This is a genomic window from Aneurinibacillus tyrosinisolvens (assembly GCF_001015055.1).
Classification (GTDB): Bacteria; Bacillota; Bacilli; order Aneurinibacillales; family Aneurinibacillaceae; genus Aneurinibacillus_A; species Aneurinibacillus_A tyrosinisolvens.
Window position 1 is genome coordinate 345,178 of sequence record NZ_BBWZ01000001.1, and the last position, 57,671, is coordinate 402,848.

Below are 57,671 nucleotides of genomic sequence, written 5' to 3' on the forward strand. Positions count from 1 at the left end.
ATTTAGAGAGAAGAGACGATGGATAGGGGGGGCGCACATAGAAGGGCGCCGCAGAGAGAGAACCGCAGGCCAGGAGTGTTTAAAAAAGCAAGTACAAAAGAAAATTATTTCGCAAGAATATTGAAAGGGGGAATTATGCAAATGATAAACCACCGTCATTTTTTTAATCGTAAACTTCATTCCCTGCTAGGGGTCGTTCCAATCGGGGGATTTTTGTTTGTGCATTTGCTAACAAACTATTATGCTACCCGTGGAGAGGCGGCTTTCCAAGAACGCGTAGGGATGATGGAGAACCTTCCGTTTCTTATTATAATTGAAACTCTATTTATTTATTTGCCTATTCTCTATCATGGAATCTATGGTTTATATATTGCATTCCAGGCAAAAAACAATGTAACGAATTATGGATACTTTCGTAATATTATGTTTATGCTACAGCGTGTTACCGGTGTCATTACGCTGATCTTCATCGCGTGGCACGTATGGGAAACAAGAGTTCAGCTTGCCCTTGGTTCTGTTGAAGGTGGAGCAGGCGGTCTATTTAAATTAATGAATGATATTTTAAGTAATCCTGTAATGTTAGCGTTTTATATTATCGGGCTTCTGTCAGCCGTATTCCATTTCGCGAATGGACTGTGGAGCTTTGCTGTTAGCTGGGGAATTACAGTGGGACCGCGTGCGCAGCGCATCTCCACTTATGTAACAATGGTTATTTTTGTACTAATGTCTGCAATGGGATTGATGGCCCTGTTTGCTTTTGCAAACCCGGCTGATGTAGCCCAGGCAATGCAGAAATAGGAGGGGCGAGCATGAGTAAAGGTAAAGTTATCGTAGTCGGAGGCGGTTTGGCAGGCTTGATGGCGACAATTAAAGCCGCTGAAGCTGGCGTTGCCGTTGAATTGTTTTCACTTGTACCTGTAAAACGCTCTCACTCCGTTTGTGCTCAGGGTGGTATTAACGGAGCGGTAAATACGAAGGGTGAAGGGGATTCACCTTGGATTCACTTTGATGATACAGTATACGGCGGGGACTTCCTTGCAAACCAGCCGCCGGTAAAAGCAATGTGTGATGCTGCACCGGGAATTATTTATATGTTTGACCGGATGGGCGTAATGTTTAACCGTACGCCGGAAGGACTAATTGACTTCCGCCGTTTCGGGGGAACACAGCACCACCGTACAGCGTTCTCAGGCGCAACGACCGGCCAGCAGCTGCTATACGCTTTGGACGAGCAGGTTCGCCGCTGGGAAGTAAACGGCCTTGTAACGAAGTACGAGAACTGGGAATTTCTCTCTGTTATCCAGGACGATGAAGGCGTATGCCGCGGTGTTACGGTCCAGAATCTCCGCACAATGGAAATTAAGACGTTTAAAGCGGATGCGGTTATCCTTGCCACAGGCGGACCTGGTATCGTATTCGGTAAGTCGACTAACTCCGTTATTAACACAGGTACAGCTGCTTCTGCTGTATACCAGCAGGGTGCTTACTATGCAAACGGTGAGTTCATCCAGATTCACCCGACTGCCATTCCAGGGGATGACAAGCTTCGTTTGATGTCTGAGTCAGCTCGTGGAGAGGGCGGACGTGTATGGACATATAAAGATGGTAAGCCATGGTACTTCCTTGAGGAGAAATATCCTGCATATGGAAACCTTGTACCTCGTGACATTGCGACCCGTGAAATCTTTGACGTGTGTGTAAACATGAAGCTGGGTATTAACGGCGAAAACATGGTATACTTAGATCTTTCTCATAAAGATCCGCACGAGCTGGATATTAAGCTTGGCGGTATCATTGAAATTTATGAGAAATTCGTTGGTGATGACCCGCGGAAAGTACCAATGAAGATTTTCCCAGCTGTTCACTACTCTATGGGCGGTCTGTGGGTTGACTACAACCAGATGACGAACATCCCTGGCCTGTTTGCAGCCGGTGAATGTGATTATTCACAGCATGGTGCGAACCGTCTTGGTGCGAACTCATTGCTTTCTGCTGTATACGGCGGTATGATTGCCGGACCGAAGGCGATCGAATACGTTAAGGGGCTTAACAAGTCATCTGAAGATATTTCTGATTCTGTATTTGCTGCTCAGCAGAAGAAAGAGCAGGATAAATACGATCGCATTACGAATGCGACAGAAGGAACAGAGAACGCTTATAAGATTCATCGCGAGCTGGGCGAAATGATGACAGACAATGTTACGGTTGTTCGCTATAACAAGCAACTCCAGCAAACGGATGAAAAAATCCAGGAGCTTATGGATCGCTACCAGCGCATTAATATTAACGATACATCCAAATGGAGCAATGCGGGTGCATCATTCACCCGTCAGCTTTGGAATATGCTTCAATTGGCACGCGTCATTACCCTTGGAGCGCTCAACCGGAATGAAAGCCGTGGAGCACACTACAAGCCTGAGTTCCCTGAACGTGATGATGAGAACTTCATGAAGACAACGATAGCTAAGTTTAATGCTGCGAATAATGGCCCTGACATTTCTTATCAAGATATTGACGTTTCTTTGATTAAGCCTCGTAAACGTGATTACTCCTCGAAACATGAGGTTGCTGAGAAGAAAGAGGTGAAATAAAATGGCTGAGAAAACGATCCATTTAATTATTACGCGTCAGGATGGACCTGATGCAACACCATATAAAGAAGAGTTTAAAATTCCGTACCGTGCGAACATGAACGTTATCGGCTGCCTGATGGAAATTCAGCGTAACCCGGTGAACGCGGCAGGAAAGAATGTTGCTCCTATCATTTGGGAAATGAACTGTCTGGAAGAGGTTTGCGGTGCGTGTTCTATGGTTATTAACGGAAAACCCCGCCAATCCTGTACAGCGCTTGTTGACAAATTGGAGCAGCCGATTCGTCTTGAGCCGATGAGCACGTTCCCTGTTATGCGTGACCTTGCGATTGACCGGAGCCGTATGTTCAACGCGTTGAAACGCGTGAAAGCATGGATTCCGATCGATGGAACACATGATCTGGGACCAGGACCACGCATGCCGGAAGTAGACCGCCAGTGGGCTTATGAATTATCCCGCTGCATGACATGTGGCGTTTGCCTGGAAGCATGTCCGAACGTAAATGACAAATCTCCATTCATCGGTGCCTTTGCGATTTCACAGGCCCGCCTATTTAATGAGCATCCAACTGGTACAATGAATAAAGATGAGCGTCTGGAAGGACTTATGGGTGAAGGCGGTATCTCAGACTGTGGTAACTCACAGAACTGTGTACAGTCCTGTCCGAAAGGAATTCCGCTTACAACGTCGATTGCAGCGATGAACCGCGCAACAACGCTTTATTCCATCAAGAATTTCTTCCGCAGCTAACCTGAGCGGTTGTAAGAGCCTGTCCTCCTGTTTTGGAGGATGGGCTCTTTGTTTGTATTGACAGTATAAAATGTTCCTCTATAATTAATGTTAACTAATAATTTTAAATAGTTAACATAACAGGAGGGAAATGATGAACACACCGGTAATCGAAGCGATACCTCAAACAGATTGGATGAAACTTGCTGAAGAAGTACTAGGAGGGAAAACGCTAACAAACGAAGAAGCATTATCGATTCTGCAGGCACCTGATACAGAAATTCTGTCTTTGCTCCAGGGTGCTTATCGCATCCGCAGTCATTATTACGGCAACAAAGTGAAATTAAATATGATTATTAACGCGAAAAGCGGCCTGTGTCCGGAAGATTGCGGATACTGTTCGCAATCCATTGTTTCCAATGCACCGGTTGAAAAATACCCGCAGCTGTCAAAGGATGTGCTCGTTGAAGGAGCGCAAAAGGCCCGGGATGCAAAGGCTGGGACATATTGCATTGTTATGAGCGGCAGACGCCCGACAGATAAAGAAGTAGACAATGTTATCGAGGCAGTACAGGAAATTAAGGAGCAGCACAATATGAAAATATGTGCCTGCCTCGGGCTCATTACGCCCGAACAGGCGAAAAAACTTAAAGGAGTAGGCGTCGATCGCTTCAATCATAATATTAATACATCGGCCAGCCACCACAGCAGCATTACGTCTACCCATACATATGACGACCGGATCGACACGCTGAACGCGGTAAAAGAAGCGGGAATGTCTCCTTGTTCCGGTGTCATTATCGGCATGGGTGAGACAGATGGGGAAACCGTTGAAATGGCAAGAGCGCTTTATGAATTAGACGCTGATTCCATCCCTGTCAATTTCCTCAACGCCATTCCGGGCACACCGCTTGAGAAAATGGAAAAAGTAGGCCCGCTTAAGTGCCTGAAGGTGCTTGCTCTTTTCCGTTATATTAACCCGACAAAGGAAATTCGCATTTCCGGGGGCCGTGAAGTAAATTTGCGCCACCTCCAGCCAATGGGCTTGTATGCGGCTAATTCTATCTTTGTAGGAGACTATTTAACGACAGATGGACAGAAAACCGCACTGGATCATCAAATGATTGAGGACGCTGGGTTTGAGATTGAAGAATGCGCCTACGATAGCCAGCCTCCAGTATTGGCAAACTAATAGGGTTGAGCAAAGCTTTCTCCGTATAACAGGAGAAAGCTTTTTCTATTCCTTCTGTATTTTGTTGCGGGGAAATATTTTGATAAACTAAGGAGTGGGAATACTAATATACAGAGAAACGATAGAAGAATGGAGAGACGAGAATGGCAAAAGCAACGTATATACAACCAAGCCCCAAGGAGTGGGTTGAAAAGTTTACCTTTAAAATTCCGATTAACATTCGATACTCTGAAACGGATATGTCAGGCCACCTGAACAATGTCAGCCACTTGATTTATTTTGAACAGGGGAGAGTGGATTACTTTGATGCCCTGTCGATTGGCGATGAAGTACTGCACGCTGATGCTGAATTGATGATTGTAGCGGCAGATGTCGCCTGTCATTACCTTGAACAGGTATTTTTTCGTGATAAACTGCAGCTCGGTGTGCGTATCGCCCACCTGGGAAATAGCTCGATGGAATTCGAATACTGTCTCTTAAATGAAGATACCGAAAGACTGGTGGCTGCAGGCAGAGGAACCATTGTGCTCGTGGATAAGAGTACAGGACGAAGCGCACCGATTCCCGAGAGCGTGAAAAAAGCGATTATGGCATTTGAAAAAATGGAAGTGGTTAAATAATAAAATGTTCTTTCATGGGATTGATTTGAAATATCTTCGCTTGCAGTATCCGGCGTTGTCGTCAAGGCAGAGTATGGAAGGGAAAAGCGAGGAGCAACGGAAGGACAGGTACCATTTAATTGATAAGTTTGGCCTTGAGCCGGTGCACCTGCTGGAATACTGCCGGGGAGAATATACGCTTAGGGACTGCCTGCGGGCTTGTTTTGAGTTTGGAGATGTTGTGCTGGGCTTTCGGCGGTTATCTCTTCCTTTATGGCAGCTGAGCCGGCATGAGGTAGGGGTGGCTGTGGTTGATGTGCGGGCGGCTCGATGGGTTTTTACGAAGGAGCGGGAATACAGCAATGAGTTAAGGGAGTTATTTCCCTCTACGCCTATTATTGTTCTGAATAGAAAATAGAAGGTAATACAGGAAACAATAAACAGCCCTCTCTATTTAAATCTAACTGGCTTAACATGAGCAATTCCGTTTATACGCTCGTTCTTTGTTGTTTGCTGTAACTTCTGTAAGAGTGAACGAACAGTTTTACGTGTGCCAAGGCGCAGGAACAACTTCTTGCTTTCTTCCTGAAGCAGTCCGATAATCACTTCTTTTTCCTCTGTAGAAAAGACGAATTGTGCATTTACGATGGAGTAAAGCTGCCTTCGCAACGGAATAGGAATTGATAAATCAGTTCGTTTTTTATGTGCCAGTTTAAGAATGAGTCTTTTTTCTTCTGGTATGTACATGCTATCACCCTCAATTAAAAACAAACGACACCCGTGGATAAATATCTATGGTGTCGTTTGCTACGTATAAGCTTCATGAGTATTCCAAATTATATTTCGATAAAAATAATCAGGTAATAATTATTAGTTTGTTATCTTTTCAACATGGGCTCCAACAAATAGCTGTACATTTGTAGTTCCCCCAGATACGTTGGAAAACGCGGAAGGGCCAGCTGGAACACCCCAGAAACGAGCTGTATCATCTTGAAGGAGATCGCCACTGGATTTTAACATAAGGATTTCGTATGACTGCATGTTATCATCAAGAATATGGATAAGTGAAAATGTTTCTCCGTTGTCCATTTTTGATTCTTCTACATTAATCACTTTACCGGCGAAAGTAACCATTTTGTTAAAGTAAGGTGATGCATTTTTATTTAAATGTTTGGGGCTTATAGATTTATCAGCAATGCCCATAATCGCAAAAACAATCATACCTAAAAATCCAATGATCAAAATTGCATTCCACACGGTGAATCTCCCCTTTAAAGTATGTATGTTGAAGTAATTTACTTCCTATACAGGTATAGATTTGAAGTTATTATAAGGACAATTCTACCATATATTAATTAAGTTTGGGTCATTTTAACCAGGAAATAGGTCCTGTCTATTTTGGGTTTCAAGGTTTAATATAATAAAATAAATTAAGGGGGAAATCACAAATTAGTGATAACGAATTCATCGCATTAGACAATCCAACTGTTAATTAGCAACTTTTCGATAAATAACGAAGAAATAAACACACCGGGAAAGGGCTTGCAGAATATACTTTATCGTAAGCCCAAATTTCCCCTGCCAAGACACTATCCTTCTTCCCGGGTCATACTATATGGTGACTGTATCCCTCGCCTTGTACTTGAGAACCCAGGCCAAGGAGGGGTAGCACTTTTGAATAACGAGCAGAAAGCCAAGCCGCTGTTGACCAACCGGGAGAGAGAGGTTTTTGAGTTACTGGTCCTTGACAAGACCACCAGAGAAATCGCCCGGCAATTGTTTATTAGTGAGAAAACGGTCCGTAATCATATTAGCAACGTAATGCAGAAGCTTAGTGTGAAAGGACGCTCACAGGCAGTTGTAGAACTTGTTCGGATGGGAGAGTTGAAAATATAAATCCCACCTGAATTCAATCCCTCCCTACTAAGGAGGGATTTTTTATTTTCTTTACAACCTTTTTCTTTTTAACAATTACTGGTTGTCTTATAATGAAAGAAATATGAATGGGGGAGAGAACATATGATTTATCAGTGGAAAGTTGAAATTGCAGGCATACAACCACTAATTTGGCGAAGATTTCAAACGTTTGGTGACATCACATTCGATCAACTGCACAAAACACTGCAAACGGTCATAGGATGGGAGGATTACCATCTATACCTGTTTGGCTTTCCCGATAAAACGATACATATACCTAATCCTGAGTTCCCACAGGAGGCAGCCAAAGAGTTAGATGCGAGAAAGGAGAAGGTGCGAGATCATATAACGGAGGAAGGGCAGAATCTCGTTTACCTGTACGATTTTGGAGACAACTGGGAGCATAAACTTCTTTTAGAAAAAATAGTGCCGCAGCAAGAAAGGGCGTATCCTGTCTGCCTGGAAGGCGAGCATCATTGCCCGCCAGAAGATGCAGGAGGCATTCATGGATACATCGACATATTGGAGATTTTGCAAAATGAAAACCATCCTGAATACGAAGACACACTACTATGGATCGGGGAACGGTTTAATCCCAAGGCATTCAATAAAGAAATTGTAAATCGCCAGTTGCGGCGGCAGGAAAATAAATTAAATCCGAAGCAGGCAAAGCAGAACGCTAAACGCAAAAAAAGCACAAAGCTTACCGTTCCCTCATTAAGAAAGCAACTGCAAAACCTGCCGCAGGAAGAACTCGTTCGGATGGTCATCGATTGTGTAAAAGCAAGCAAAGAGGCAGAACAATTTTTTACGATTCAGCTGGTAGGAGAAGAAGCATTAGAAGACATCATTGAGGAATACCGCAAAAAGGTAAAAGAAGAGTTCTTTCCGGCACGGGGAGAGCCGAAGCTCAGGTTATCCGAAGCAAGGAAAGCGATTCGTGAATTCGAGAAGCTTGCGCAGGACAAGCGATATATCCTTGATTTACGCCTGTTTTACGTAGAGCTCGGCGTCGAATTTACAAATCTGTACGGCGATATTGACGAAAGATTCTACGATAGCATGCTGTCCATGTATGATTCGGCTGCCCGGATGCTGAGCCTGGAAGATGATGAAGAGCTGATGGAAGAATTTCAGCAAAGGATGCGGGTGGTAGTAGAAGAGACCGCAGGAATGGGCTGGGGATTCCACGATACGTTAAATGAGATCTACGCTGATTTGTTTGCCTCCTAGCAGAAGAAGACAGGATGCTGCGGTGATAAAAGAAGAGCCTGACAGGTGCTTTAAGTGGACAGGCACAGTCAGGCTTTTTCGATTTACTATTGGTGGCCGAGCATGAAAGTAGCGGGAATTTGCCTCATTTGAAGGGCCATATCCTGGTACTCGTTATACTCAATACTATCTGGCTGGTCCGCATACTGATTTTCGCTTGCGGGAAGCATCGCATATACATAGCCGTCTTTTGCCCCGAGCTTTTTATAGAGGCCGGGGTCTTTTCCATACCCTTTCCACACACTCTCCTTGATTTTTTCAATGCTGAAGAGGACGCGTTCAGAAACTTTCGGATTGCTCGGTTTATAATAAAAAATGACATTTCCATCTTTCTCAACTACGTGGTATTTCATATCCCACGTTTGCGGGAAGGAAATTGCAAACTCGGCCGCCCGGTAAGTAAAAGTCGGCGCAGGCCGGGTCGTTGTATACGGCGTGCGCATGCCGATAAGCGAAGAAGGTTCAAGAATGACGGACGCCACATACCAGTTTTCCTGCACCTTCCTAGTCGTAACAACCGCTTCCTTCGGACTGCTTGGAGCCACAGCCTGTTCAAGCTGTGAAACCTGCCATTCGAGTGATTGCACTTCCTTTGACTTTACAATGGGAGAAGCAGAAACCGGGGCAGGCTTTTTCACTGTGGACGTCCGGACATGTCCCGAGCCTTCTGCAAAAATAGGTGTGGATAAGGAAGTTAGCAGCAGAGCAGCACCGGTAAACATCACAAGTTTTTTCTTCATCATTATCTTCCTCTTTTCTGTAAATAATCATCGTTCCACTATAATCCGAATAGAAGAAAAAGGGGTTACAGAACCATTACAAAAAGAGAGAGGGCTCGCCTCTCTCTTCGCGGTTCAAGTATGAATCCATTTTCCGATAATTAAAGTGGCATCATCATTTACATGGATCATTTCATTTACAATTCGCTTCATAATGATATCGGTAGAAAGGGAACCGGCAACGATATATTCCCAGTTGTCAGGCAGCTGGATGCCGTCGGAGAAAAGAATAATCGTGTCACCGCGGGAAAAGGGAAGAGAGCGTTCGACCGCATGAAACTTCCGGCCATTTAAAAACCCGGGGTTCGAAATGAAGTAGTGTTTCTTTTTCTCAGGTGTAATGATAAGGCAGGAGATATTCCCAACACCTGCATAATCAATTTTTCGATGCTTCCAGTCTATAATAGCAATACCCACCACGGATCCGCGGGAACCATGGAGGGTACGGTTGCTTTCTTTGAGCAGTTGTAACGGGTTGTTACAGTGAGCATTTTTTTCGATTTCTTTAACTGCCTTTTCCGCAGCAAAACGGGCTTCCATCCCACTCCCCAGGCCGTCGGCAATACTTAACAGCACATGTTCCTCATACTCCTGAGCGAAGTAACAATCTCCAGATAAAGTGTTAGGCTTCTTAGAAGTATGGTAAACGCTGTATTGAAACGAAAAGGGGACTTCTTCCGGCATCATTTTCACTCCGAGTTTTTGATGTAGGCTTCTCTCATTTGCTGCAGGGTTTTTCTTAGAATTCTGGATACCTGCATCTGAGAAATCCCGAGTTTTTCACCGATTTGTCTTTGTGACCATTCTTCATAATAGACATATTGGATAACCATTTTTTGCTGTTCATCTAACTGCTCTAAAAGAGCGGATAAGTCCATTTTATGATCGACATCGCTAAAGCCAGGGTCTTGGTCAGGAATTACGTCCATCAGTGTGTGGGAATCCTGCTCCTGGTTGTCTGTTTTCATGGGGGTATCAAGAGAAAGGGCATGAATATTTCCCTTGTTTTCCATAATTTCCAGTACTTTTTCCTCGCTTATCTCCATCTTTTGTGCGATTTCATCAATGTGCGGAGAACGCTGGAGTTCAATCATTAATTCATCGATCGTTTTCTGCAGGCGATAGCCCATTTCTTTAATCGTTCTAGGGACACGGATGCTCCATGTCTTATCACGAAGGTAATGCTTCATTTTCCCAACAATGGTGGATACAGCATATGCATCAAAGTTATTGCTGACATTCATGTCAAATTTATCGATGGCACCGAGAAGAGCCATCATGCCGACCTGGTATAAATCGTCCACAAGGTGAAAGTCGCGGGCCATTTTGGAAGCGAGTTTTTTTACAGTATCCTGGTAATTGAGCAAGATTTCATTGAGTACGTCCTCGGCGCCCGTTTCCTGATAAATTCGGATGGACTCTCTAACATCACGGTTGAATGATTTCTTGGTGGACGTCTGGCTCACTTTCGCTCACCTCATCCCTTTTCAAGTATTTGGTCAGTGAAACCTTAACCCCCCCTGAGCGGTATCATATTTAATATCATCCATTAAGGTTTTCATCAAATAAATGCCCAGGCCGCCAACATCGATTTCATCCAGGTTTTTTCCGTGAAGAGAAGTCGCGTTGTTCTTGATTTTGTTTGCGTCGAACGCCGTTCCCTGGTCGCTGACCACAATTTCAAGAAGTTCTTCGCGGATGTGGAAATCAACGGACAGGTTCCCTTCATTGTTTTCATAAGCGTGGCTTACAACGTTGTTACAAGCTTCCGCGATGGCTACTTTAATATCTTCAATGTCGTTGTACGAAAATCCCATCTGGTAAGCGAGACCGGAAACCGTTAATCGAATCACACTTATATAATCGGCGCGAGCCGGAACGTTTATTTTTACATGGTCATTTTTACCGGGCATGGTAATCCCCCCTGTGAAAAAATTATGCAATCGTTAAATACTGAGCGACACCGGAAATCTGGAAAATGCGCTGGATTTTATCCGGCACCTCTTCAATAAAAATCTCTTCATTTATTGCCTTGCGCAGCTTCAGTGCCGCAACAAATACACCAAGCCCTGTACTATCCATGTAATGCAAGTCTTTCAGGTTAACCCGGACCTCTTTTTTCTCTTTCTCTGCAAGCGGAAGCAGTACTTCACGCAATTGAGGTGCTGTCGCAAGGTCAAGGTCACCATGAAGGTATAAGCACACGACCTTATCATTTTCTTCCGTTTCCACTACAAAAGGGAGCTGGTTCATCCTTTTCACCTCTTCATTTAGTCTCGATTATGTATATCATATATTACTTTACCCCGGGCCAAGGAGGGTAAAACAGGAGAGAATGAGGTAAATTCTCCCTCTACTTTTTTCTTAGCATTACAATGGTATGATCGTCATCCAATTGATAGTCTTTTTGATCAATAATATGCTGGTAGGCCTGATGAACAATCTCCTGGGCCGGTAGGGTGAAATCCAGGATTAGAAGCGCCTCGCGGAGAAGAGAATTGTCGTCGGCGGTGTCTGAATCCTTTCGCTCGGTTACGCCATCGGTATAAAGAACAAGAAAATCACCGGATTTAAGCAGCAACGATTTTTGTTCGAAAATAACATGCGGATCAACACCCAGGATGAGCCCTTTTGTATTTAAATCGGAGAATGCCCCGGTTTCAGCATCATAATGAAGGGCCGGTTCATGTCCAGCCGAGGAATACGTAAGGATGGATGAAGATGGGTCGTAAATCGTGTTGAGCATCGTTACAAACAGGCTGGGATCGGCGTTCTTCAGGACGAGACGATTGAGATCGCTTAAAATCATATTCGCTGGTTTTACGTCGTTTTCGAATGTATCCATCGCGTATTTAATCATCGACATACACATGGCGGCGGGGATTCCTTTCCCTACGATATCGGCTACGAGTGTACCGAACCTTCCCTGGCCATAGTGTGTGAAATAGTAAAAATCTCCAGACATATCTCTGGCAGGGGTACTAATATACCCCACATCCAAGTCATGAAATGAGTGGTTAAAATCATGCGGATAAAGATTCTGCTGCATGGAGGTGGCAACCGTGATTTCACTGTCCAGCTGCTTTTTCCGCAGGCGAAGGCTTTGTCTTTCCTGATAGGCCATGCCAAAGGAAACCATAATCTCCATTAAAAATTTAAAGGAAATTTCCCATTCATGCGGAAGCACAAATCCGTTGTTTTTCATTGTGCTCAGGTGGATGGAGAGAATCTCTTCCGGAGAGACATCCTTTTCAATTAATGACTTGCTTAGCTGCTGCCCGGCGTATAATTGGTGTTCACCGGGATTTTGTAAGAAGTGAAGCATGATTTTTTCGTAGTACTCCATCACATGTTTCAAAGAATGTCCTCCTATCTTATAGAAGTTTCCACTTTACGGCGCGGATGACGGTTCCTTTGCCTTCGCTTGATTCGATACTAAACTCATCCATCAGGCGCTTGACACCGGGCAGTCCGGCTCCCAGTCCTCCGGAAGTCGAATATCCATCCTCCAGCGCTTTCATAACATCTCTAATGCCGGGACCATTATCGCGGGAGATAATCTGAATCCCTACCCTGTCTCCTTCGGACAAAGCGGCTAATTCGATTTCTCCTTTCTTTGCATACAGGTAAATATTACGAGCCAGTTCGGATATAGCGGTTGTGATACGGGCTTGATCCACTTCACCGAATCCTAGAGATTTGGCGAGATCTCTCCCACTTTGTCGGGCAACAACGATATCCCACTCGTTATACACGTGAATGTTTGGGTTGTTGTCCACCATTATCCCTCCAGTAACTGCTTCAGTTTTTCCAAGCCTTGTTCTAAATTCATAGCCGTTTTTATATTCCGGAATCCGATGCCAAGATCAATAAGCGTAATGCTAACAGCTGGCTGAATGCCTGTAAAAATCACTTCGCTGCCAAGGAGCTCAGACATTTTTACAACGTCTCCAAGCACACGCGCGATATAGCTGTCGATCATTTGCACGGAAGTTAGATCAATCACAACCCCTGTAGAACCGGTTTTATGAATCATATTTAATAAATCCTGCTGGAATTGTACAGCTGTTTTATCGTCGAGCTCTACTTGAATGGAGACGAGCAGATAGTTGCCAAGTTTTAGGATAGGAATCCTCATTTTTATATACCTCCCTTATGTATGTCTGTAATTTCTTTACCTGTTTTTGATAAAGCGACACGAAGTCCCTGATCCATCGAGCTCAATGTTGTAAGCATGTCCATATCAACTCCCAGGCTTATCATTGTTTGGGCAATCTCGGGGCGGATGCCTACGACGATACATTCGGCACCGATTAAATGAATGGCTTCCGCTGCTTTAATAATATATTGTGCGACCATCGTATTCACTTCTGCCACACCTGTAATGTCAACAAGCACGACTTTGCTTTCATATTTTATAGCGCCGTATAGAAGGTTTTGTGTAATAAGCTCCGCTCTCTCTGTATCAATGGCCCCTATAATGGGCATGACGGCGATATTCTCAAGCACCGGAATCAGGGGTGCTGATAATTCCATAATCGCAGAACGATGAGCTAGAATTTTATTCTTCCAGGAGGACGCATAGATGTCATGTATTACCTTATTAAAATGAAAGAAGAAACCATCTGCTTCTTTCACCAAATCAATAAGACGTGTCGGGTTTTGCTGCGGTTCGTCCATCTCCAGGATAATCTCTCTTATAAAATAAAAGGACTGAATCACGTCCGATACAGGAACGTCCGCCTCTGTACAGATGGGGACATGGACATAAAATGATTTTTCAATTCTATCCATCGCCTGTGTTCTCATTTCTTCGTCCTCGGAGAAGAAATCTGAAAGGTGACGCAGAAAACCGTCCTTAAGGATGTTGTGGAAAAAGGCTTCAATTGGTTGCCTATAGGAAGAAAAATGGCTCAGTCGTTTTTGCTCCCATAATTTGCTTATTGCATCTTGGTTATCATCAATTAATTGTTGAGAAGTCTTCCTGAACATAGTCGCACTCCTATCTTAAACTCTTTCCGATCCTTCTTTTCGATACTAACGCGAATAATTATCATCGGGTAAATTCTCCTCAATTCTATCTTATCATAGTTTATGGTCGAAAAAACACGGGTAATGAACATCATACGACACCAAGGGAGGAGATAATTGTGCAAACGGCAATTATTATAGGTATCATTGTCGTCGCGCTTGCGATTGCGGCGGTCGCTTTCATGCTCGTCCAGTTCTTTCGCAATCTGAGCCAGCTTATTAAGCAAACAGATGAAACGATACAGCACCTTCAGCTGAACGTGGATCAGATTGTTGCCCGTTTGGATGTTTCGCTGGAAGACTTAAATGTCATTTCCAAGGATTTAACAACGAAGATGGATAAGCTGGACAGTACCTTTACAGCAGTTGACTCTATCGGGCAGGGTGTAACAACGCTATCGAACCACGTCCAAGAAAAAGTATCACGCCCGCCTCATTGGGCGGATAAAGTTCTTGAATGGCTGACCGCCGGGTTTACTGTATATAACGGGTTTGAAAAAATGCGCAGCAGCAGTGAAACAAAAGCGATTGAGGTGAGACAGCGTGCCCGGTTCTAATGTAAAAACACGGGGGAGAATCGCTCCCCCATCTCCTTATCAAAACGATGCAGTAGACACCAGGTACAAGGACAAATGGCAGTGGCTGGCAGACAAAACGGATCAGATGCGCCTTACTGATTTTATCGAGAATTATCAAAAGCCAAGCAGAGTGATTTGGATTAACATGCTCGCGGGCGTATCCCGTGGAGTCGGCCTTACGATCGGCACCGCGCTTATTATTGCCCTGATCGGTTTTATTCTCAGTTTCTTCGTCTCCATGCCGCTCGTTGGAAAATATATCGCACAGCTGCTTGACTGGGTAAACACATTCAAGACCACAAAATAAACCCTGAAAAAGACTTCCGCTGTATAGACGGAAGTCTTTTTCCTGTTAACGAAGGGAATCAGCGGTGCTTATTGTGCGTTCCTGCATGTCCGGAACACCGGTCATCTCTTTCGCTATCCAGCGGTTAAAATCGCGCGGGCATTCCTCGTGGGGGTGAAGTCCACAGTTGCGTAAAGAAACAATCCTCGAATCTTTATGGGCAAAAGCGAAGTTGCCCCACGTAGTATTGGCCGTCTGGGCATGCTGGCCCGAAACAATCAGAACCGGATGCGGAAGCGTATGCAGAAGGCTTTCATAGTCTGATTTTAATTCCCCCGAGACATAGGCCATGGGAGCCCTGTAGGCGTTTGGACCGCCGATGAGGCTTGTATGAAAGTGACGTTCGTTCATTTCTTCATTTACAATATCCTGGTGGTAGCGTTCCTTCAGCTTCTTGTTTAGATTCGGCTTTTGCGTGATAATTTGATACATCGTATTGCCTACAAGCGGAAGCTTCGCTGCCGTTTCCATGACTCTGTTGCCAATCCCTTTATCGTCCTGATGAGTTCGTGTTTCATGAAGAGGACTGATCAGGCATACCTTCTGGAAGAGGGCCGGTTTACGACTGATCGCTTCCAGAACAATCGGGATGCTGGAAGGGCTTGCGACAATGTTTGCATAGTCATTTACAACATCGTCAATAAAATCAAGCAGCAGGCTGCTGTATAGGTCAATGGAATATTGCAGCGGAGGTTTTTCAGAAAGACCGTATCCCAGCAAGTCCAGATTAAAAACCCGCATATGCTCTGCAAGGGAATCGAAGTTATTTCTCCACTCATAAGAAGAAGAACCCACTTCCAAACCGTGAAGGAGGATGAGCGAGTCCCCTGAGCCCTTGCGGATGTAGTGTACATCCCCGTACCGTGAGCGATACACCCGTTCGGCCGCCTGGAAGGCATCCGGCATTTTCTTTCCCCTCATTTGATTCGTTTTATTAAAAAGTGCAGGGACTGCGATAAGCGCGGCACCGATTGCGAGACCTTTCACTACTTTATCCGTCGTCGTTCTGCTTGCCATGGCAGTGAATCACTCCTTTTCAAAAAGGTTACATGCATAGTTATTGCACTTTACCACCCCTGGATTTTCATCAAACGGTAAGCACTCGGACGGGAAATATGAAAATAGCACCTTGCATTCTGTTTACGTAACCATCAAGATGGAATAGGAAGTTCAGGGAAAAGGAAGCGAAAAGATGAAACAGGGAATTGGGATTATTGACTCGGGTGTAGGCGGGCTTACCGTAACAAAGGAAGTGCTGCGCCAGCTCCCGAGAGAGGATATTTTATACTTTGGTGATACGGCCCGCTGTCCATACGGGCCGCGCCCTTATGATGAAGTACGCGAATTCTCCATACAAATGATTGATTTTTTATTACAGCATAAAATCAAGGCGCTTGTTATCGGCTGCAATACTGCGACCGCCGTTGTGCTGCAGGAAATAAGCGAGAAGCTTGAGATTCCGGTTATCGGTGTAATTGAGCCGGGTGCCCGTACTGCCATTAAAGAAACGAAAAGCGGGAAGGTCGCTGTCATTGGGACAGAAGGAACCATCAAGAGCGGAATGTACCAAAAAGCGCTGAAAAAGCTGAGCCCGAAGGTGGAGGTTGTAAGCCTGGCTTGCCCGGCGCTCGTTCCGTTCGTGGAAGGCGGGCATTTGCATGATCCTGAGGGGCTTGCTATTGTGCAGGAAGCGCTGGAACCTCTTCGCGGGCATACATTTGATACGCTTATTCTCGGCTGTACCCACTACCCGCTTATTTCCCATTTTATCCAGCAGGTTGTAGGACCCGAGGTTACACTCATAAGCTCAGCGGAAGAGGCGGCCAGGGAGCTGAGCGCGGTTCTGTCATACCGGCGTATGCTGGCAAACGGGGGCGAAATCATCAATACGAAGCACCGTTTTTTTGCGAGTGGAAACAAGCAATTGTTTATCTCTATCGCAGAAGAGTGGCTCGGTATTAAGGTAGAGGCGGAGCAAATTGATTTGGAATCCGCTCTCGAATAAAAATCAGGACAAAGTATGTATAATTCCCGAATAGGCTCGTATACATAGTAGTACAAACCGAGTCTAGGAGGGGAAACAATGGCACGTAAACTTATCATGGGAAGTGCCTTTATCAGTTTTTTATTATTGTTAAGCGGATGCGGGCTGTTCGGTCCGAAGGATGTGTCAAGCAACGGCATAGACCCGCCCCAGCTCCAAACGCCTGCGGCTAACAGCGAAAAAGTAAACGCACCGCAGGCAGTCGGCCAGGCAAAACAGGCGGAGGGAGCAGCCGTCCATAAGATTTACGTCGTGGACGCTGACGGATTCGTTGTACCCTGGGCCGTGGAGATCCCAAAATCAAAAGGGTTAGCCAAGCAAGTATTGAATTACATGGTAAAAGGCAGCGAAGGGGAAAAGCTGCTTCCAGCCGGGTTCAGGGCCGTTCTTCCGGCAGGGACAAAAGTGCTGGGCATGGTAATTAAAAACGGGGTAGCCACGGTTGATTTTTCGCCGGAGTTTAAGAAGTATAGAGCGGAGGATGAACAGAAGATTTTAGACGCTGTTACCTGGGCGCTTACCGAAATTGATACGATTAAAGAAGTGAACATTCAAATCAACGGGCATCCGCAGGACGTCATGCCGATAAATGGGACGCCGATTTCCCTTTTAAGCCGGGAGAACGGAATTAATAGGGAGCTTGCAGATAATGTGAAAGTAGGCCAAACGATGCCTGTGACCATCTATTTCCAGGGCCAGGTTTCGGACAAAGAGTCTTACTTCGTTCCGGTAACACGCCTCGTCCCGCAACAGAAAGACAAAAGCATGGCAGCCATGAAGGAGCTAATTCAAGGTCCGAAGCAGGGATCGACGTTGTTCCCTTCCATGCTTCCTTCGACAAACGTACTGAGTATAAAACAGCAAAAAGATATCATGGTTGTTAACTTTGACAACAAATTGCTTTCCTATAACCAGGGAAAAGCCAACCCGGAAGCGCTTGAAGCGATCGTGCTTTCTCTGACCGAGAATTCGAATGCCAAGAAGGTTCAGATTATGGTAGGCGGGAAAGCGACGGCAAAAGCAGGCGGCGTTGATTATTCCAAACCGGTCAGCCGTCCGCAGGTCATTAACAGTCAGCCTTATTAATTCAGAGGAAGAGGTGGGAATATTCACCTCTTTTTCTTTTCCCGTTTAGAATGCGGGCCGCTCAGTACATTTTATCCGGGCGGTTGTGCTATAATAAGCCAGAAATAAGCAATTGGGAGGGAATGCCATGCGTGCCGATGGGCGGAATAAAAACGAGATAAGACCGATTACGATATCGACCGATTATATAAAACATGCAGAAGGCTCCGTACTAATCGAGGTCGGGGATACGAAGGTGATTTGCACTGCAACCGTTGAGGAAAAGGTTCCTCCTTTTATGCGGGGACAGGGAAAAGGCTGGGTGACCGCAGAATACTCCATGCTGCCCCGTGCAACAGAAACGCGCAATGTAAGGGAGTCGAGCCGCGGTAAAGTGAGCGGCCGCACACAGGAGATCCAGCGGTTAATCGGAAGGGCCCTTCGCTCTGTTGTTGATCTGGCAGCCCTTGGCGAGCGGACAATCTGGCTTGATTGCGATGTCATTCAGGCGGACGGGGGAACGCGGACAGCTTCCATTACAGGGGCGTACGTTGCGATGGTTATCGCGATGGGCAAAGCGCTGAAAAACCAGGGAGCGTCCGGTTTGCCTGTCACCGATTTTCTCGCCGCAACGAGCGTAGGGATTATCGATGACGAAGTATATCTTGATCTTTGTTATACGGAGGATTCACGTGCGAAGGTAGACATGAACATCGTGATGACAGGAAGCGGCAAGTATGTGGAAGTCCAGGGGACAGGGGAAGAAGCTCCATTCAGCCCGGAAGAACTCCAGGAACTGCTCGTTTCCGGCAGAGAAGGAATTGCGAACTTAATTGAGGCACAGAAAAAGGCGCTCGGTGAACTGGCAGCGCTCGTTGGGATAAAGGAGCAGGAGAAAGTTCGCCATGGATAAGGGTCTTTCGTTTCCGTGGCAAAACATTGTCCTTGCCACAAAGAACAAGGGGAAAGTGAAAGAGTTTACCCGGCTGCTCGCTTCTTTTCCTGCTAAAGTGCTTACGACTGCCGATTTTCCGGATCTGGAAGACGTAGTGGAGGATGGAGCAACGTTCGAGGCGAATGCAGTAAAGAAGGCGGAAACAATTAGCCGGGAAACCGGCTTTCCTGCGCTCGCGGACGATTCAGGACTGGAAGTTGATGCTCTCCAGGGGAAACCAGGGGTGTATTCGGCGCGCTTTGCAGGCCTGCATGGGGACGACAGGGCAAATAACGAGAAGCTTGTTTCTTTATTAAAGAATGTTCCTTCAGAGGAGCGGCAGGCCCGGTTTGTTTCAGTTCTCGCTTTTGCGGTGCCGGGAGAGAAGACGCTGGTGGCGAGGGGGACGTGTGAGGGGCAAATTGTGCTTGAACCGGCAGGCGGGCACGGCTTCGGATACGATCCGTTTTTTTACCTGCCTGATAAAGGATGCACGATGGCTGAACTGCTCCTGGAAGAGAAGAACAAGATTAGCCACCGCGGACAGGCGATGGACAAACTAAAGTCTCTAATGGAGGAGCGTTTCTCATGAAGTTTCTCGTGGTAAGTGATACACATGGAAGCACGGAAGCTTTATCTTCTATTCTAGAGCGCCATCCGGGTTTAGACGTTTATCACTGCGGCGACTTCTGTTATCCGCGCGCGCAGTTTCCCGGTTTTACTTATGTACACGGAAACTGTGATTTTGACCCGGCGACCCCCGCGGAAACCGTTCTGAATGTAGGTTCCCTTCGTATTTTCCAAACACACGGGCATACATATGGAGTAAAAGAAGCGTTAACAAGACTGCATTACCGCGCTGCGGAACTGGGGGCTAATCTCGCGCTGTTCGGCCATACCCATGTCCCGGCAGCACTGCTGAATGAGGGGATTCTTCTGCTGAATCCCGGCAGCCTTCTCCTGCCGCGTCTTTATCCTGTTCCGACATACGTTGTCGTGGAGACAGAAGATGAGCCGGCGGAGGGAGAGGATGAGATCTCGCTCCATGTAACCTTTTATTCCTCTGCCGGCGAACGGCAGGAGAAGCTGGGCGGTTCTTATCACGTGCGGCGGGTTTAAATAAGGAATGGATTTTTTTCGTAGATAAGAAAGTATAACTTTCTTATCTACATAAGGGCAACTAAGGCTATCGCCAGCGCCTACGGCTTGGCGATAGCCAAGTTTTCTTTAAGAAAAGGAGGTGGACCCATGCCGGATAAGCGTGGGGACAATGTTATCTTGTTCCCGAGCGTGGCTGAACGTAACTTGAAGAAGGCGCGGGAGGCGCGGGAGCAGTTTGAGTATGACGAGGCCCTCCAGCACCTGTCGGCGATCCTTCGCATTGAACCGAATCACCCTGCGGCTCTCCTTATGATGGCGGAAACTCTATATGAGGCGAAGCGGTATGAAGAAGCGGAGGAAGCGGCCAAACGCATGTGGGAAGAGCGCATCGGCAATACAAGCCAGGTTCTCCGCTTGTATTTGTCCTGCCTGCTGCAGACGGAGGATTTCACCAGGGTAAACCAGGTAATCGAGGAAGTGCTCGAAGGGGAAGAACTCCATGATATCATCCAGGAGCTGACGGAGATTAAAAAAGCCTGTGAAATGCTGGAGTTTCCGGAGGAAGAACAGGATAAAGAAGTGCCTGTTTCCCGTCTGTCCGTTCTGCGCAAGGTGGAGGAGGATCCGGGTTACGCGGCGCGTTTGTATGAGAAACTCGACAACGGCACATTCGATGAACAGCTTAGTTCCATTGAACAAATGAAATACATACATACGCCGGAAACGGTTGCTGTTTTGCGCGAATACATCATGCTTGTGTACCCGGATCCTATTTTAAAAACATTTGCGATACGGGCATTGAAGGAATTGGGTGAATCAGGCCCGGTGCTTATACATAAATTTGGACAAATTTTTGAAACGAACATCGAAGAAATCCCGTTCCAGGACAAAGAAATACCGGAAGGCGAGCGCAAAGTTGTGGAGATTATTACGGGGATTGCTTACCAGCAGGATACATCCTTTCTTCCCTTCGCCTTTCAATTGTGGATGGAATATTTATTCTCCATTTATCCGCTGCATCCCGAGGTGCAGAATCCGTCCGGCTGGGCGGCGGCCCTTCACTATGCTGCTTCGAAGCTGCTTCATATAAAGCAGTCGAAACAGGAGATAGCTGAACTGTATCAGGTTGGCCTGTCCTCGCTGAACCAGAACTACCGGAATTTGAATGAGGTGCTTGAAATTGAATCGCGTCTGCTGTAAAAAGCAGGGAGAAATTTTTAACAAGTTGAAATGCGAGTTGATTATGATATAATGAAATGGTTATAATGGCGAATATAATGACATACATAGTGTTTTTCAGAATAGAAGGCAACACATGTATTGGTTATAGTTCTTTAGGAGGGGAAAGCATAAAATGAAGGCAACTTGGGAAAAGTTAGAAAATAACCAGGGTGTACTGACGATAGAAGTTGATGAGACCCAGGTAAGCAGTGCGATTGATCAAGCTTTTACAAAGGTAGTAAAGCAGGTAAACCTTCCTGGCTTCCGTAAAGGAAAGGTTCCGCGCAAGATTTTCGAAGCCCGTTTTGGTGTAGAATCATTGTACCAGGATGCACTCGATATCATTTTGCCGGAAGCGTATTCCGCTGCGGTAGTGGAAACAGGCATTTCTCCAGTTGATCGTCCTGAAGTGGATGTTGAACAGATGGAAAAAGGCCAGCCGCTTATTTTCAAAGCGACAGTTACCGTAAAGCCTGAAGTTCAGCTTGGAGACTACAAAGGACTGACAGTAGAAGAGAAGGATTTCTCTGTAACGGATGAGAAAATTGCCGAAGAGCTGAAAACAATGCAAGAGCGCGGTGCAGAGCTTGTGGTTGTGGAAGATGGCGAAATTCAAAGCGGTGATTATGCGATTATCGACTTCGAAGGATTCGTTGATGGCGAAGCGTTTGAAGGCGGACAGGCTGATAACTACCAGTTGGAAGTCGGTTCCGGAACCTTTATTCCTGGATTTGAAGACCAGGTCATTGGTTTGAAGCAGGGAGAAGAGAAGGATGTTGAGGTTACATTCCCTGAAGAATACCATGCAACGGAATTAGCAGGGAAGCTTGCGGTCTTCAAGGTGAAGGTAAACGAAATTAAGCGCAAAAACCTTCCTGAACTTGATGACGAGTTTGCAAAAGATGTAAGTGAATTTGACACCCTTGATGAATTGAAGGCCGATCTTCGGAATAAATTTGAAGAAAAAGCAAAAGAAGAGGCTGAAAACTTCAAGAAAGAATCGCTGATTGAACAGGCATCTGCCAATGCGACCATTGACATTCCTGAAGTTATGGTTGAACATGAAGTAAACCATATGATGAATGACTTCGCAGAGCGTCTTCAGCAGCAGGGAATGAACCTGGATCTGTATTATCAGTTCACAGGCCTTGATGAAGAGAAGCTGCGCGAGCAGTTCCAGGGTGACGCGGAAAAACGCGTTCGCACAACATTAACGCTGGAAGCGATTGGCGAACAGGAAAATGTGGAAGTATCAGAAGAAGACATCAATGAGGAGTTAAAGACTCTTTCTGAGCAATACAACCGTCCGGAAGAGGAACTGCGCAAGATTTTTGAAGCCCGCGATGACTTCGAAAGCTTAAAAAATGACATACGCATCCGTAAAACGATTAATCTTCTTGTTGAAAACAGCAAGTAATGCAATAACATACCAAGAATCGGAGACAAGGCACGAATATTCGTGCCTTGTTTTTCCACAGTACCGCCCAATATAGAAGGGAGGATTTATAGTAATGAGTGTCATACCTTATGTTGTGGAAAGTACAAACCGTGGAGAGCGGGCGTACGATATTTATTCTCGTCTCTTAAAGGATCGGATTATTATGCTAGGTTCGGAAATCGATGATGATGTAGCGAATGCAGTGGTAGCCCAGCTCCTTTTTCTTGCAGCTGAGGATTCGGAAAAAGACATCAATTTATACATAAATTCTCCCGGCGGCTCTGTAACAGCTGGGATGGCGATTTATGACACGATGCAGTTCATCAAACCGGATGTTTCTACCATTTGTATTGGCATGGCTGCCAGTATGGGTTCGTTCCTGCTGATGGCCGGCGCTAAGGGGAAACGCTTTGCCCTGCCCCACAGCGAAGTTATGATTCACCAGCCTTTGGGAGGCGTCAGAGGCCAGGCGGCCGACATTAAAATCCATGCAGAGTGGATTATTAAGACAAAGGCCAAGATGAATCAGATTTACGCTGAACGGACAGGTCAGCCGCTTGAAAAAATTGAGCGTGACACAGACCGTGACAATTTTATGAGTGCCCTTGAAGCCAAAGAATACGGGCTTATTGACCAGGTCATTACCCGTAACGATCAAAGTAAGGGGTGATTGGATGTTTAAATTTAATGATGAAAAGGGACAGCTGAAGTGCTCTTTTTGCGGAAAGTCTCAGGATCAGGTACGCAAGCTCGTAGCAGGCCCTGGTGTATATATTTGTGATGAGTGCATCGAACTTTGCACCGAGATCGTGGAAGAGGAGCTCGGAACAGAGGAAGAGATTGATTTAAAGGAAATCCCGAAACCGAATGAGATTCGCAGCTTCCTTGATGATTATGTTATCGGCCAGGAGGCGGCTAAGAAGTCTCTTTCCGTTGCGGTGTATAACCATTACAAGCGCATTAACACCGGCTCGAAAATCGACGATGTAGAGCTGGCGAAGAGTAACATTCTTATGCTCGGCCCGACGGGGAGCGGAAAAACGCTCCTTGCCCAGACGCTTGCCCGTATATTGAACGTGCCGTTCGCGATAGCAGATGCCACTTCGCTTACGGAAGCCGGCTATGTTGGGGAAGACGTGGAAAACATTCTGCTCAAGCTAATCCAGGCCGCTGATTATGATGTGGAAAAAGCAGAACGCGGAATTATTTATATCGACGAAATCGATAAAGTCGCCCGTAAATCCGAAAATCCTTCTATTACACGGGATGTTTCCGGTGAAGGGGTGCAGCAGGCTCTCTTGAAAATCCTGGAGGGTACCGTAGCGAGCGTTCCGCCACAGGGGGGACGTAAACACCCTCACCAGGAGTTCATTCAAATCGATACATCGAACATCTTGTTTATTGTCGGAGGCGCATTCGATGGCATCGAGTCTCTTATTAAACGCCGTGTCGGCAAGAAAGTGATTGGTTTCGGAACGGACGCCGATATCAGTGCGCGTGATTTGAAAGCCGGTGAGTTCCTGCAGAAGGTACTGCCTGAGGACCTGCTCAAGTTCGGATTAATTCCTGAATTTGTCGGTCGTCTGCCTGTTATTACTACGCTGGAACCGCTTGATGAAGAAGCACTTATTCGTATTCTTACGGAACCGAAGAACGCGCTTGTGAAGCAGTACCAGAAGCTGCTTGAAATGGACAACGCAGAGCTTGTATTTACGGACGGTGCCCTTCGTGAAATCGCGAAGGAAGCGATCAAGCGGAATACAGGTGCGCGTGGCCTTCGTTCTATCATCGAGGGGATCATGCTCGACATCATGTTCGACCTTCCTTCACGGGATGATATTGAGAAGTGTGTGATTACCGAAGATACCGTTAAGCGCAAAGCAAACCCTGAGCTGTATACAAAGCAGGGCGAATTGCTTGATATGAGCAAACCTGAAAGTGCATAAAAGCAGCAGAACGAAAAAGGCACCGGATTTAACGATCCGGTGCCTTTTTTTGCGTTCAGAATGCTCCCGTTCTTTTTAGTTTATTCCACCCTGTTAAAGGCAATAATACACCTAGATAACAGGAATGCCGGTTGTTCACTTTGCTATCAGGAGGAATCTATGAACTGGACATTTGCTTTAACATTGGTTCAAGTGTTTTTTGCTGTGGTAATTGGTTTATATTTCTGGAATTTATTAAAGAATCAGCGCAGCAGTAAGACGACGGTCGACAGAGAATCACGGAAAGAGATGGAACATTTGCGAAAGCTTCGCTCTATCTCCCTGTCCGAGCCGCTTGCGGAAAAAACGAGACCGGCTCGTTTGAGTGATATTGTGGGGCAGGAAGATGGAATCCGGGCGCTTCGTGCGGCACTCTGTGGGCCCAATCCACAGCACGTCATTGTATACGGGCCTCCGGGAGTGGGAAAAACAGCTGCAGCGCGCGTTATTCTGGAAGAAGCAAAGAAGAATACGGACTCCCCTTTCACTGAGGAGGCGCAATTTACAGAATTGGATGCCACAACGGCGCGGTTCGACGAGCGGGGGATTGCAGATCCGCTCATTGGTTCTGTCCATGATCCGATTTACCAGGGAGCAGGTGCGATGGGGCAGGCAGGGATTCCACAGCCAAAGCCAGGTGCTGTTACGAAGGCGCACGGCGGTATGCTCTTCATCGACGAAATTGGTGAACTGCACCCCATTCAGTTAAACAAACTCTTGAAGGTTCTTGAAGATCGGAAGGTTTTTCTGGAAAGCGCCTACTATAACGACGAGAACCAGCAAATTCCAAAGCATATCCACGACATTTTTCAGAATGGGCTTCCAGCTGATTTCCGGCTTGTAGGAGCAACGACACGCACACCGGACGAACTCCCGCCCGCTCTTCGCTCCCGCTGTCTTGAGATTTTTTTTCGTTCGCTTACCCCTTCTGAAATTTCAGTGATTGCCACCAACGCGGTCAACAAAATGGAGTTAAAAGCGGAAGAGGGAGCCATCGAGCTGCTCACCCGTTATGCGACAAATGGACGGGAGGCAGTGAATATGGTTCAGATTGCTGCCGGCCTCGCCATTACGGAGCAGCGAAGAACGATTACTAAAATGGACATGGAATGGGTAATCAACAGTGGACAGAAATCTCCGCGACCGGATAAGAAGGTGCTTGGAGGCGCTTTTATCGGTCTTGTAAATGGGCTGGCGGTATACGGTCCGAACATGGGTGCTCTGCTTGAAATCGAAGTAACAGCTTCCGCAGCGGGCCAGCCGGGAAAAGGAACGGTCATGATCACCGGTGTAGTAGATGAAGAAGAAACAGGCGGAGGCGGACGAAAGCTGCGGCGCAGATCGATGGCCCGCAGTTCATTGGATAACGTCCTTACGGTTCTGCGCCATCAGGGGCTGAATACGGTCGATTATGATCTTCATGTAAACTTTCCAGGCGGTGCCCCGATTGACGGCCCTTCTGCGGGAATCGCGATGGCAACGGCGATTTATTCTGCGATTAGTGAACAGCCGATTGATAATTATGTAGCAATGACGGGAGAGCTTGGGATTCACGGTTCAGTGAAGCCGATCGGAGGCGTTATCGCAAAGGTCGAAGCCGCCAAGCAATCAGGAATCACAAAGGTACTCGTGCCAAGAGATAACTGGCAGGGAATTTTTAATGAAATGGATGGAATGAGGGTCATCGCAGTGGACACGCTTGAGGACGTGTTCCAGCATGCGCTTGTTCCTGAACAGGAAACGGTTTCTCTTGAGGAAACGCTTCTAAATCCGGGCGGAATACTAAATCCGTCCCCATCTTCGGTGCAGGGGCAATCCTTTCGCTAATTGTGCTCCAGGATTAGACAATGACAGGCAGTTAAGATAAAATTAATAAGAAACCTTGTAGTACCAAATATTTCATACCGAAGGATACAGGGGACATGGAGGTAGACAAGATGGGAACACTGCAAAAAGAGAGACAAATCCCACTCCTTCCATTGCGAGGATTACTGGTTTTTCCAAGCATGGTACTGCACTTAGATGTAGGCCGGGCTAAATCAGTAAAAGCACTGGAGAAGGCAATGGTTGATGATAACCTCATTCTTCTATCTACACAGGAAGAAGTTCATATTGAGGAACCGAGTAAAGAAGAGATTTTTGATATAGGTACGATCGCGAAGGTAAAGCAGATGCTCAAGCTGCCGAACGGGACGATCCGGGTACTGGTCGAAGGGATTGGCCGTGCGAGGATCGAGGATTATTTACAGGACGATGAGTATTTTGAAGTGCAAATCTCCTGTTTAGAGGAAACAGAGCAGGCAGATGCCGAGATTGAAGCACTCATGCGCACGGTATTGGCTAATTTTGAGCAGTATATTAATCTTTCGAAGAAAATTATCCCGGAGACGTTCGCTTCGGTATCGGATATTAATGAGCCGGGCCGTCTGGCTGATATTATTACTTCACACCTTCCTTTGAAGATACGTGATAAACAGGAGATCCTGGAAACGATTTCTGTAAAGAAGCGCCTTGAAAAGCTGTTGAACATTCTTAACAATGAGCGTGAAGTATTGGAGCTGGAAAGAAAAATCGGCCAACGTGTGAAGAAGCAAATGGAGAAAACGCAGAAGGAGTACTATCTGCGTGAACAAATGAAGGCCATTCAGAAGGAACTCGGCGATAAAGAGGGAAGAGCGGGGGAAATTGAAGAGCTCCGCGAAAAGCTTGCTGAATCGGGCGCCCCGGAAAATATCGTTGATAAGATTGAGCGGGAACTTGAACGCCTCGAGAAAATGCCGGCCACCAGCGCGGAAGGAGGCGTCATCCGTACCTACATTGATTGGCTGCTTGGAATTCCCTGGAAGGAAAAAACAGAAGACAATCTCGATATCCGCAATGCTGAGAAGGTGCTCGATGAAGACCATTTCGGGCTTGAAAAGGCGAAGGAACGGGTGCTTGAATACCTTGCCGTCCAGAAGCTTGTGAATAAGCTGAAGGGACCGATTCTCTGCCTTGTAGGGCCTCCTGGTGTTGGAAAGACCTCCCTCGCACGTTCCGTGGCCCGTGCGTTAAATCGTAAGTTTGTCCGTATTTCGCTTGGCGGTGTACGCGATGAGGCAGAAATCCGCGGCCATAGACGGACGTACATTGGTGCAATGCCAGGGCGCATTATTCAGGGAATGAAGACGGCGGGAACGCGAAACCCGGTATTCCTGCTTGATGAAATTGATAAGATGTCCATGGATTTCCGCGGGGATCCAGGTGCTGCCCTGCTTGAAGTGCTCGATCCAAACCAGAATGACACATTCAGTGATCACTACATTGAAGAACCGTATGATTTGTCTTCTGTTATGTTTATTACAACTGCAAACGCCATTCATACGATTCCGCGCCCACTGCTCGACAGGATGGAAATGCTGTACATCCCTGGCTATACCGAGCCGGAGAAAGTGAAAATCTGCCAGGATCATTTACTTCCAAAGCAAATGGAAGAACACGGGCTTGGCAAAGACAAGCTGCAGGTGCAGGAAGAGGCGCTGTTTAAAGTCGTTCGCCAGTATACGCGGGAGGCCGGGGTGCGCAACCTGAACCGGATGATGGAAACGATCTGCCGCAAGGCCGCACGCATGCTCGTTGCCGGTGATAAGAAAAAGGTTGTCGTTACGACCAAAACCCTGGAGGATCTTCTCGGTAAACCGAAGTTCCGGTATGGACTTGCTGAAACAGAAGACCAGATCGGTGCCGTTACGGGGCTGGCCTGGACGGAAGCGGGCGGGGATACCCTGACGATCGAAGTATCCGTACTCCCTGGAAAAGGGAAGCTAACGCTGACAGGGAAGCTGGGGGATGTAATGAAGGAGTCCGCCCAGGCTGCCTTTAGTTATATCCGTTCCCGCTCTAAGGAATTAAATATCGATCCGGATTTTTATGAGAAAAATGATCTTCATATCCACGTACCTGAAGGAGCAATTCCGAAGGATGGCCCGTCTGCCGGAATAACGATGGCAACGGCCCTTGTCTCCGCGTTGACCGGCATCCCGGTTTCACGCGAGGTCGGGATGACCGGGGAAATTACCCTGCGCGGCCGTGTCCTGCCGATTGGCGGCCTTAAGGAGAAATCACTCGCTGCCCACCGGGCCGGCCTAAAAACCGTCATTATGCCCAAGGACAATGAAAAAGATATTGATGAAATTCCAGAAAGCGTGCGCAATGATTTGAAGTTCATCCCGGTGGAACACCTTGATCAAGTTCTCGACGTTGCTCTATTGAAGGTGACCCGGCAATGAAAGTTAATCAGGCGGAGTTTGTGATCAGTGCGGTTTCACCCAAACAATACCCACAAGGAGCCCTGCCGGAGATTGCTCTGGCCGGGCGTTCCAATGTAGGGAAATCGTCCTTTATCAATAAAATGATTAATCGAAAAAATCTGGCCCGCACTTCATCCAAACCGGGGAAAACCCAAACATTAAACTATTATTTAATTAACGGAGAGATGTACTTCGTCGATTTGCCGGGCTACGGCTATGCGAAGGTTTCCAAAACGGAAAAGGAAAAATGGGGCCCTATGATGGAGCAGTACCTTGAGACGCGCGAGCCGCTCAAGGCTGTTATCCATGTCATCGATGTGCGCCACCTGCCGACGAAAGACGACAGGGGCATGTTTGAGTATCTTAAACACTATGGGATTCCTGTTATCGTTGTGGCGACGAAGGCGGATAAAATCCCTAAAGGAAAATGGCAAAAGCATGTGAAAGACATACGGACCACCCTGCAGATGGATAAAGAAGACGTGCTCATTCTTTTTTCATCCGAAACGGGACAGGGCAAGGAAGAAGCATGGCGCGCTATCTGGGACAAGATAAATGCAAAAGAGATAGACGCCGAAGAGGTAAACATCGAAGAGATAAACACAGAAGGAACAAATGCAGAATAAAAAAGAACGATGGGGATGTCTTCTCCATCGTTCTTTTTATTCTGCATTTGTTTTTACCTCAGCTATTTAAAGAAGAAGCACCGGATTTTATTTTTTTAAACCATGCTGTTACTTGTGACGCCTGCAGTTCCGCAAGAATCATCCCAATGAAGATAAACAGGCACCCTGTCAAAGAACGCCCGCTCAATAGTTCGTCATTAAAAAAGTAAGCTGTAATCGCAGCGAATACCGGCTCCATGGCAAAAATAAGAGCTACCCGGGTAGCGGTTGTAAACTTCTGGCATTCCGTTTGCGCCAGAAAGGCGAGTGCGGTCGCCGGAACAGCAGTGACAATAAGCGCCCAATAAACCGACGGAGTAGAGAAGGCCGCAGGAGTAAGAGCGGTCTGCCAATCCTCAAGAAAAAACGCACCGATAGAACTTAACACTGAAACCGTCAGAATTTGAACGAGCGCCAGGGCTAATGAAGGAAAATGAGGTGCATACCGCCCTGTGTAAATAATCTGCAGGGCAAAAGAAATCGCACACAAAAACACAAGAGCGTCTCCCCTGTTTACGGAAAGAGCATCTCCCATCGTCAACAGGTACAGGCCGGCCGTGGCGATAAGAATGCCGAGAACGGCCGGCAGCTTTGGCCGCTGCTTTAAAATAAAAAGCGCAAACACGGGAACGAGCACAACGGAAAGGCCGGTAATAAATCCGGCTTTGGAAGATGTCGTATAAAGCAGCCCGATCGTCTGGAAAGCATAGCCGCAGAAGAGCCATACTCCAAGGATTACGCCTGCGAGGACGAGCTTTTTATTGATTTGGCGGATCTGCCCCCGGTAAAAGAGCACAAGAAAAAGAAAAAGAAAAGCAGAAGCTAAAAAAAAGCGTACCCCATTAAAAGTAAGAGGCGGCAGTGTATCAATTGCATTCTGTACAATGACGAAGGTGGCTCCCCACACGAGCGCCACCATCAGGAGAATACTGTCAGCAAGTACTGATTTTTTCATCAAATCATTCCTTTCCTATCCTGCGCTTACTGCTCTGCTATTTAAGTGAAATAATTTCTATTATACAGAAAGAAGAGCTGGAAATAATACATAAAATTTTCAGGGAAATAACAGGGCAAGTTAAAGGGAGTTGGATGCCGGGTGAAGAAGTACTTCTTACTGAACGTTTACATAAACGTAACAGAACTTTAGTAAAGCGAAGCTATGATGTTAAATATACTTAAAGGTTGGTTAGAAATGGATAAATATAATGCAGTTATCGACATGGGCTCTAACTCTGTCCGCCTTGTTATCTATTATGAGGCAGAAGACGGAACGATGTATGAAGTAGACAATATGAAGAGTACAATTCGTTTGAGTTCTTTTCTGGACAGCAACAACAATATAACGGAAGAAGGGATAGAGCGGACGCTGCATGCACTTATCCAGTTCCGGCAGTTATGTGATGGCAGGCGGATTTCCCACGTGACAGGGGTCGCTACCGCTGCCGTGCGCAAGGCAGTGAATCGGGACATATTATTGCAGAGGATAGTTGAGACGACCGGATTCCGCTTTCGCGTGCTGTCGGGGGAGGAGGAAGCTTACTACGGCTATCTCGCCGTCGTCAACACCATGAGGGTCCATGACTGCATTACGCTCGATATCGGAGGAGGCAGTACGGAGGTCGTTAAAATCTCTGGCCGCAAGCTTGTAAAAAGCCATAGCTTTCCTTTTGGCGCCGTCACATTGACAGATCAATTTTTTCAAAGCGAGGTTCCGACGGAGGAAGAGATTGAAAGACTGGAACAGTTCCTGCGAACCGCCTTCGCAAGCAAGCCGTGGTTAAGGGAAAAAAAATACTCCCTTGTCGGAATGGGCGGCACGGCGAGAAACCTGGGGAAAATCCATCAGAAAAGGACGCGCTATCCGTTTGCCAGCGTTCACTATTATGAGATGAGAAAATATGAGGTTGCTTCTGTTTTCGATTCCATGAAAAATTTAACCCCGGTGCAAATGCAGGCGGTGGAAGGACTGTCTAAGGAACGGGCGGACATTATTGTTGCCGGAATGCTCATTATTAAAGTGCTGCTTGAGTTTAGCAGAAGCGAGCGATTCATTGTAAGCAACAAAGGGCTGCGCGACGGAGTCTATATTGAATCAAGGCTTCGGAAAGTGGGTAAGCCGGTTATAGAAGACGTAGTTGGCTACGGTGTCCGGGATTTAATGAACCAGTACAAAGTGAACAAATCACACGCTTATCATGTGGAGGAGCTGTGCCGCGATATGTTCGAGCAGCTCCGGCGCGAGAACCTGCACCCTCACGGCGAGAATGAGAAGGAACTGCTTGCTGCTGCGGCTCTCCTGCATGACATTGGGAGAATGATTAGCTTTCGGGATGCCCACCAGCATACATTTTACCTCCTTGTCCACGTTCTGCTGCCGGGACTTACCCATAAACAGCGTCTCCTTACTGCTCTGCTTGCATCGTACAAGGGTACAAAGAAAATGCAGCAGCTGGTCGCGCCGTATGAATCGATGGTAACGGAGGCTGACCTGCAGATGGTTGAGCAGCTTGGGCTGCTGCTTCTGATGGCCAGGGCGCTCGATCGAACGGAAAGCAGGCAGATTTCCCGCATTTCTTTTGTCAGATCGGGTGATTCTCTTATTTTAAAGTGCTGCGGGGAAGACAAGCTCCCGCTCGAAATGAAAACAATTGAGGAGCACCGGAAAAAATTTAAAAAGCATTACGGTATTCCGCTGCACATACAGTGGATTTATCAAAGTTAAAGCAAATAAATAGATAAAGAGGGAAACGCAATGGGAGATACAATAATCGAGAAACCAGCGGATAATAAGGCAGACTTCAACCAGACCGATTATTATATTAATCGGGAATTGAGCTGGCTCGCCTTCAACCGGAGAGTGCTTGAGGAAGCGGAAGATCATACAACACCTGTGCTTGAGCGCCTGAAATTTCTTGCCATTACAAGCTCCAACCTTGACGAATTTTTTATGGTCCGGGTCGGCACGATGAAAGAGCAGGAAAAGCACGGTGTAGTCACACCGGAGAACAAAGCGGGCATGACACCGAAACAACAGCTTGAAGCCATTTCTCATAAGGCCCATGAAATGGTGAAATTGCAGTATAGCGTACTTAATCATTCAATTATGCCGCTGCTTGCGAGTCATGGGATCGGCTTTGTGAAGCCGCATCAATTAACGGATGAGCAGGAGCAGTTTATGCGGACATACTTCTATGACCAAATCTATCCTGTTCTAACACCGATGGCGGTTGATGCGAGCCGTCCTTTTCCCATGCTGCTTAATAAAAGTGTGAATCTCGCCGTTATGCTTGAAAGTGAAAAGGACGGCAAAAGCAAGGTGCTTTTCGCCGTGGTCCAGGTGCCTTCCGTCCTGCAGCGCTATATTCCTCTGCCAAGCGAAGATGGGGTCTCTCAGTTTATTCTGCTAGAGGACGTTATTTGCCATTATGTTGACTTTCTTTTTAAGGGGAACCGAATCCTCTCCGTACAGCCGTTTCGCATTACGAGGAACGCCGATATGACGCTCGATGAAGAAGGAGCGGAGGATTTACTGAAGGAAATACAGAAGGAGCTCAAGAAGCGAAAATGGGGCTCCGCTGTACGGTTTGAGATTACGCCGGAAATGGATGAATACATGCGGGAAATCCTCGAGGCCTCTCTCGAAATCGAACCGTGCGACGTATATGAAGTGAATGGACCGCTCGATTTGACATTCCTGATGAAATTCTCTTCTCTTCGCGGGTACGATCACCTGAGATACCAGAAGCTGCCTCCGCAGCCTCCGGCGGATTTTATCGGAGAAAATAACATTTTCGAGGCGATTGCCCATAAGGATATTCTCGTCCATCATCCGTATGAATCGTTTGACCCGGTTGTCCATTTTGTAACACAGGCTGCCGAGGATCCGAGCGTGCTGGCGATAAAGCAAACGCTCTACCGCGTGAGTGGAGATTCTCCCATTGTAAACGCACTGGCGAAAGCGGCTGAGAACGGAAAGCAGGTCACCGCCCTTGTAGAATTGAAGGCCCGGTTTGACGAGGAAAAGAATATCGTCTGGGCTAAAAAGCTGGAGAAGGCAGGCTGCCATGTCATCTATGGGCTTGTCGGGCTTAAAACACATTGCAAAATTACGCTTGTTGTCAGGCAGGAGGGGCAGAAGCTGAAGCGGTACGTCCATCTTGGAACCGGGAATTATAACGATTCCACGGCCCGGCTGTATACCGATTTAGGAATGTTTACGTGCAATGAACACTTCGGCATTGATGCTTCCTATATTTTCAACCACTTATCAGGCTACTCAAAGCCGCCGAAATGGAAAAAAATCGAAGCGGCTCCAAACGGTCTGCGCAATAAGTTTCTCCAGCTTATTGAAAATGAAATTTCGACGAGCACAGAGGAGAAGCCGGGAAGAATTATCGCCAAAATGAACTCGCTAACGGATAAGAAGCTGATCAAAGCTTTATTTAAGGCGTCCGCGGCGGGCGTGCAAATCGACTTAATCATCCGGGGAATCTGCTGTCTTCGCCCGGGAATTCCGGGAATCAGCGAGAACATCCGGGTGCGCAGCATCGTTGATCGTTTCCTCGAGCATTCGCGAGCCTTTTATTTTCAAAACGGCGGCGAGGACAAAGTATATCTTTCGAGCGCAGATTGGATGACGCGAAATATGGAGCGGCGTGTAGAAATTCTTTTCCCTGTGGAAGCGGAGCCGCTTAAGGCAAGAGTAAAGGAAATCCTGCAAATCTCTTTAAAAGACAACGTCAAGGCCAGAGAGCTCAAACCGGACGGCACATACGTCCACGTGGAACCAAAAGAAGGCGAGAAGAGAATGCACAGCCAGATCTATTTCCATGCGGCTGCGGTCAAGAACACGAAGAAAATCCAGCAAACTCCTTATATGAAGCAGCTTAAACCAAAGACGCATATTGAAGAGTCATAGTAGATAAGCACCCCGTGTTTGTGAGCGGAGTGCTTTTTTGCTATAATAAATTTTGTGGGGCTCTTCATAAAGTCTTCACATTTCCGGGCTATATACAAGATAGTGCATGCTATAATATTTGCATATAAAAACTGTCGCACGTGTATTTGTCATAGAGAAGGGTACAATAAAAAAACAAAGAAACAAGAGTAGGATGGGGTGTCAGGTTATGCACATTCTTGCTATCGGATTGAACTACCGTACGGCTCCGGTAGAGATTCGTGAACGGTTCGCACTTGCGGAACAAGACAAGCTTCAAGCACTCACTACATTGCGAAAGACAAAGAGCATATTAGAGTGTGTCATTGTCGGCACTTGTAACCGCACGGAAATTTACGCAGTTGTTGACCAGCTACATACTGGCCGGCATTTCATTAAAGCATTTATGGCTGAATGGTTTGGCGTTCCCCGCGAGGAATTTATTGATCATATTTATATTAAAGAAAACGATGCAGCTGTTCAGCATTTGTTCCGTGTAACGTGCGGCCTGGACTCTATGGTCCTTGGCGAGACGCAGATTCTCGGGCAAATGAAAGACGCTTTTCAGTTTGCCCAGGCGAACGAAGCGACAGGAACGGTTTTTAATACACTGTTTAAGCAGGCTGTTACATTAGCTAAGCGCGCCCACTCGGAAACGGACATTAACAAGAATGCTGTCTCCACGAGTTATGCAGCGATTGAACTCGGCAAGAAAGTATTCGGGTATTTTAACGATAAAACCGTGCTCATTCTTGGCGCCGGGAAGATGAGCGAGTTAACAGCGAAGCACCTTCATGCGAACGGAGCGGCCCGTGTTCTTGTGGCGAATCGCACATACGAACGTGCGGTGGCGCTTGCTGACAGGTTCCAGGGTGCAGCGGTTGAGATGGAGAAGATGAAGGAAGCGCTGGCGCTTGCCGATATTGTGATTAGCTCAACAGGCGCTGAAGGCTACGTTGTTACGAAGCAGGATGTAGTGGAAGTGATGCGCAAGCGGCGCAATCGTCCGCTGTTCTTGATTGATATTGCCGTGCCAAGGGATCTTGATCCGGCGATTAATGATCTGGATGGCGTCTACTTATACGATATTGATGATTTGGAAGGCATCGTTGAGGCGAATATGCGCGAGAGGGTCCGCGAAGCGGAGAAAATCGGGATGATGATCGGTGAAGAGCTTGTTGCTTTTAAAAGCTGGCTCAATACGCTCGGTGTCTCTCCCCTTATCCACACGCTCCGGGAAAAGCTGCTGGCCCACCAGCAGGAAGCAGTTCGCAACATCCAGAACAAATGTCCTGAGTTAACGGAGAAGGAAATGCGCATGATTAATAAGCAAACGCGCAGCCTGATTAATCAAGTTCTGCACGATCCGATTGTCCGGCTGAAAGAAATGGCTGGAAAGCCAGGGGCGGAAGAAGCACTCAATATGTTTATTACTTTGTTTGCTCTTGAAGATCAATTCGAGGATGCGGCCCAGCAGAATGAAAGAGAAGAAGAAGCCTACATTCCCGTACGGCACCGTCGTATTCTTATCGGACAGGAAGCCTGATTTTTTTGCTGCAGCGCTGTTCACTCCTGGAGAGAGGAGTTCATGCCCTTTGTTTCATGAAAGTTTAATATATGACGCAATTATTTATATATACGCAGGCAGTGTCTTGCTCTATTTTGCGGATTTCCTTAATAGCAGCCGGAAGGTAAATCGTATCGCCTTCTGGCTGCTTGCTGTTGTTTGGGCGCTGCAAAGCGTCTTTTTTGTCATGAGCATGCTGGAAAAAGACTATTTTCCGGTGCTCACTCTGTTTGAAACGCTTTTCTTCTATTCCTGGATTCTCGTAACCCTATCACTTGTTATTAATTACTTCTTTCGTGTTGATTTGTTTGTGTTTTTTACGAATGTCATTGGCTTTTCTATCCTGGCCTTCAACTTTTTCTCTAATCAAAGCGCTTCCCCGCTCGTAGCGGAGCAGTTGACTTCGGAGCTGCTGTTTATTCATATCAGTCTTGCATTGTTGAGCTATGGTGCTTTTTCTCTTTCTTTTATTTTTTCACTCATGTATGCGGTAGAGGACCGCATGCTTAAGCAGAAAATATGGAATGAATGGCTCCGCCGCCTGCCGGGACTTGGGCTTCTGGACTTATATTCCTACCGCCTAAACATGGTCGGTGTCCCGCTGCTCATTATGTCGATCATTCTCGGAGCTATCTGGGCCAACCTGAAGGAAATCCATAACTTCTGGCTCGATCCGAAAGTTTTTATGTCTGATGGCGTATTAATCGCCTATTCTTTGTATCTGTACCAGCGTGTTACATACGGGTGGCATGGCAAAAAACTGGCCCTGTGGAATATCGGCGCATTCATGCTTGTTTTATTAAACTACCTTGTTTCCGGCTCGGTGTCCTCTTTCCACCAGTGGCTATAGCAGAAGAAAGGATGACAGTTATGAGAAAAATTATTGTAGGTTCCAGGCAGAGTGCGCTTGCGCTCACACAGACGAACTGGGTGATTGAACAGTTGAAGGGATTTGGGCTCCCGTTCGAATTCGAGATTAAGAGAATTGTAACCAAGGGAGATAAAATCCTCGATGTTACCCTTTCTAAAGTAGGGGGAAAAGGGCTGTTTGTAAAAGAAATCGAGCAGGCGCTCTTGAACGGAGAAATCGATCTGGCTGTTCACAGCATGAAAGACATGCCGGCCGTTCTTCCGGAACAACTGACAATCGGGGCCGTCCCCAAACGCGTGGATGCGCGCGATGTGCTCATTAGCAAGGACGGAAAGACGTTTGCGGAGCTTGCTGAAGGAGCGGTTGTCGGAACGAGCAGTCTCCGCCGTGCGGCCCAGCTGAAAGCCATCCGGCCTGATTTGCGGATGGAACCGATTCGCGGCAATATCGATACGCGTATCCGTAAGCTGAAAGAAGAAAACTTTGACGCCATTATTCTCGCTGCTGCCGGATTGGAAAGGATGCAGTGGAAAGGGGAAATCACCGAATTTCTTCCTGTGGACATAAGCCTGCCCGCCGTGGGACAGGGGGCGCTTGGAATTGAGTGCCGCAAAGATGATACAGAGGTGCTTGATTTGCTGAGTCGACTGAATGATTCGGATACAGCGTTTGCTGTCCGGGCAGAGCGTTCTTTTCTTAACACACTGGAAGGCGGCTGCCAGGTACCGATTGCCGCACACGCCACCGTTGCCGGGGAGAATAAGCTTGCCCTCACCGGGCTCGTTGCAACGCCGGAAGGGGATACGATCCTGAAAGAAAGCGCGGAAGGCAGCAATCCGGAGGAAATGGGACGCTCGCTCGCTGAAAAGCTGAGGGAACAGGGAGCGGCCGAAATCCTGGCTCGTGTAAATAAGGAAAACGAATCGTGAATCAGCCAAAGCCGCTGTCCGGCAAACGAATTGTCGTAACCCGCGCCCGCAGCCAGGCAGAAGAATTCATGCAAAAAATCGAGGAGCTGGGCGGAGTGGCAATCTCCTGCCCTGTCATTAAAACCGTGCCGCCGGCAAATCAGGCTGCACTTGATAATGCCCTGGCCCACCTGCCTGCATTCGACTGGATTTTCTTTACGAGCGTAAATGGCGTCGCCTTCTTTTTTAAGCGTCTGGATGAGCTGGCTATTGATGTGAAAACAATACGTGCACGCATAGCGGCAGTCGGCAATAAAACCGCAGCCGCGCTTAAAGCGAAGGGGATTGCCGTGGAGCACATTCCCGGCAAGTTTACAGCGGAAGATTTGTTGGAAACAATGAGTGGGAAGCTTCTCCCCGGCCAGGAAGTGCTTTTGCCGCGTGCCAGCATTGCCCGGCAGGTGCTGCCGCGTGAGCTGGCCGGCATGGGCCTTCAAGTGACAGACGTCCCGGTCTATGATACGGTAATAGTGGATGAGAACGTGGCCTGCGTGAAACAATTGCTAAAAGAAAAAGCGATCGATATGATTACTTTTACAAGTCCGTCAACGGTGCAGAATCTTCTGCGTGCCCTCACACCGGACGAGCGGGAACGGCTGCGGCTGGACGTTGAAATTGCCGTTATCGGCCCCGTAACCGCAGCCGCTGTGGCAGAAGAAGGGGTGGATGTAAAGCTCATGGCAGAAGAATACACGATTGACGGGCTTTTAAAAGCGATGGCAAATCAAGCAGGATAATCGCCTGCTCGCTATAAAAGGAGGAACTAACAAATGTCTTTGTATTTTCAGCGTCACCGCCGTTTGCGTACTACGCCGGCGATGAGAAACCTGGTTCGTGAAACGTACTTGCATGCAAACGATTTTATTTACCCTATCTATGCTGTAGAAGGGGAGGACAAGAAGCAGGAGATTTCTTCGATGCCCGGTGTTTTTCGTTATTCGCTCGATCGCCTGGAAGAAGAGATTGAAGAAGTAGTAAACCTCGGCATTCAATCCGTTATTGTTTTCGGGGTACCGGAACATAAGGACGCCTGCGGTTCAGAGGCATATGCGGAAAATGGAATTGTCCAGCAGGCTACCCGCAAGGTGAAGCAGTGGGCTCCCCAGCTCGTCACGATGGCCGATACATGCCTGTGTCAGTACACGGATCACGGCCACTGCGGGATGATTCACAATGAGGATGTGGATAATGATGCCAGCCTTGAGATTCTTGTGAAAACCGCTGTGTCCCAGGCTGCAGCAGGGGCGGATGTCATTGCCCCATCCAATATGATGGACGGATTTGTAGCGGCGATTCGCCAGGGACTTGATAACGCTGGGTATCAGAATATCCCAATTATGTCGTATGCAGTAAAATACGCTTCCCAGTTCTACGGTCCATTCCGCGAAGCAGCCAAATCGACGCCACAGTTCGGCGATCGCAAGACGTACCAGATGGACCCGGCCAACCGGAGAGAAGCGCTTCGTGAGGCGGCTTCCGATATCGAGGAGGGTGCCGATATGCTGATGGTAAAACCAGCCCTCGCCTTTATGGATATTATCCGCGAGGTAAAAGACTCCTTCGACCTTCCTGTTGCGGCGTACAATGTCAGCGGGGAGTATGCCATGATTAAGGCGGCGGCACAGCGCGGCTGGATCGATGAAAAAGGAATCACCCTTGAGATGCTCACAGGATTTAAACGTGCGGGCGCCGATATGATTTTAACGTATTTCGCTAAGGACGCTGCACGCTGGCTGAAAGAAATAGACTAAAGCACCCATAGGAGGAAGCGGCATATGCATAAAGGGTACGAAAAATCGATCGAGAGTTTTACAGAGGCGAAGAAGTACATGCCGGGCGGTGTAAACAGCCCAGTACGCGCTTTTAAGTCCGTCGGGATGAATCCGGTTTATATGGACCATGGAATCGGCTCAAAAATCTACGACATCGACGGCAATGAGTACATTGACTATGTCGGTTCCTGGGGACCACTCATTCTCGGCCATTGCTATCCAGCCGTCCAGGAAGCGATTAAATCAGTGATGGAAAAAGGAACGAGCTTTGGTGCTCCTACGACGATCGAAACGGATATGGCCAGGCTCGTATGCGAAATCGTTCCTTCTGTCGAAGTAGTGCGGATGGTAAACTCGGGAACAGAAGCGACGATGAGCGCGCTGCGCCTGGCCCGCGGCTACACGAAACGGGATAAAATCATGAAGTTTGAGGGCAGTTACCACGGGCATGGCGACAGCCTGTTGATTAAAGCGGGTTCAGGGGTCGCAACGCTCGGGCTGCCGGATAGTCCGGGGGTCCCTGCTTCCATCGCTTCGCACACGATTACGGTGCCGTATAACGATTTAGAGAGCGTAAAAGCGGCGTTCAAGCAGTATGGGGAAGAAATGGCTGCTATCATTGTTGAGCCGGTAGCGGGGAACATGGGCGTTGTACCGCCGCAGCCTGGTTTCCTGGAAGGGCTGCGTGAAATTACACAGCAGTACGGAACATTGCTCATTTTCGATGAGGTGATGACCGGTTTCCGTGTCCATCGCCAGTGTGCCCAGGGCCGGTTCGGCATCGTCCCTGATTTAACAACGATGGGCAAAGTTATCGGAGGCGGATTGCCGGTAGGAGCTTACGGCGGCAAGGAAGAAATCATGCGCCAGATCGCCCCGGACGGCCCGGTTTACCAGGCCGGTACGCTTTCCGGCAACCCGCTCGCGATGGCAGCGGGCCTGGCGACGCTTCAAGAGCTCGGCAAGCCGGGGGTTTATGAGGAACTGGAGAAAAAAGGCGCGCGTCTGGAAGAAGGGATCGCAGCGAACGCAAAAGAGTGCGGCATTCCTCTTCATATCAACCGTGTCGGCTCCATGGTCGGCGTCTTCTTTACCGGTGAGAAGGTAATCAACTACGAAACAGCCAAAACATCGAACGTCGAGCGTTTTACGAAATACTTCCGCCAGATGCTGGAGGCCGGGGTTTCGCTTCCTCCTTCCCAGTTTGAAGGAATGTTCGTTTCTGCCGCTCATACGGATGAAGATATTGAACGGACGCTTGAAGCGAATTACAATGCCTTGAAAAGCTTATAGACTGCCTTTCTCTATCGCTTCCACAGGAATTTTGCCTGCCGGAAGCGATTTTTCTTATTTTACAAAGCATATCTTTGTTTTTCTTTCTATATATTTTATAGAAAGCAATAAGAGGAGGGAGGAGTTACTCATTATGCCGCAAAGCAATGGCCCGGTTTTATCGTTTCCCGTTCACGACTCTATTTTTTTTACGCAGGCTGATAAAGAAATTGAACAGATTGATGAGATAGAGTTAACGCCTTACATTCAAATTCAGGAAGTAGCGGAGGAAGTCATCGTTTCCGGACACCTGCAGCTTGAAGGGAAATATGCCAGTAAAGAAGTGCCCTCAACTGACTTATTACTGAATGAAAATCAGGCGGACAAAGTCGGGTATACGGAGTCCTTTACCTTTGATCCGTTTTCCATGGACCCGGCCGATTTTTCCGAAGAAAAGGATTTACTCTCCTTTGAACACAAAATTCCAGTTCATATTCGAATCCCAAGGGACAAAATTGTAGATTTAGACCAGTTGTACGCAACGATTGAATCGTTCGATTACGATATTCAATCCTCGCGCAAGCTGTCCATCTCTGCGGAATTAGTTCTGAATGGAATTGAGAGCGGGGAGCTGATGGAGGAGGAAGAAGCAGTGCCTCCGGCTTCGTTTGAGTATGTAGCGGCAAAGAACTTCGGCAGCCAGGAAGAGGATCACCGTCCGATACCGGAACACGAAGTAACAGGGATGGCTTTCGAGGCCATGCGGAAGAAGGAAGAACAGCAGGCAAGGGAAGAAAGAGAGGCCGAAGCTGCGAGCGAAGAAAATGAGGAAGGCCGGGAGGATGCGGAAACGATAGAAGAAGAATCCGCAGTAGAGGCTGCGGAGCAGGAGGCAGAAGAAGCAGGGGAAGAGCGGAAGGAAGAAGTCGCGGAAACCTTAGCAAAGCATGAGGAAGAAGAGCGGGAAGAGCAAGAAGAGGAAGAGGAAGAGCAAGAAGAACAGGAAGAGCAGCCTGTTTCAGAAATCGAAGAAGAAAGAGAAGAAGAGAAAAAAGAAGCAAGGGTTGCCATCACGCTGAAAGGAACCAAACAGGATCCGGTAACGGTTTCGCCTTCTACCCTGGCAGCAGCGTATGCCAATCCAGAAGAGAGAAGCCTGGCAAACGCCGCCAAGCTTGAAAGTGCAGAAGCTAGCCAGGAGAGCCAGCGGGATGAAGCATGGGAGAAAGGGGAAGAGGAAGCAAAGGATGATGCACTTTACTTGACGAACTTTATGAACAAGGAAGAAGAGAGCTATACACGGCTAAAAATGTGTATTGCCCAAAAAGACGAGACGCTTGATGTCATTGCTGAAAGGTATGATATAACACCAGGGGATATCGCGCTGGCGAACGGCCTGCACACGAATGCAACAATCGCAAAAGGCCAGGTACTCTACATTCCGGTTAAAGCATAAATAAAGCGAGCGGGGTGGAAAAGGTGAACCTGCAGCAGGAGCTTTTCCGCGGCTATCTGGATGATTATGCGCTGGACATAAAGGAAGTGGCACAAACAGAGGGCGGATGGAGAGTCAGTACGGACAAGGGAGATAAGCGCCTGCTCTATTGCCGGGACGTAAATCTGCTTCGCTGGTCCCACCATTGGCGGGAAAAACTCGTGGCAGACGGGCTCCGGCATGTTGAAAGATACATGGTTACAAAAACAGGGAAGCATTGGATCGAGGATAACATCGGCTGCTTTGCCCTTTCTGACTGGTGGGAGGGGGGGAAAGAATGGCCGGATGAGAAAGAAATACGGATGAACGGGTACAAAACAGCCGGCATTTTTCTCGGGAGCATTCACCGGAGCGCGGACCTGGAACAAGAAATGTACCGGGGACGCTACCGGAGAAAAGGGACCATAAACCAGACGGAATTGCAGAAAAACATGCATCTGATTCATGGGCTTATCCAGGACATATCCCGGGAAAAACCTGCCTCAGAGCAGAAATGGTTCGCTTATAATCTCTCATGCGTGGAAGAAAGGACGAACAAAGCGCAGACCTTTTATTTTGCAAGCGGTGCAGAGGCGGATTGTATCCCGCTTTCTTTCGTGTTTATCGATCTGTCGTGTTTTGTGTACTGGGAAGAAGATTGGTATATTACCGGGCTTCATAACTGTGTGCTTGTTCCCCGCCATGAGGATACGCTATCTTTACTTCAGCAGATTTTGGAAAAGGAAGAGGGTATAGGTGGCATAAGAGCGTTTCTTGACGGCTATTTTTCAGTCCGGGCAATGCCGGAAAGCGAACGCACTTATTTGCTGGCGCTTCTTTCCTACCCCGGGAGTATTCTGGCGAGCCTGGAAGATTGCCAATCACCCGGCAGCCTTCTGGCGGATGAACGGGAACGCCTGCTGCTTGAGATGGCCCGGCAGACAGAGAAGGAAGCGATTTTTGCCTGCATAAAGGAATGGGATGTTCTATCTGGAGAGGAGTCTGTCTAATGGAAAGACAGGCAAAGCATTTCCTGCGTGAGTACGACGCGACCCTTTTGGAAATGCAGCAAATAACCGGAAAGCTGTGGAGATTGGAGACAGATAGGGGTACGTTCGCTTTAAAGGAAACGCGCGAAAGCCCTGAACAGCTGTATTTTGTGGCAAACTGGCTTTATTTTTTGCACACAGCAGGAGTGCGCAGCGTTATTCCCTTTCAGATAACAAAGTACGGAGAACCTTACATTTTAACGCGCCAGGGTATTTATATGCTGAGGCCGTGGGTGCAATCCGGCGCGGGCATGGAGCTTTTCAGCGACTGGGAAACTTCCGCGATTACAGAGATGGCCAGGATACACCGGGCGAGTGAAGCGGCAAAGGAACATTGGAAAGGATACGCCCCGGTTACTCTGGCCCGGATTCGGGAGCGCTGGAAGGGAGGCGTATCAGCCCTTCACCAAATGCTTATCGCTCCGCAAAGCGGGGCTTCCCTGTTTGAGAGTGCGGTCAAGGGAAGCGGAGATTATGTTCTGCGCTATGCGGTCCGCGCTGTCAAACAGTTGGATGAACTGCAAAATAAAGGGATAGGCGAAGAGGGGCTGGCCCTCTCTTTATGCCATGGCCGCATTCACCGGGAGAATATTATAGCAGGCGGGAATGGAGAGCTCTATTTTATTAATTTCGATCGGGCAAACCTGGACACCCCGGTGCGCGATTTAGCGATTTTTTTCCGGCGCTACGCCCCCCGCCGCCAGTGGGACAGCAGGGTAGGAATGAACTGGATGCGTGCGTATGAAAGCGTGCGCCCCCTTTCACATGGCGAAAAAAAACTCCTTGCATGCTATTTGCTATACCCGGAGCGGATGATGAAAGAGCTGTCACGGTATACAAAGGAAGAAAGGGTTCTTCCCGCCGCAGAACAGCAGCATGTATACAGGTGGCAAAAAAATTTACAGATGCTTTCAAAAACATATGGATTTATTAACGCAATCGTGTAGCCGCAGGTCTTTAGGACCTGCGGCTATATTATTTAGCAAAGTGGACTGAGCTCCCTTTTTTCCTTTTATATCCAGTCAAGAAGAATAGCCGCATACAAAGCAATAAGCAGCAGCAAGAGCACAACGTCAAATGAAGTGGGGAGCAGCAACGTACGTATCAGTTGGAAAACGATAAACGGAATAAGCAGCTGAAGTGCGCCAAACCGAATTTTAATGTACAGGGGATGGTACCGCCAACGACCCTTCATCCTCTCATCCTTTCAAAAATATCCTCGCTGCTATTTTATGCTGCACCAAAGGAAGGGTGTCGGGCGGATAATTTCCACTATAATGATAGTGTTAAAATAGTACAAAAGGCACTTTACATTTGTCATGAAGTCGACATACTTTGCAGGTTGATTCGGTTACATTGTCGATATATCCTAAATATGTAATATGTATGGGGTCAAGGGATACTATGCCTTTGTCAAAGGGGAGGTTTTTCTAAGGGATGTGAAAAACCGGCAAAGAGATTGTATGTCACGTACTCTATTGCATTTCATTTTGCTTTAAAAAAGGGGGAGGTTCACAGCATGTTAAGTAATGCTCCATTTAGTACCGCGAAGAATTTCTGGTACACCTCATTGTTTTGGCTGGTTATCTCAATGCTGGCTGGTCTCGTTGTTGCCATCAAACAGATCGACCCTAATTTCCTGTATTTCAGCGGACAGGACTACCTGAACTTTCTATTGACCTACGCTCATATCCGGGTAATCCATACGAATGGAATTCTTCTTGCGTGGTTGTCGATGGCCATGGTCGGCGCAATGTTTTATATGATTCCTAAGCTTACGCGCACCCCGCTCTGGAGTGAAAGATTAGGGAATCTCACATGCCTTATCTGGAATCTCGCGATTGCTGCAGCGGTTGTTGCGATTTCGATGGGATACTCTTCAGGCGTGGAATATGCAGAGCTGCCGCTTGTTTTGGATCTTGGCGTTGTAGTCCTTGTTGTTCTTATGTCGATTAACCTGTTTATGACAATTGCCAGGCGCCAGGAAAAGCAATTATACGTTTCTATCTGGTATTTCGTCGGTTCGTTAATCTGGCTGCCGCTTGTATGGATTGTCGGAAATGTTCCTTCCAGCCTGGTAGGTGGTGCAGCGCAGGCGAACATGAACTGGTTCTACGGCCATAACGTTCTTGGGCTCTGGTTTACAACAGTAGGTATCGGTCAAATCTATTATCTGCTCCCCAAGCTTACCGGAAAGCCGCTGTACAGCCACAAGCTTTCTCTTATCGGTTTCTGGACCATCGCCACGATTTACGTATGGAATGGGCCTCACCATCTCGTAAACGGCCCTATCCCTGTCTGGCTGATGAAAGCCGGAATCATCCCGTCCATACTGCTTATTATTCCGGTATGGACCGTGCTTGCTAACGTTTTCGGCACAATGAAAGGCGCATGGCATAAAATTTCTGAAGATGTAAGCCTTAAGTTTATGATTACAGCAACTATTTTCTACATGATGGCTTGTCTGCAAGGACCTTTCCAGGCATTGATGCAGGTCAGCGCGGTTGTTAAGTATACACACTGGGTTGTAGGACATGCTCACATGGCCCCTTTCGCAGCGTTCTCATTCGTATGTTTCGTTACGATTTACTATGCGGTCCCACGCCTTACAGGGCGCAATATTTACAGCAAAGGCTTAATGAACCTGCACTATTATTTCTCCGTTATCGGTTTCTTAATGTTTGCTTTCACCTTATGGATTGCAGGGGTTATCCAGGGCTTTGCCTGGATGGAAGGCACTCCGTTCATGGAAACGGTGAATACAGTGCGCACGCTCATCGTATGGCGTGCAGTCGGCGGTACATTAATGATTGTCGCCCAGTTATTTTTCGTATTCAACATTTGGAAAACCGTTAAATCCGGCACAAGATTCGTTTCTGATGAAGAGAAAATTGTTGCTTAAATGACCCTGTAATTGAAACCCGAGGAGGGAAAAAACTTGGAAAGAAACGCGTTAGGAATTTATCTTGCTGCGATCGCTCTCTTTATGATGGGAACATTCGCGACGATCATTCTTCCTTTCTTTGACAAAGAGATGATGACACCGACAGCGAATGCGGAGGCGCGCAACTATACGCCGGATTCGGCGGAAGCCAAAGGCCGCCAGGTATATATTGCAAATGGCTGTAACACCTGCCACACACAGGTAGTACGTCCGGTTAAGGCCGACCTGGCCATGAATATCGGGCCGGTGAGCGTACCCGGGGATTACGCAAACGACCGCCCGCACTTATTCGGATCGAACCGTACAGGCCCGGATCTTATGTGGGTAGGCGCGCGTACAAGTAAAGATTGGAACCTGGCACACCTTAAAGACCCGCAAAAAATTGTTCCCGGTTCGATCATGCCTAAGTTTGACTACTTAAGCGATCAAGACTTAAACGATCTTGTTGCATACTTAATGAGCCTGAAGCCAGCGCCAGCAAAATAAGGGAAAAGGAGGCGACATAATGTCTGATAAACACATAAATCATGGGCATCATGAAGAGCACGTTGATGAAGTAATGGGTATGAGGCAAGGCCATGGTAAAGTCCCTCGTTTCCTTATTGTTGTGTACGTTGTGCTTGCCATTTGGGCAGTAGGCTATGCACTAACAGTGAAAGGAATTGACGAGCGTCCCGCCGGCGGAGAAGCTGCACAGGGTGTTAGTGCGGACGTCGGTAAAGGGCTTTCCGGACAATGCTTGGCCTGCCACGGTGCAGACTTTAAAGGGGGTGTCGGTCCGACCCTTCACGGCGTAGTCGATAAGCTAAAGCCGGAAGGAGTCAAAGAAATTCTCACGAAAGGCCGCAATGCGATGCCGGCTCTCGGTGCAACCTGGACAGACGATCAGAAAGACTCTATGGTTGAATTCTTGAAAACACTGAAATAATCGAATAGGACCGGATGGCAGCAGCTATCTGGTCCTTTTGCGTAATAGATTGAAGAGAGTGGTGGACAGAAATGATCAGCAACGTACAAATCATTTATTATATTCTCTGGTTTACCGTCATTACGAGCCTGCTATTTATGATGATTAAGATTCTCTCTTCGCGGGATTGACACAATCACCTCGGTAAATCGCATTAACACCTTGCTATAATGGGGAAAGATGCTGGGAAACGCAGAGGTGCATAGAAAAATGAAAAAGCTATCTACAGTAGCCTGGCGGAATCTAAAGCGTAAAATGTCCCGTACCGTCTTATTATCCGGGAGCGCGGCGATTACCGCCTTTATTTTGTTTGCAAGTTACTTTTTTGTTTTTTCGATGGAAAGAAGCATTGCGGCCAGTTCCAGCAGGCTGGGGGCCGATCTGATGGTTGTTCCAAAAGGATTCGGCGGCCAGGCGGGAGACATGATTATTTCCGGTACACCAACGAAATTTTACATGCCGGGTACGGTGCTGGATAAAATCCGGACGATTGGCGAAGTGGATGCCGCGTCACCACAGCTCTATCTTCAGACGGTTTCTACCGTATGCTGCCAGACCTCCGGTGATTTCCCGGTGGTGGCCTACGATCCGAACACCGACTTCACCTTAAAAAACTGGATGGCAAGCGACAAGAAAATAGGCAAGTATGATTTGATTGCCGGGGCGAATGCAGGCGGCAAGAACTATGTGTATCATTTTGACAACGAATACATGCAAGAGTGGGTTACACTGTTCGGAAAGGATTTTCTTCTAAGAAATATGATTTTCCCGACGGGAATGGGAACAGACAAGACGCTCTTTATTACGATGGACGCCGCAAGGGAATTAAACGATAAAAAAGGAAATAAACTTCATTTTCCAAAGGGAAACATTTCGATTGTGCTGGTCAAGTCCAAGCCGGGGATGGAAGAGTTTGTGAAGCGCCAAATCGATCGGATGAACCTTAATGTCGATATCGTTAAAGGAAGCGGGCTGCAAGACACGGTAAACAAGCAGGTGTTCCCTGTGAAAATGATGAGTTATATGATGATCGGGCTCGTTCTCATTATGAGTGCGCTCCAAGTGATGACCATGTTCAGCGCCCTGATTAGCGAGCGCCGCAAGGAAATCGGCATGCTGCGGGCGATGGGGGCTTCCCGTGCTGTGACATTCCGGCTTCTCTTGATGGAAGCAGGCTTTGCATCCGTTATCGGTGCAGCGATCGGATCGCTGCTCGCTGCTGCCGCGCTGTACGATAACCGGATCTTAATTTTACAGCTTCTGCAGCTGCCGATGCTCTTTCCTGATTGGACGACGGGTATGCTCATTGGCGCAGTGACCACCGTCGCTACAACCCTTATTGCCATCATTGCCGCTTTCATCCCTGTCCGCTCCGCATTAAAGCTACAGCCGTACGAGGCGATTCGGGAGGGTGAGTATTGATGATCAGGCTTGAAAATATTCAAAAAACATACCGAATCGGGCGCGAGAGAAAGGTTCATGCACTGGGCGGGGTGAGCGTGTCCATTGCGGCCGGCGAGTTTGTGTCCGTGGTAGGTCCTTCAGGGAGCGGGAAGTCGACCTTTCTCGCTATGGCGGGCCTATTGGATCGGCCGACAGAGGGAGCCGTTTTTTTCGGTGAGAAGGAAGTAACAGGCGTAAGCGATAAGGAGCGTACGAGGATTCGGGCACAGCGGTGCGGGTTTATTTTCCAATTTCCAAGCCTCATTCCAACATTGAATGCACTGGAAAATGTCCTGCTCCCGAAAACCGTCCACCGCACCTATCAGGAGAGCGATGCAGCGTGGGGGCGCGAGACGCTCAAGCGGGTTGGTCTTGCGGATAAGCTGGAGAACCTGCCTTATCAATTGAGCGGGGGAGAGCAGCGCCGCGTCGCCCTGGCGCGTGCACTCGTTAACAAGCCTGATGTCATTCTCGCCGACGAACCGACAGGGGCGGTTGACGCCTACAATGCCTCCCTTATCACGGAGCTTTTTAAAGACTGGAACCGTCAGGGGAAAACGATTATTATGGTCACGCATGATGAACGGCTCGCCAGCGAAGCGGGGAGAACAATTCAACTGGAAAACGGATACCTTGTTGGGGAAAAATCGTGTCCGTCTTGACTATTCTTACGTAAACTGGGTACAATGGATAATGGATTTCAACTCGATATCAATATGCTATGATGAGGAAGAGTATATCAGGATGCCATACCAGAGAGCGGGCCGCAGGTGGAAGGCTTGCATGGAAGTACTGATAGAAGGTAGCCTCGGAGCTGTTTGCCCGAAACTTCCAAGTAGGGTTAACCGGATTCAATCCGTTACATGATGAAGTGAGCCTCCCGGTATTTATTTGCTGCCGGGCTGGTTAACAAAGGTGGTACCGCGAGAATAACTTCTTCGTCCTTTGAGGATGAAGGAGTTTTTTTATTTCTGCAAAAGAAACACGGAGGGATAAGCATGTCGAATTCACCAAATCAAAATGAAATGCCAACTAAATATGAGCCGAAGCAGGCTGAAGCGAAATGGTACCCATTCTGGCGGGACAACGGCTATTTTAAAGCGGAAAGAAATCCGGATAAGACGCCGTTCACGATTGTCATTCCCCCTCCGAATGTTACAGGAAACCTGCATATCGGACATGCATTAAACAATACGCTGCAGGACATTATGATCCGCTTTAAGAGAATGCAGGGATTTGATGCACTCTGGCTCCCGGGGATGGACCATGCCGGGATCGCCACCCAGGCACGCGTGGAAGGAAAGCTAAGGGAAGAAGGGCTTTCCCGCCACGATTTAGGGCGCGAGAAATTCGTGGAAACCGTATGGGAATGGAAAGAAAAGTACGCGGACATCATTCGTGAGCAGTGGACGAAGATGGGCCTCTCCCTTGACTACAGCCGCGAACGCTTCACGCTTGACGAAGGGCTGTCCCATGCGGTGCGCGAGGTGTTTGTCCGCCTGTACGAAAAAGGCCTCATCTATCGCGGTAAATATATCATTAACTGGGATCCGGCTACCCGGACCGCTCTTTCCGACATTGAGGTAGAATACAAAGATGTCCAGGGGGCTCTCTACCATTTGCGCTATCCGCTTGCCGACGGCAGCGGCTACATTGAAGTGGCGACAACGCGTCCGGAAACGATGCTGGGCGATACGGCGGTAGCGGTCCACCCGGATGATGAGAGATACCAGAAGCTTGTTGGAAAAACCGTGATTCTTCCGCTCGTCGGCAGGGAAATTCCGATTGTGGCGGATGACTATGTTGATCGGGAATTCGGAAGCGGCGCGGTAAAAATCACGCCGGCCCATGACCCCAATGACTTCGAGCTCGGCCGGCGCCACCAGCTGCCGCAAATCCTCGTGATGGATGAATCGGGCAAGATGAACGAAAATGCTGGTGAGTATCAGGGACAGGATCGCTTCGAGTGCCGCAAAAACATCGTGCGTGACATGCAGGAGAAAGGCATCCTTTTCAAAATCGAAGAGCATATGCACTCCGTTGGGCACAGCGAGCGCAGCGGCGCCGTCGTAGAACCGTACCTTTCTACACAGTGGTTTGTAAAAATGGGGCCGCTCGCCGAACAGGCAATCGAAGACGCGAAATCGAAGCAGGGCGTCAAATTCGTACCGGATCGCTTCGAGAAAATTTACCTGCACTGGATTGAGAACGTGCGCGATTGGTGCATCTCACGCCAGCTATGGTGGGGACACCGCATCCCGGCGTGGTACTGTGACTCCTGCGGCGATATGATTGTGGCCCGCGAGGACGTTCACGAGTGCCCGAACTGCGGCAGCCAGGACATTCGGCAGGACAACGACGTGCTTGACACGTGGTTCAGCTCCGCGCTCTGGCCGTTCTCCACGCTGGGCTGGCCGGAAGAGACAGAAGATATGAAGCATTTCTACCCGACAGACGTGCTTGTAACCGGCTATGATATTATTTATTTCTGGGTTGCCCGCATGATCTTTACGGCGCTTGAGTTTACGGGAAAAAATCCGTTCGAATATGTGTTAATTACCGGGCTTGTCCGCGACGCGGAAGGCCGCAAAATGTCCAAATCACTCGGCAACGGCGTTGATCCGATGGAAGTTATTGAGAAGTATGGCGCAGACGCCATGCGTTTCATGCTTGCCACCGGCTGCACACCGGGTAACGACCAGCGTTTCCGCTGGGAGCGGGTAGAATCTGCCCGTAACTTTGCGAATAAAATCTGGAACGCCTCCCGCTTTGCGCTGATGAATATGGAAGGCTTTACGTACGATGAAATCGACATCAGCAGCAATCTGGGCATTGCGGACCAGTGGATTTTACACCGTTTGAACGAAACGGTGAAAGAAACAAGCCGCCTGCTGGATAGCTTTGAATACGGCGAAGTGGGCCGTGTGCTCTATAACTTCATCTGGGATGAGCTGTGCGATTGGTACATTGAGGTAGCTAAGCTTCCGCTCTATGGCGAAGACGAAGCGGCGAAGAAAACCACACGTTCTGTTCTTGCTTATGTGCTCGATCAAACGATGCGCCTGCTTCACCCGTTCATGCCGTTTATTACCGAAGAAATCTGGCAGCACCTGCCGCATAAAGGAGAAAGCCTCATTACCGCTTCCTGGCCCAAATACCGGCCGGAGCTTGTTAACGAGGAATCCGTCAAGCAAATGAGCCTGCTGATGGATGTAATCCGCAGCGTGCGCAACATCCGCGCGGAAGTCAACGTGCCGATGAGCAAGAAAATCGAGCTGTTAATTAAGGCAACGAACGAAGAGACCCTCTCTTATCTTGAGAACGGCAGGCAATACATTGAACGCTTCTGCAATCCGGAAGTGTTAAAAATAAGCATGGATCTGGATGCGCCGGAGAAAGCGATGTCCTCCGTGCTTACAGGGGCGGAGCTTTACCTGCCGCTCGCCGGGCTCATTGATATCGAGCAGGAAGTGGGCCGCCTTGAGAAAGAGCTGGCCACGCTCAACGCCGAGGTGGAAAGAGTACAGAAAAAGCTGGCGAACAAAGGTTTTGTAGACAAGGCGCCTGCGCAGGTGATTGAACAGGAACGCGCAAAAGAAAAAGACTACCTGGATAAACAAGCAAAAGTGCAAGCGCGCATTCAGGAACTTAAAGGGTGAGGGCTGTGATTCCAAAAACGATTGAAGAATGCCTCTCCTGGCTGGACAGCCTGGAAAAGTTTTCGATACGGCCGGGTCTTGAGCGAATGGAATATATGATGGAGCGGCTGGAGCATCCACACCGGAGGCTTAAATTCATTCATGTGGCAGGCACAAACGGAAAAGGTTCAACATGCATGTTCTTGCACAGCATGTTGAGGAAAGCAGGCCATGACACCGGCCTGTTTACCTCCCCATATATCGGGTCGTTTCAGTCGCGCATTCAATACAATGAAGAAGTTATTTCTCAAGAATCGCTTCTCCTGCTCGTGCAGCGGCTGTATCCGATTGTAGAGGAAATGAAGGGGACGGAAGCCGGCGAGCCGACCGAATTTGAAGTCATTACAACACTGGCTATCCTGTATTTCGCAACCGTCACTTACCCGGATATTGTCATCTGGGAGACGGGGCTGGGGGGACGCTGGGATTCAACCAATATTGTTCATCCGCTTGCCTCGATTATCACCAATGTCGGATTTGATCATATGAATATACTAGGAGAGGATCTTCCCGCTATTGCCCGGGAAAAGGCTGGGATTATCAAAAGCGGGGTTCCAATGATTACGGGGGAAAAGAAAGAGGAAGTGCTTGATGTCCTGCTTGGGACGGCAAAAGAAAAGATGGCGGCACCTTACCGGGCAGGCGTAGAGTTTCGTACGCACCGCTACCCTGCAGGCGCTGGCGAAGAGATGGCGGAAGTGTTTGACTATGAAAGCATATTCGGCAGCTTTAAAGGGTGCACGCTCCACATGATCGGTGAGCATCAGGTGGAAAATGCTGCAACGGCGATTATGGCCCTGCAGGTCGTCAATCAATATTACGCTCTTTATGTCGAGGAGAAGCATATAATGGAAGGACTTTGGGACGCTTCGCTTCCCGGCCGGTTCGAGCAGATTAGCGAGAAACCGACCGTCCTGCTTGATGGGGCGCACAATGTGGAGGGAATGGAAGCGTTAGTCAAAACGCTGGGTGATTTTTATCCTGGGAAAAAAGTCTCTCTTGTTTTTTCAGTCCTTAGCGATAAAAAATATGTAGAGATGATTTCCATGCTTGCCCCGCACTGCAGCCGGGTATGGGCAACAAGGGGAAGCCATCCGCGTGCCGCATCATCCGAGGAGCTGGCGGATGTTTTTCAAAGCGCAGCACCAAACCTGACCGTATATGCCAGTGAGAATTGGCAGGAGGCCCTGCAGGAGGCGATACATACCGTCACCGATGAGGATGTCCTTCTGGTGGCCGGATCGTTGTATTTCATTTCGGACGTTAAAAAAGAGTGGAAAGTAAACAGGAAAGCTGGTGAATAAAGTGAACGCATCGACTGAGAAGGTTCAGGAAGAAGAGAAGCGTGAACATGTTCATTTTATTGGCATTGGCGGGTATGGCATGAGCGCCATAGCCAGAGTCATGCTGGACATGGGTTACCATGTAACAGGTTCCGATGTGGCCCGCAAGGAACTAACGGAAAAATTACAGAAAAAAGGTGCGCACGTATTCATCGGTCACCAGAAAGAAAACATATCAGGAGCCGATCTCGTTGTATATTCAACCGACATTCCGAAAGAGAATGTCGAGTTAACAGCCGCCCAGGAGTATTCTATCCCGCTCATTCACCGCTCCAAAATGCTGGCGCGATTGCTGAATGAGAAGAAGGGCGTTGCCGTGGCAGGCGCGCACGGGAAGACGACAACCACTTCGATGATTTCCCTCGTAATGGAAAAGACCGGGGCGGACCCGACTTACATTATCGGCGGGGAAATTATGGATATCGGCAGCAATGCGAGAGCAGGGAAAGGCGACTTCGTTGTCGCGGAAGCGGACGAAAGCGATGGTACATTTCTCGAATATTTCCCGCAGATCGCGGTTGTAACGAACATTGAACCGGACCACCTGGAGAACTATGGCGGAGACTTTGAGAACTTAAAGAAGGCATATCGCCAGTTCTTATCCCAGGTAAAGGACGAGGGCACAGCGATCGTTTGTATTGATGATAATTATGTGCAGGATATGCTTGCCGAGCAGAAGGAACGTATCTCGCTCATTACGTACGGAATTAAGCAGGATGCGGATTATACGGCTGAAAACATCGAACCGGGTGACCGCACGATATCGTTTGATGTGGTGTACAAGGGAGCGCGGCTGGGCCGTATGAAATTATCGGTTCCCGGCATGCATAATGTATACAATGCACTCGGCACAACGGCTGTTTGTATTGAGGCGGGACTTTCGTTTGAGGAGATTGCCGTCGCGATTACGAGCTTCCGGGGAGCGAAGCGCCGCTTTCAGGTCATCGGGGAAGTGAACGATGTGCTTGTGGTGGATGATTATGCGCACCACCCGACGGAGATTGAGGCGACGCTGGAGGCAGCGCGGTCGACGAACCGCCGGATTGTGGCGATTTTCCAGCCACAGCGGTATACGCGGACGTTTTTCCTGCTGGATGCGTTCAGCCGGGCGTTTACGGAAGCGGATGAAGTGATGATTACGGATATTTATTCGCCGGCGAATGACCCAGAGATTGAAGGGGTGAGCGCGGAGCGGCTGGTGGAGCTGATTAAAGAGAATAGCAACGCGAACGCCAGTTATGCGGCATCGAAGGAGATTGTGCTGGAGCATCTGCTAAAGGTGGTTAAGCCCGGTGACCTGGTGATTACGATGGGTGCGGGTGATATCTGGAAGGTTGCGGAGCAGTTGGTTGAGGAATTGGGAGAAAAATAAAGGGAACTTTCTAAAAGTAAATACCTATGTAAAATAGCCTTTCTTTTTCCGATATGGTTAAAGAAAGGCTATTTTCTATGTTTTAGAAAGGAAACTTCTAAATAGGGTTTTCAAGACAGCTAAGAAGAGTGAGATGAAGGCCGGTGCATACGGGTCTTTTGAACCTATAACTAATCCCAATTCATAGTAGAAACGATTTAGAGTATGGGATATGATAGAAGCAGGATAAAGTTAGGTTTCTTTAGAAGAGAGGGAAAAATATTGAAAAAATTATTCCGTATCCTCCTATCATTTGTAATTTTGTTGGGACTGTTAGTTTGGAACCCGAGTAATTCTTCTGCACACCTATTTGGAAAAAAAATTAAGATGATTTCTATTCCCAGTGCAGTCGAAATGTATGAAGGTGAAACATTCATTATGAATGCATCTGTGTTATTTAAAAGGTTTCCTCTTAAATGGGAATGGACTAACCCTGATGTACTTTCTATTAATGGAAAAACAACTGGCAAAGAAGTTTATGGTAGTCGTGTTGAGATTAAGGCAAATAAAATTGGAACATCAACGATTACTGTTAAGTATATTAGCCACTATGGTTATCTAACCGCCGCTACGTGTGTAGTTACCGTTAAGCCCCTGGGTACAGGACCATCACTTGATGCGAATATTACGACAAGTACGCCGGTAGTGATTAAACCGGAGAACGGTAATGGAGTGGGCAACATTAACATCGAGGTTCTGCCTTTTGGGAAAGCACAGACAACAGCTAGGAAGCCAGCAGATGTTGTTTATGTGTTAGATACATCTAGTAATATGGGGCTCTCGATTTATCAGGCAAGAGGGACCATTCTAAACTCAATCGATAATTTTATTGCCGCCAATAGTGGAGTAAATAGCAAAAATGATCGAATTGGTCTTCTGTATTTTAATAATAACACAACAGTGGCAAGCCAATTAATCTCCAACAACAATAATGGGTTTGAAAATATAAAAAGAGAAGTGGATAAACTTGGTTTGTTAGATATTGACTGGCACTTCGAGGGATGGCTGCCAAAGGTAAAGCCAAGAAGTAACTATGCTGATGCACTAACAATGGCTAAAAGTATGTTGAATGATCCACAGAGAAATAAATATATTGTGTTCCTGGCAGCTGGGGAACCAACTCTGCCAGAAAATAATGAACGGGCTAAAGAAGAAGCAAAAAAAATAGTGGAACAGTTTGCTGGAAATATTACCTTGCACTCTGTAGCATTAGACTTAAATGAGAACGGTGAAAAGTTCTTAAAATCTCTTTCCGATTTAACAGGTGGAATGTCGCTTAGAAGTAATTCAGATGGTCTTCAAAATCTGTTCGATCAAATCACGAGGAGAATCAATCAAGTTTCGTTAACTGAAGCAAAGTTGAAAATTAAATTGCCTGCCAATGTTTTCCTAAGCCAAGATGCTTCCGCTACTATAGAAGGGGCAAATGGCCAACGTTATGCAGTTATAAATCTGCCCAATGTACCGTTTAATGCGAATGGAGTTGATACTTCGGCAATTAACACCGCTGAACTGACAAAACAGTTGAATCTTGAATTTACATCGGTTGGGGAATATGTTTTCAATGATATTAAAATTACATATAACGATATAAATAATGCTCCACAGGAAAAGAAAGTAAACGCTGAAGTGAATATCCGCGTAGAGGCACAAAGGATCCCTGTAACGAATGTAGCTTTAGAAGATTCCGTTACGATTGAAAAAGGAACGATTTACAGCCTTGTTCCTGTCTTTACTCCGGAAAATGCAACGGATCAAGAAGTAACCTGGACAACAGATAAGCCGGGGATAGTGACCGTAGATGATGAGGGAGTTTTGACGGGTGTAGCTCCGGGAACAGCTAATGTCACGGTAACAACGCACGATGGGAATTTTTCGGACACTTGTATTGTGACCGTCACTGAACCAGGGGTGCCTGTTACGAGAGTTGTCGTACAGCCCTCCAAGCTTAATTTGACAACAGGTCAAGTAAGTGAGCCTCTTGTCGCAAGTGTAGTACCCGATACTGCAACAAACAAAAGGGTTATTTGGAGTTCTAGTAATGATACAGTAGCCAGTGTGGACCAAGAAGGAAGAGTTAAGGCAAACGGCACAGGTACTGTTATAATTACTGCGACAACAGAAGACGGCGGGTATCAGGGAACATGTGAAGTTACGGTTACTCCTCCCATCACAACTT

The 57,671-nt window shown here is 47.6% G+C and carries 56 protein-coding genes and 1 other annotated feature (1 of these 57 running past the window's edge); of the genes, 42 read left to right on the forward strand and 14 right to left on the reverse strand.

Annotation, left to right across the window (positions count from 1 at the left end; all coding sequences use genetic code 11):
- Window positions 1-141 precede the first annotated feature (141 nt).
- The 6 genes from MBEAL2_RS01700 to MBEAL2_RS01725 all read left to right on the forward strand — a co-directional run bounded on the left by MBEAL2_RS01700 (window position 142) and on the right by MBEAL2_RS01725 (window position 5,530).
- On the forward strand, window positions 142-798 hold the full coding sequence (locus MBEAL2_RS01700) for a succinate dehydrogenase cytochrome b558 subunit (protein WP_047150668.1): 657 nt from the start codon (window positions 142-144) through the stop codon (window positions 796-798).
- Between the two features lie 11 nt (window positions 799-809).
- A complete protein-coding gene (gene sdhA / locus MBEAL2_RS01705) occupies window positions 810-2,591 on the forward strand; it encodes a succinate dehydrogenase flavoprotein subunit (RefSeq protein ID WP_047150567.1) in 1,782 nt (593 codons plus the stop codon).
- A gap of 1 nt (window position 2,592) precedes the next feature.
- Window positions 2,593-3,342, forward strand: a complete 750-nt coding sequence (gene sdhB / locus MBEAL2_RS01710; RefSeq protein WP_047150568.1) for a succinate dehydrogenase iron-sulfur subunit — start codon at window positions 2,593-2,595, stop codon at window positions 3,340-3,342.
- Between the two features lie 133 nt (window positions 3,343-3,475).
- Window positions 3,476-4,513: a biotin synthase BioB gene (gene bioB, locus MBEAL2_RS01715; RefSeq protein WP_439644811.1), complete on the forward strand. Its 1,038-nt coding sequence runs from the start codon at window positions 3,476-3,478 to the stop codon at window positions 4,511-4,513.
- Window positions 4,514-4,656: 143 nt separating this feature from the next.
- Window positions 4,657-5,133, forward strand: a complete 477-nt coding sequence (locus MBEAL2_RS01720; protein ID WP_047150570.1) for an acyl-CoA thioesterase — start codon at window positions 4,657-4,659, stop codon at window positions 5,131-5,133.
- Window positions 5,108-5,530, forward strand: a complete 423-nt coding sequence (locus MBEAL2_RS01725) for a hypothetical protein (RefSeq protein WP_152667661.1) — start codon at window positions 5,108-5,110, stop codon at window positions 5,528-5,530. Before MBEAL2_RS01720 ends, MBEAL2_RS01725 begins: the two co-directional genes overlap by 26 nt.
- A gap of 32 nt (window positions 5,531-5,562) precedes the next feature.
- Here MBEAL2_RS01725 and MBEAL2_RS01730 read toward each other — a convergent pair whose 3' ends face one another.
- Together MBEAL2_RS01730 and MBEAL2_RS01735 are read right to left on the reverse strand one after the other, a co-directional pair.
- Window positions 5,563-5,859 (reverse strand): hypothetical protein, encoded by a 297-nt coding sequence (locus MBEAL2_RS01730; RefSeq protein WP_047150572.1) that lies wholly within the window; start codon window positions 5,857-5,859, stop codon window positions 5,563-5,565.
- Window positions 5,860-5,982: 123 nt separating this feature from the next.
- A complete protein-coding gene (locus MBEAL2_RS01735) occupies window positions 5,983-6,369 on the reverse strand; it encodes a hypothetical protein (protein WP_052947359.1) in 387 nt (128 codons plus the stop codon).
- A gap of 417 nt (window positions 6,370-6,786) precedes the next feature.
- Here MBEAL2_RS01735 and MBEAL2_RS01740 point away from each other — a divergent pair, with 417 nt between their 5' ends.
- Window positions 6,787-7,008 (forward strand): helix-turn-helix domain-containing protein, encoded by a 222-nt coding sequence (locus MBEAL2_RS01740; protein WP_047150573.1) that lies wholly within the window; start codon window positions 6,787-6,789, stop codon window positions 7,006-7,008.
- A 123-nt stretch (window positions 7,009-7,131) separates the two neighbouring features.
- Window positions 7,132-8,262, forward strand: coding sequence for a DUF6155 family protein (locus tag MBEAL2_RS01745; protein WP_047150574.1), 1,131 nt, complete (start codon window positions 7,132-7,134; stop codon window positions 8,260-8,262).
- Window positions 8,263-8,348: 86 nt separating this feature from the next.
- On the opposite strand, the gene MBEAL2_RS01750 is transcribed toward MBEAL2_RS01745, so the two are convergent.
- The 9 genes from MBEAL2_RS01750 to MBEAL2_RS01790 form a co-directional block, all read right to left on the reverse strand.
- On the reverse strand, window positions 8,349-9,044 hold the full coding sequence (locus MBEAL2_RS01750; protein WP_047150575.1) for a hypothetical protein: 696 nt from the start codon (window positions 9,042-9,044) through the stop codon (window positions 8,349-8,351).
- 111 nt (window positions 9,045-9,155) lie between these two features.
- Entirely contained in the window at window positions 9,156-9,656 is a 501-nt protein-coding gene (locus tag MBEAL2_RS01755) for a SpoIIE family protein phosphatase (protein ID WP_161798146.1), read from the reverse strand.
- Window positions 9,657-9,769: 113 nt separating this feature from the next.
- The gene (locus MBEAL2_RS01760) at window positions 9,770-10,546 is read right to left on the reverse strand and encodes a sigma-70 family RNA polymerase sigma factor (protein ID WP_047150577.1); all 777 of its coding nucleotides are present in this window, start codon (window positions 10,544-10,546) and stop codon (window positions 9,770-9,772) included.
- Window positions 10,547-10,579: 33 nt separating this feature from the next.
- Window positions 10,580-10,993 carry an anti-sigma B factor RsbW gene (gene rsbW / locus MBEAL2_RS01765; RefSeq protein ID WP_052947360.1) on the reverse strand — a complete coding sequence of 138 codons (414 nt, stop codon included), beginning with the start codon at window positions 10,991-10,993 and terminating at the stop codon, window positions 10,580-10,582.
- A 22-nt stretch (window positions 10,994-11,015) separates the two neighbouring features.
- A complete protein-coding gene (locus MBEAL2_RS01770; protein ID WP_047150578.1) occupies window positions 11,016-11,333 on the reverse strand; it encodes an STAS domain-containing protein in 318 nt (105 codons plus the stop codon).
- A gap of 100 nt (window positions 11,334-11,433) precedes the next feature.
- Window positions 11,434-12,429, reverse strand: a complete 996-nt coding sequence (locus MBEAL2_RS01775) for a PP2C family protein-serine/threonine phosphatase (RefSeq protein WP_236692662.1) — start codon at window positions 12,427-12,429, stop codon at window positions 11,434-11,436.
- Window positions 12,430-12,454: 25 nt separating this feature from the next.
- On the reverse strand, window positions 12,455-12,862 hold the full coding sequence (locus MBEAL2_RS01780) for an anti-sigma regulatory factor (RefSeq protein WP_047150579.1): 408 nt from the start codon (window positions 12,860-12,862) through the stop codon (window positions 12,455-12,457).
- Window positions 12,862-13,218 (reverse strand): STAS domain-containing protein, encoded by a 357-nt coding sequence (locus MBEAL2_RS01785; RefSeq protein ID WP_047150580.1) that lies wholly within the window; start codon window positions 13,216-13,218, stop codon window positions 12,862-12,864. Before MBEAL2_RS01785 ends, MBEAL2_RS01780 begins: the two co-directional genes overlap by 1 nt.
- Before the next feature lie 2 nt (window positions 13,219-13,220).
- On the reverse strand, window positions 13,221-14,072 hold the full coding sequence (locus tag MBEAL2_RS01790; protein WP_052947362.1) for an STAS domain-containing protein: 852 nt from the start codon (window positions 14,070-14,072) through the stop codon (window positions 13,221-13,223).
- 158 nt (window positions 14,073-14,230) lie between these two features.
- On the opposite strand from MBEAL2_RS01790, the gene MBEAL2_RS01795 reads away from it, so the two are divergent.
- Both MBEAL2_RS01795 and MBEAL2_RS01800 read left to right on the forward strand, forming a co-directional pair.
- Complete coding sequence (locus tag MBEAL2_RS01795; protein WP_047150581.1) at window positions 14,231-14,668, forward strand: DUF948 domain-containing protein; 438 nt, start codon at window positions 14,231-14,233, stop codon at window positions 14,666-14,668.
- A complete protein-coding gene (locus MBEAL2_RS01800; RefSeq protein ID WP_052947363.1) occupies window positions 14,655-14,996 on the forward strand; it encodes a DUF5665 domain-containing protein in 342 nt (113 codons plus the stop codon). Before MBEAL2_RS01795 ends, MBEAL2_RS01800 begins: the two co-directional genes overlap by 14 nt.
- A 45-nt stretch (window positions 14,997-15,041) precedes the next feature.
- Here the strand turns inward: MBEAL2_RS01800 and MBEAL2_RS01805 are convergent, their stop codons facing one another.
- Window positions 15,042-16,052: an alpha/beta fold hydrolase gene (locus MBEAL2_RS01805; protein WP_047150582.1), complete on the reverse strand. Its 1,011-nt coding sequence runs from the start codon at window positions 16,050-16,052 to the stop codon at window positions 15,042-15,044.
- A gap of 175 nt (window positions 16,053-16,227) precedes the next feature.
- On the opposite strand from MBEAL2_RS01805, the gene racE reads away from it, so the two are divergent.
- The 12 genes from racE to yihA all read left to right on the forward strand — a co-directional run bounded on the left by racE (window position 16,228) and on the right by yihA (window position 29,738).
- Window positions 16,228-17,040, forward strand: coding sequence for a glutamate racemase (gene racE, locus MBEAL2_RS01810; protein WP_047150583.1), 813 nt, complete (start codon window positions 16,228-16,230; stop codon window positions 17,038-17,040).
- Between the two features lie 78 nt (window positions 17,041-17,118).
- Window positions 17,119-18,165: a GerMN domain-containing protein gene (locus MBEAL2_RS01815; RefSeq protein WP_047150584.1), complete on the forward strand. Its 1,047-nt coding sequence runs from the start codon at window positions 17,119-17,121 to the stop codon at window positions 18,163-18,165.
- 127 nt (window positions 18,166-18,292) lie between these two features.
- A complete protein-coding gene (gene rph, locus MBEAL2_RS01820; protein WP_047150585.1) occupies window positions 18,293-19,057 on the forward strand; it encodes a ribonuclease PH in 765 nt (254 codons plus the stop codon).
- Complete coding sequence (locus MBEAL2_RS01825) at window positions 19,050-19,670, forward strand: XTP/dITP diphosphatase (protein WP_047150586.1); 621 nt, start codon at window positions 19,050-19,052, stop codon at window positions 19,668-19,670. The genes rph and MBEAL2_RS01825 overlap by 8 nt, the downstream gene beginning before the upstream one ends.
- Complete coding sequence (locus MBEAL2_RS01830; RefSeq protein ID WP_047150587.1) at window positions 19,667-20,197, forward strand: YfcE family phosphodiesterase; 531 nt, start codon at window positions 19,667-19,669, stop codon at window positions 20,195-20,197. Before MBEAL2_RS01825 ends, MBEAL2_RS01830 begins: the two co-directional genes overlap by 4 nt.
- A gap of 129 nt (window positions 20,198-20,326) precedes the next feature.
- Entirely contained in the window at window positions 20,327-21,379 is a 1,053-nt protein-coding gene (locus MBEAL2_RS01835; RefSeq protein WP_047150588.1) for a tetratricopeptide repeat protein, read from the forward strand.
- Between the two features lie 154 nt (window positions 21,380-21,533).
- Window positions 21,534-22,817 (forward strand): trigger factor, encoded by a 1,284-nt coding sequence (tig, locus tag MBEAL2_RS01840; protein WP_047150589.1) that lies wholly within the window; start codon window positions 21,534-21,536, stop codon window positions 22,815-22,817.
- A 94-nt stretch (window positions 22,818-22,911) separates the two neighbouring features.
- Window positions 22,912-23,508 (forward strand): ATP-dependent Clp endopeptidase proteolytic subunit ClpP, encoded by a 597-nt coding sequence (gene clpP, locus MBEAL2_RS01845; RefSeq protein ID WP_047150590.1) that lies wholly within the window; start codon window positions 22,912-22,914, stop codon window positions 23,506-23,508.
- 4 nt (window positions 23,509-23,512) lie between these two features.
- A complete protein-coding gene (gene clpX / locus MBEAL2_RS01850) occupies window positions 23,513-24,784 on the forward strand; it encodes an ATP-dependent protease ATP-binding subunit ClpX (RefSeq protein ID WP_047150591.1) in 1,272 nt (423 codons plus the stop codon).
- A 159-nt stretch (window positions 24,785-24,943) separates the two neighbouring features.
- Entirely contained in the window at window positions 24,944-26,650 is a 1,707-nt protein-coding gene (gene lonB, locus MBEAL2_RS01855) for an ATP-dependent protease LonB (RefSeq protein WP_047150592.1), read from the forward strand.
- Window positions 26,651-26,760: 110 nt separating this feature from the next.
- On the forward strand, window positions 26,761-29,091 hold the full coding sequence (gene lon / locus MBEAL2_RS01860) for an endopeptidase La (RefSeq protein ID WP_047150593.1): 2,331 nt from the start codon (window positions 26,761-26,763) through the stop codon (window positions 29,089-29,091).
- A complete protein-coding gene (yihA, locus tag MBEAL2_RS01865) occupies window positions 29,088-29,738 on the forward strand; it encodes a ribosome biogenesis GTP-binding protein YihA/YsxC (RefSeq protein WP_082129689.1) in 651 nt (216 codons plus the stop codon). Before lon ends, yihA begins: the two co-directional genes overlap by 4 nt.
- A 58-nt stretch (window positions 29,739-29,796) precedes the next feature.
- Here yihA and MBEAL2_RS01870 read toward each other — a convergent pair whose 3' ends face one another.
- The gene (locus tag MBEAL2_RS01870; protein ID WP_047150594.1) at window positions 29,797-30,732 is read right to left on the reverse strand and encodes a DMT family transporter; all 936 of its coding nucleotides are present in this window, start codon (window positions 30,730-30,732) and stop codon (window positions 29,797-29,799) included.
- A 237-nt stretch (window positions 30,733-30,969) separates the two neighbouring features.
- Between MBEAL2_RS01870 and ppx the strand changes: the two genes are divergently transcribed.
- The 11 genes from ppx (at window position 30,970) to MBEAL2_RS01925 (ending at window position 44,633) form a co-directional block, all read left to right on the forward strand.
- Window positions 30,970-32,499, forward strand: coding sequence for an exopolyphosphatase (gene ppx / locus MBEAL2_RS01875; RefSeq protein ID WP_052947364.1), 1,530 nt, complete (start codon window positions 30,970-30,972; stop codon window positions 32,497-32,499).
- Window positions 32,500-32,529: 30 nt separating this feature from the next.
- Window positions 32,530-34,695 (forward strand): RNA degradosome polyphosphate kinase, encoded by a 2,166-nt coding sequence (locus MBEAL2_RS01880; protein WP_047150595.1) that lies wholly within the window; start codon window positions 32,530-32,532, stop codon window positions 34,693-34,695.
- Between the two features lie 208 nt (window positions 34,696-34,903).
- On the forward strand, window positions 34,904-36,259 hold the full coding sequence (gene hemA / locus MBEAL2_RS01885) for a glutamyl-tRNA reductase (RefSeq protein ID WP_047150596.1): 1,356 nt from the start codon (window positions 34,904-34,906) through the stop codon (window positions 36,257-36,259).
- Window positions 36,260-36,308: 49 nt separating this feature from the next.
- A complete protein-coding gene (locus tag MBEAL2_RS01890) occupies window positions 36,309-37,130 on the forward strand; it encodes a cytochrome C assembly family protein (RefSeq protein WP_047150597.1) in 822 nt (273 codons plus the stop codon).
- A 20-nt stretch (window positions 37,131-37,150) separates the two neighbouring features.
- A complete protein-coding gene (gene hemC, locus MBEAL2_RS01895) occupies window positions 37,151-38,080 on the forward strand; it encodes a hydroxymethylbilane synthase (protein WP_047150675.1) in 930 nt (309 codons plus the stop codon).
- Window positions 38,077-38,856 carry a uroporphyrinogen-III synthase gene (locus tag MBEAL2_RS01900; protein ID WP_052947365.1) on the forward strand — a complete coding sequence of 260 codons (780 nt, stop codon included), beginning with the start codon at window positions 38,077-38,079 and terminating at the stop codon, window positions 38,854-38,856. Before hemC ends, MBEAL2_RS01900 begins: the two co-directional genes overlap by 4 nt.
- 33 nt (window positions 38,857-38,889) lie before the next feature.
- Window positions 38,890-39,870 (forward strand): porphobilinogen synthase, encoded by a 981-nt coding sequence (gene hemB, locus MBEAL2_RS01905; protein WP_047150599.1) that lies wholly within the window; start codon window positions 38,890-38,892, stop codon window positions 39,868-39,870.
- 24 nt (window positions 39,871-39,894) lie between these two features.
- On the forward strand, window positions 39,895-41,184 hold the full coding sequence (gene hemL / locus MBEAL2_RS01910; protein ID WP_047150600.1) for a glutamate-1-semialdehyde 2,1-aminomutase: 1,290 nt from the start codon (window positions 39,895-39,897) through the stop codon (window positions 41,182-41,184).
- 133 nt (window positions 41,185-41,317) lie between these two features.
- Window positions 41,318-42,619 carry a LysM peptidoglycan-binding domain-containing protein gene (locus tag MBEAL2_RS01915; protein ID WP_047150601.1) on the forward strand — a complete coding sequence of 434 codons (1,302 nt, stop codon included), beginning with the start codon at window positions 41,318-41,320 and terminating at the stop codon, window positions 42,617-42,619.
- A 23-nt stretch (window positions 42,620-42,642) separates the two neighbouring features.
- Window positions 42,643-43,647, forward strand: coding sequence for a hypothetical protein (locus tag MBEAL2_RS01920; protein WP_047150602.1), 1,005 nt, complete (start codon window positions 42,643-42,645; stop codon window positions 43,645-43,647).
- On the forward strand, window positions 43,647-44,633 hold the full coding sequence (locus MBEAL2_RS01925) for a YutH/CotS family kinase-like spore coat protein (protein ID WP_047150603.1): 987 nt from the start codon (window positions 43,647-43,649) through the stop codon (window positions 44,631-44,633). The genes MBEAL2_RS01920 and MBEAL2_RS01925 overlap by 1 nt, the downstream gene beginning before the upstream one ends.
- A gap of 65 nt (window positions 44,634-44,698) precedes the next feature.
- Here the strand turns inward: MBEAL2_RS01925 and MBEAL2_RS01930 are convergent, their stop codons facing one another.
- Window positions 44,699-44,881, reverse strand: a complete 183-nt coding sequence (locus MBEAL2_RS01930; RefSeq protein WP_047150604.1) for a YszA family small membrane protein — start codon at window positions 44,879-44,881, stop codon at window positions 44,699-44,701.
- A 324-nt stretch (window positions 44,882-45,205) separates the two neighbouring features.
- On the opposite strand from MBEAL2_RS01930, the gene MBEAL2_RS01935 reads away from it, so the two are divergent.
- The 9 genes from MBEAL2_RS01935 to MBEAL2_RS28775 all read left to right on the forward strand — a co-directional run.
- A complete protein-coding gene (locus MBEAL2_RS01935; RefSeq protein ID WP_047150605.1) occupies window positions 45,206-46,588 on the forward strand; it encodes a cbb3-type cytochrome c oxidase subunit I in 1,383 nt (460 codons plus the stop codon).
- 36 nt (window positions 46,589-46,624) lie between these two features.
- Window positions 46,625-47,116, forward strand: a complete 492-nt coding sequence (locus tag MBEAL2_RS01940; RefSeq protein WP_052947366.1) for a cbb3-type cytochrome c oxidase subunit II — start codon at window positions 46,625-46,627, stop codon at window positions 47,114-47,116.
- Between the two features lie 19 nt (window positions 47,117-47,135).
- Complete coding sequence (locus MBEAL2_RS28770) at window positions 47,136-47,558, forward strand: c-type cytochrome (RefSeq protein WP_052947367.1); 423 nt, start codon at window positions 47,136-47,138, stop codon at window positions 47,556-47,558.
- 249 nt (window positions 47,559-47,807) lie between these two features.
- The gene (locus MBEAL2_RS01950; RefSeq protein ID WP_161798147.1) at window positions 47,808-49,019 is read left to right on the forward strand and encodes an ABC transporter permease; all 1,212 of its coding nucleotides are present in this window, start codon (window positions 47,808-47,810) and stop codon (window positions 49,017-49,019) included.
- Entirely contained in the window at window positions 49,019-49,702 is a 684-nt protein-coding gene (locus MBEAL2_RS01955; protein ID WP_047150607.1) for an ABC transporter ATP-binding protein, read from the forward strand. Before MBEAL2_RS01950 ends, MBEAL2_RS01955 begins: the two co-directional genes overlap by 1 nt.
- Before the next feature lie 50 nt (window positions 49,703-49,752).
- Window positions 49,753-49,989, forward strand: a binding site (T-box leader).
- 49 nt (window positions 49,990-50,038) lie between these two features.
- Entirely contained in the window at window positions 50,039-52,699 is a 2,661-nt protein-coding gene (locus tag MBEAL2_RS01960) for a valine--tRNA ligase (protein ID WP_047150608.1), read from the forward strand.
- A 5-nt stretch (window positions 52,700-52,704) separates the two neighbouring features.
- Window positions 52,705-54,042, forward strand: a complete 1,338-nt coding sequence (locus MBEAL2_RS01965) for a bifunctional folylpolyglutamate synthase/dihydrofolate synthase (protein ID WP_152667663.1) — start codon at window positions 52,705-52,707, stop codon at window positions 54,040-54,042.
- Window positions 54,035-55,453, forward strand: a complete 1,419-nt coding sequence (gene murC, locus MBEAL2_RS01970) for a UDP-N-acetylmuramate--L-alanine ligase (protein WP_269082430.1) — start codon at window positions 54,035-54,037, stop codon at window positions 55,451-55,453. The genes MBEAL2_RS01965 and murC overlap by 8 nt, the downstream gene beginning before the upstream one ends.
- Window positions 55,454-55,714: 261 nt before the next feature.
- Window positions 55,715-57,671, forward strand: partial view of an Ig-like domain-containing protein gene (locus MBEAL2_RS28775; RefSeq protein WP_052947369.1) — the 5' portion only. The gene runs 755 nt beyond the window's last position; the window shows 1,957 of its 2,712 coding nt (coding positions 1-1,957); its start codon is at window positions 55,715-55,717; the stop codon falls past the right edge of the window.

Excerpts from the sequence above, each read along its gene's own strand:
- MBEAL2_RS01700 (WP_047150668.1), top strand. The coding sequence starts at position 142 with ATGATAAACCACCGTCATTTTTTTAATCGTAAACTTCATTCCCTGCTA.
- sdhA (WP_047150567.1), top strand. The coding sequence starts at position 810 with ATGAGTAAAGGTAAAGTTATCGTAGTCGGAGGCGGTTTGGCAGGCTTG.
- sdhB (WP_047150568.1), top strand. The coding sequence starts at position 2,593 with ATGGCTGAGAAAACGATCCATTTAATTATTACGCGTCAGGATGGACCT.
- bioB (WP_439644811.1), top strand. The coding sequence starts at position 3,476 with ATGAACACACCGGTAATCGAAGCGATACCTCAAACAGATTGGATGAAA.
- MBEAL2_RS01720 (WP_047150570.1), top strand. The coding sequence starts at position 4,657 with ATGGCAAAAGCAACGTATATACAACCAAGCCCCAAGGAGTGGGTTGAA.
- MBEAL2_RS01730 (WP_047150572.1), bottom strand. The coding sequence starts at position 5,859 with ATGTACATACCAGAAGAAAAAAGACTCATTCTTAAACTGGCACATAAA.
- MBEAL2_RS01745 (WP_047150574.1), top strand. The coding sequence starts at position 7,132 with ATGATTTATCAGTGGAAAGTTGAAATTGCAGGCATACAACCACTAATT.
- MBEAL2_RS01750 (WP_047150575.1), bottom strand. The coding sequence starts at position 9,044 with ATGATGAAGAAAAAACTTGTGATGTTTACCGGTGCTGCTCTGCTGCTA.
- rsbW (WP_052947360.1), bottom strand. The coding sequence starts at position 10,993 with ATGCCCGGTAAAAATGACCATGTAAAAATAAACGTTCCGGCTCGCGCC.
- MBEAL2_RS01770 (WP_047150578.1), bottom strand. The coding sequence starts at position 11,333 with ATGAACCAGCTCCCTTTTGTAGTGGAAACGGAAGAAAATGATAAGGTC.
- MBEAL2_RS01780 (WP_047150579.1), bottom strand. The coding sequence starts at position 12,862 with ATGGTGGACAACAACCCAAACATTCACGTGTATAACGAGTGGGATATC.
- MBEAL2_RS01785 (WP_047150580.1), bottom strand. The coding sequence starts at position 13,218 with ATGAGGATTCCTATCCTAAAACTTGGCAACTATCTGCTCGTCTCCATT.
- MBEAL2_RS01790 (WP_052947362.1), bottom strand. The coding sequence starts at position 14,072 with ATGTTCAGGAAGACTTCTCAACAATTAATTGATGATAACCAAGATGCA.
- MBEAL2_RS01805 (WP_047150582.1), bottom strand. The coding sequence starts at position 16,052 with ATGGCAAGCAGAACGACGACGGATAAAGTAGTGAAAGGTCTCGCAATC.
- racE (WP_047150583.1), top strand. The coding sequence starts at position 16,228 with ATGAAACAGGGAATTGGGATTATTGACTCGGGTGTAGGCGGGCTTACC.
- MBEAL2_RS01815 (WP_047150584.1), top strand. The coding sequence starts at position 17,119 with ATGGCACGTAAACTTATCATGGGAAGTGCCTTTATCAGTTTTTTATTA.
- rph (WP_047150585.1), top strand. The coding sequence starts at position 18,293 with ATGCGTGCCGATGGGCGGAATAAAAACGAGATAAGACCGATTACGATA.
- MBEAL2_RS01825 (WP_047150586.1), top strand. The coding sequence starts at position 19,050 with ATGGATAAGGGTCTTTCGTTTCCGTGGCAAAACATTGTCCTTGCCACA.
- MBEAL2_RS01830 (WP_047150587.1), top strand. The coding sequence starts at position 19,667 with ATGAAGTTTCTCGTGGTAAGTGATACACATGGAAGCACGGAAGCTTTA.
- MBEAL2_RS01835 (WP_047150588.1), top strand. The coding sequence starts at position 20,327 with ATGCCGGATAAGCGTGGGGACAATGTTATCTTGTTCCCGAGCGTGGCT.
- tig (WP_047150589.1), top strand. The coding sequence starts at position 21,534 with ATGAAGGCAACTTGGGAAAAGTTAGAAAATAACCAGGGTGTACTGACG.
- clpP (WP_047150590.1), top strand. The coding sequence starts at position 22,912 with ATGAGTGTCATACCTTATGTTGTGGAAAGTACAAACCGTGGAGAGCGG.
- clpX (WP_047150591.1), top strand. The coding sequence starts at position 23,513 with ATGTTTAAATTTAATGATGAAAAGGGACAGCTGAAGTGCTCTTTTTGC.
- lonB (WP_047150592.1), top strand. The coding sequence starts at position 24,944 with ATGAACTGGACATTTGCTTTAACATTGGTTCAAGTGTTTTTTGCTGTG.
- lon (WP_047150593.1), top strand. The coding sequence starts at position 26,761 with ATGGGAACACTGCAAAAAGAGAGACAAATCCCACTCCTTCCATTGCGA.
- yihA (WP_082129689.1), top strand. The coding sequence starts at position 29,088 with ATGAAAGTTAATCAGGCGGAGTTTGTGATCAGTGCGGTTTCACCCAAA.
- MBEAL2_RS01870 (WP_047150594.1), bottom strand. The coding sequence starts at position 30,732 with ATGAAAAAATCAGTACTTGCTGACAGTATTCTCCTGATGGTGGCGCTC.
- ppx (WP_052947364.1), top strand. The coding sequence starts at position 30,970 with ATGGATAAATATAATGCAGTTATCGACATGGGCTCTAACTCTGTCCGC.
- MBEAL2_RS01880 (WP_047150595.1), top strand. The coding sequence starts at position 32,530 with ATGGGAGATACAATAATCGAGAAACCAGCGGATAATAAGGCAGACTTC.
- hemA (WP_047150596.1), top strand. The coding sequence starts at position 34,904 with ATGCACATTCTTGCTATCGGATTGAACTACCGTACGGCTCCGGTAGAG.
- hemC (WP_047150675.1), top strand. The coding sequence starts at position 37,151 with ATGAGAAAAATTATTGTAGGTTCCAGGCAGAGTGCGCTTGCGCTCACA.
- hemB (WP_047150599.1), top strand. The coding sequence starts at position 38,890 with ATGTCTTTGTATTTTCAGCGTCACCGCCGTTTGCGTACTACGCCGGCG.
- hemL (WP_047150600.1), top strand. The coding sequence starts at position 39,895 with ATGCATAAAGGGTACGAAAAATCGATCGAGAGTTTTACAGAGGCGAAG.
- MBEAL2_RS01915 (WP_047150601.1), top strand. The coding sequence starts at position 41,318 with ATGCCGCAAAGCAATGGCCCGGTTTTATCGTTTCCCGTTCACGACTCT.
- MBEAL2_RS01925 (WP_047150603.1), top strand. The coding sequence starts at position 43,647 with ATGGAAAGACAGGCAAAGCATTTCCTGCGTGAGTACGACGCGACCCTT.
- MBEAL2_RS01930 (WP_047150604.1), bottom strand. The coding sequence starts at position 44,881 with ATGAAGGGTCGTTGGCGGTACCATCCCCTGTACATTAAAATTCGGTTT.
- MBEAL2_RS01935 (WP_047150605.1), top strand. The coding sequence starts at position 45,206 with ATGTTAAGTAATGCTCCATTTAGTACCGCGAAGAATTTCTGGTACACC.
- MBEAL2_RS28770 (WP_052947367.1), top strand. The coding sequence starts at position 47,136 with ATGTCTGATAAACACATAAATCATGGGCATCATGAAGAGCACGTTGAT.
- MBEAL2_RS01950 (WP_161798147.1), top strand. The coding sequence starts at position 47,808 with ATGAAAAAGCTATCTACAGTAGCCTGGCGGAATCTAAAGCGTAAAATG.
- MBEAL2_RS01955 (WP_047150607.1), top strand. The coding sequence starts at position 49,019 with ATGATCAGGCTTGAAAATATTCAAAAAACATACCGAATCGGGCGCGAG.
- MBEAL2_RS01960 (WP_047150608.1), top strand. The coding sequence starts at position 50,039 with ATGTCGAATTCACCAAATCAAAATGAAATGCCAACTAAATATGAGCCG.